This window comes from Falsiroseomonas sp., assembly GCF_041690465.1.
Classification (GTDB): domain Bacteria; phylum Pseudomonadota; class Alphaproteobacteria; order Acetobacterales; family Acetobacteraceae; genus Falsiroseomonas.
In genome coordinates, this window is record NZ_JAWLHG010000004.1 from 1 (window position 1) to 53,571 (window position 53,571).

62 protein-coding genes, 1 tRNA gene and 1 pseudogene (1 of these 64 only partly in view) are annotated in these 53,571 nt (G+C 71.7%); 19 read left to right on the forward strand and 45 right to left on the reverse strand.

Features of this window, described 5'->3' with window-relative positions; genetic code table 11:
- Positions 1-95: 95 nt before the first annotated feature.
- From ACESM1_RS05725 to ACESM1_RS05820, 20 genes are all read right to left on the reverse strand, one after another.
- Positions 96-1,193, reverse strand: coding sequence for a hypothetical protein (locus tag ACESM1_RS05725; protein ID WP_372618572.1), 1,098 nt, complete (start codon positions 1,191-1,193; stop codon positions 96-98).
- The gene (locus ACESM1_RS05730) at positions 1,169-1,354 is read right to left on the reverse strand and encodes a DUF6538 domain-containing protein (RefSeq protein WP_372618574.1); all 186 of its coding nucleotides are present in this window, start codon (positions 1,352-1,354) and stop codon (positions 1,169-1,171) included. The genes ACESM1_RS05725 and ACESM1_RS05730 overlap by 25 nt, the downstream gene beginning before the upstream one ends.
- Positions 1,355-1,627: 273 nt before the next feature.
- Positions 1,628-2,302 carry a hypothetical protein gene (locus ACESM1_RS05735; protein WP_372618575.1) on the reverse strand — a complete coding sequence of 225 codons (675 nt, stop codon included), beginning with the start codon at positions 2,300-2,302 and terminating at the stop codon, positions 1,628-1,630.
- A gap of 97 nt (positions 2,303-2,399) precedes the next feature.
- Positions 2,400-2,475, reverse strand: a tRNA-Phe gene (locus tag ACESM1_RS05740).
- A gap of 62 nt (positions 2,476-2,537) precedes the next feature.
- Positions 2,538-2,726 (reverse strand): DNA gyrase inhibitor YacG, encoded by a 189-nt coding sequence (locus tag ACESM1_RS05745; RefSeq protein ID WP_372618576.1) that lies wholly within the window; start codon positions 2,724-2,726, stop codon positions 2,538-2,540.
- On the reverse strand, positions 2,723-3,853 hold the full coding sequence (locus ACESM1_RS05750) for a ribonuclease E/G (RefSeq protein ID WP_372618578.1): 1,131 nt from the start codon (positions 3,851-3,853) through the stop codon (positions 2,723-2,725). The genes ACESM1_RS05745 and ACESM1_RS05750 overlap by 4 nt, the downstream gene beginning before the upstream one ends.
- Complete coding sequence (locus ACESM1_RS05755) at positions 3,850-4,440, reverse strand: Maf family protein (protein WP_372618580.1); 591 nt, start codon at positions 4,438-4,440, stop codon at positions 3,850-3,852. Before ACESM1_RS05755 ends, ACESM1_RS05750 begins: the two co-directional genes overlap by 4 nt.
- Positions 4,441-4,453: 13 nt before the next feature.
- Positions 4,454-4,672 (reverse strand): translation initiation factor IF-1, encoded by a 219-nt coding sequence (gene infA / locus ACESM1_RS05760; RefSeq protein ID WP_270938308.1) that lies wholly within the window; start codon positions 4,670-4,672, stop codon positions 4,454-4,456.
- 112 nt (positions 4,673-4,784) lie between these two features.
- Positions 4,785-6,080 carry a histidinol dehydrogenase gene (gene hisD, locus ACESM1_RS05765; RefSeq protein WP_372618582.1) on the reverse strand — a complete coding sequence of 432 codons (1,296 nt, stop codon included), beginning with the start codon at positions 6,078-6,080 and terminating at the stop codon, positions 4,785-4,787.
- A 79-nt stretch (positions 6,081-6,159) separates the two neighbouring features.
- Positions 6,160-6,876, reverse strand: coding sequence for an ATP phosphoribosyltransferase (hisG, locus tag ACESM1_RS05770; RefSeq protein ID WP_372618584.1), 717 nt, complete (start codon positions 6,874-6,876; stop codon positions 6,160-6,162).
- A gap of 112 nt (positions 6,877-6,988) precedes the next feature.
- The gene (locus ACESM1_RS05775) at positions 6,989-7,294 is read right to left on the reverse strand and encodes a hypothetical protein (protein ID WP_372618586.1); all 306 of its coding nucleotides are present in this window, start codon (positions 7,292-7,294) and stop codon (positions 6,989-6,991) included.
- A complete protein-coding gene (locus tag ACESM1_RS05780; protein WP_372618588.1) occupies positions 7,203-8,123 on the reverse strand; it encodes an MFS transporter in 921 nt (306 codons plus the stop codon). Before ACESM1_RS05780 ends, ACESM1_RS05775 begins: the two co-directional genes overlap by 92 nt.
- Positions 8,124-8,642, reverse strand: a complete 519-nt coding sequence (locus ACESM1_RS05785) for a hypothetical protein (RefSeq protein ID WP_372618590.1) — start codon at positions 8,640-8,642, stop codon at positions 8,124-8,126.
- A 56-nt stretch (positions 8,643-8,698) separates the two neighbouring features.
- Complete coding sequence (locus tag ACESM1_RS05790) at positions 8,699-9,469, reverse strand: NAD kinase (RefSeq protein WP_372618592.1); 771 nt, start codon at positions 9,467-9,469, stop codon at positions 8,699-8,701.
- Positions 9,466-10,344, reverse strand: coding sequence for a carbon-nitrogen hydrolase family protein (locus tag ACESM1_RS05795; protein WP_372618594.1), 879 nt, complete (start codon positions 10,342-10,344; stop codon positions 9,466-9,468). The genes ACESM1_RS05790 and ACESM1_RS05795 overlap by 4 nt, the downstream gene beginning before the upstream one ends.
- A gap of 76 nt (positions 10,345-10,420) precedes the next feature.
- Positions 10,421-10,798, reverse strand: coding sequence for a hypothetical protein (locus ACESM1_RS05800; protein WP_372618596.1), 378 nt, complete (start codon positions 10,796-10,798; stop codon positions 10,421-10,423).
- Positions 10,799-11,146: 348 nt separating this feature from the next.
- The gene (locus ACESM1_RS05805; protein ID WP_372618598.1) at positions 11,147-11,539 is read right to left on the reverse strand and encodes a hypothetical protein; all 393 of its coding nucleotides are present in this window, start codon (positions 11,537-11,539) and stop codon (positions 11,147-11,149) included.
- 8 nt (positions 11,540-11,547) lie between these two features.
- Positions 11,548-12,552 carry a GTP 3',8-cyclase MoaA gene (gene moaA / locus ACESM1_RS05810; protein WP_372618600.1) on the reverse strand — a complete coding sequence of 335 codons (1,005 nt, stop codon included), beginning with the start codon at positions 12,550-12,552 and terminating at the stop codon, positions 11,548-11,550.
- Between the two features lie 114 nt (positions 12,553-12,666).
- The gene (locus ACESM1_RS05815; protein WP_372618602.1) at positions 12,667-13,422 is read right to left on the reverse strand and encodes a sulfite exporter TauE/SafE family protein; all 756 of its coding nucleotides are present in this window, start codon (positions 13,420-13,422) and stop codon (positions 12,667-12,669) included.
- Positions 13,422-13,598 carry a DUF3553 domain-containing protein gene (locus ACESM1_RS05820; protein WP_372618604.1) on the reverse strand — a complete coding sequence of 59 codons (177 nt, stop codon included), beginning with the start codon at positions 13,596-13,598 and terminating at the stop codon, positions 13,422-13,424. Before ACESM1_RS05820 ends, ACESM1_RS05815 begins: the two co-directional genes overlap by 1 nt.
- A 110-nt stretch (positions 13,599-13,708) precedes the next feature.
- Here ACESM1_RS05820 and ACESM1_RS05825 point away from each other — a divergent pair, with 110 nt between their 5' ends.
- Complete coding sequence (locus ACESM1_RS05825) at positions 13,709-14,323, forward strand: histidine phosphotransferase family protein (protein ID WP_372618606.1); 615 nt, start codon at positions 13,709-13,711, stop codon at positions 14,321-14,323.
- Between the two features lie 105 nt (positions 14,324-14,428).
- Here the strand turns inward: ACESM1_RS05825 and gluQRS are convergent, their stop codons facing one another.
- A complete protein-coding gene (gene gluQRS, locus ACESM1_RS05830) occupies positions 14,429-15,286 on the reverse strand; it encodes a tRNA glutamyl-Q(34) synthetase GluQRS (RefSeq protein ID WP_372618608.1) in 858 nt (285 codons plus the stop codon).
- A gap of 40 nt (positions 15,287-15,326) precedes the next feature.
- On the opposite strand from gluQRS, the gene ACESM1_RS05835 reads away from it, so the two are divergent.
- The 5 genes from ACESM1_RS05835 (at position 15,327) to ACESM1_RS05855 (ending at position 19,530) form a co-directional block, all read left to right on the forward strand.
- The gene (locus ACESM1_RS05835) at positions 15,327-15,989 is read left to right on the forward strand and encodes an alpha/beta hydrolase (RefSeq protein ID WP_372618609.1); all 663 of its coding nucleotides are present in this window, start codon (positions 15,327-15,329) and stop codon (positions 15,987-15,989) included.
- 187 nt (positions 15,990-16,176) lie between these two features.
- Entirely contained in the window at positions 16,177-16,752 is a 576-nt protein-coding gene (locus ACESM1_RS05840) for an HNH endonuclease (RefSeq protein ID WP_372618611.1), read from the forward strand.
- A gap of 13 nt (positions 16,753-16,765) precedes the next feature.
- The gene (locus ACESM1_RS05845) at positions 16,766-17,095 is read left to right on the forward strand and encodes a DOPA 4,5-dioxygenase family protein (RefSeq protein ID WP_372618613.1); all 330 of its coding nucleotides are present in this window, start codon (positions 16,766-16,768) and stop codon (positions 17,093-17,095) included.
- Positions 17,096-17,123: 28 nt separating this feature from the next.
- Positions 17,124-18,302 carry an MFS transporter gene (locus tag ACESM1_RS05850; RefSeq protein WP_372618615.1) on the forward strand — a complete coding sequence of 393 codons (1,179 nt, stop codon included), beginning with the start codon at positions 17,124-17,126 and terminating at the stop codon, positions 18,300-18,302.
- 10 nt (positions 18,303-18,312) lie between these two features.
- On the forward strand, positions 18,313-19,530 hold the full coding sequence (locus ACESM1_RS05855; protein WP_372618616.1) for a DNA methyltransferase: 1,218 nt from the start codon (positions 18,313-18,315) through the stop codon (positions 19,528-19,530).
- On the opposite strand, the gene ACESM1_RS05860 is transcribed toward ACESM1_RS05855, so the two are convergent.
- Positions 19,514-20,071 carry a demethoxyubiquinone hydroxylase family protein gene (locus tag ACESM1_RS05860; protein ID WP_372618618.1) on the reverse strand — a complete coding sequence of 186 codons (558 nt, stop codon included), beginning with the start codon at positions 20,069-20,071 and terminating at the stop codon, positions 19,514-19,516. The two genes, ACESM1_RS05855 and ACESM1_RS05860, sit on opposite strands and share 17 nt — an antisense overlap.
- A complete protein-coding gene (locus ACESM1_RS05865; RefSeq protein ID WP_372618620.1) occupies positions 20,068-20,556 on the reverse strand; it encodes a disulfide bond formation protein B in 489 nt (162 codons plus the stop codon). Before ACESM1_RS05865 ends, ACESM1_RS05860 begins: the two co-directional genes overlap by 4 nt.
- A gap of 86 nt (positions 20,557-20,642) precedes the next feature.
- Here ACESM1_RS05865 and ACESM1_RS05870 point away from each other — a divergent pair, with 86 nt between their 5' ends.
- On the forward strand, positions 20,643-21,269 hold the full coding sequence (locus ACESM1_RS05870; protein WP_372618622.1) for a glutathione S-transferase family protein: 627 nt from the start codon (positions 20,643-20,645) through the stop codon (positions 21,267-21,269).
- Between the two features lies 1 nt (position 21,270).
- Here ACESM1_RS05870 and ACESM1_RS05875 read toward each other — a convergent pair whose 3' ends face one another.
- From ACESM1_RS05875 to ACESM1_RS05895, 5 genes are all read right to left on the reverse strand, one after another.
- Complete coding sequence (locus tag ACESM1_RS05875) at positions 21,271-21,831, reverse strand: cob(I)yrinic acid a,c-diamide adenosyltransferase (protein ID WP_372618623.1); 561 nt, start codon at positions 21,829-21,831, stop codon at positions 21,271-21,273.
- Positions 21,825-22,637: an energy transducer TonB gene (locus ACESM1_RS05880; RefSeq protein ID WP_372618625.1), complete on the reverse strand. Its 813-nt coding sequence runs from the start codon at positions 22,635-22,637 to the stop codon at positions 21,825-21,827. The genes ACESM1_RS05875 and ACESM1_RS05880 overlap by 7 nt, the downstream gene beginning before the upstream one ends.
- Positions 22,638-22,666: 29 nt before the next feature.
- Positions 22,667-23,569, reverse strand: coding sequence for a cation diffusion facilitator family transporter (locus ACESM1_RS05885; RefSeq protein WP_372618627.1), 903 nt, complete (start codon positions 23,567-23,569; stop codon positions 22,667-22,669).
- 64 nt (positions 23,570-23,633) lie between these two features.
- A complete protein-coding gene (metH, locus tag ACESM1_RS05890) occupies positions 23,634-27,134 on the reverse strand; it encodes a methionine synthase (protein WP_372618629.1) in 3,501 nt (1,166 codons plus the stop codon).
- A 7-nt stretch (positions 27,135-27,141) separates the two neighbouring features.
- Positions 27,142-28,071, reverse strand: coding sequence for an ArsR/SmtB family transcription factor (locus ACESM1_RS05895; RefSeq protein ID WP_411278358.1), 930 nt, complete (start codon positions 28,069-28,071; stop codon positions 27,142-27,144).
- Positions 28,072-28,123: 52 nt separating this feature from the next.
- Here ACESM1_RS05895 and ACESM1_RS05900 point away from each other — a divergent pair, with 52 nt between their 5' ends.
- Complete coding sequence (locus ACESM1_RS05900; RefSeq protein WP_372618633.1) at positions 28,124-28,498, forward strand: hypothetical protein; 375 nt, start codon at positions 28,124-28,126, stop codon at positions 28,496-28,498.
- A 60-nt stretch (positions 28,499-28,558) separates the two neighbouring features.
- Here ACESM1_RS05900 and recA read toward each other — a convergent pair whose 3' ends face one another.
- From recA to flgB, 8 genes are all read right to left on the reverse strand, one after another.
- Entirely contained in the window at positions 28,559-29,590 is a 1,032-nt protein-coding gene (gene recA / locus ACESM1_RS05905; RefSeq protein ID WP_372618635.1) for a recombinase RecA, read from the reverse strand.
- A 181-nt stretch (positions 29,591-29,771) separates the two neighbouring features.
- The gene (locus ACESM1_RS05910; RefSeq protein ID WP_372618636.1) at positions 29,772-31,349 is read right to left on the reverse strand and encodes an ATP-binding protein; all 1,578 of its coding nucleotides are present in this window, start codon (positions 31,347-31,349) and stop codon (positions 29,772-29,774) included.
- A gap of 77 nt (positions 31,350-31,426) precedes the next feature.
- Positions 31,427-32,488: a flagellar biosynthesis protein FlhB gene (locus tag ACESM1_RS05915; protein ID WP_372618637.1), complete on the reverse strand. Its 1,062-nt coding sequence runs from the start codon at positions 32,486-32,488 to the stop codon at positions 31,427-31,429.
- A gap of 3 nt (positions 32,489-32,491) precedes the next feature.
- The gene (locus ACESM1_RS05920; RefSeq protein ID WP_372618639.1) at positions 32,492-33,274 is read right to left on the reverse strand and encodes a flagellar biosynthetic protein FliR; all 783 of its coding nucleotides are present in this window, start codon (positions 33,272-33,274) and stop codon (positions 32,492-32,494) included.
- Positions 33,271-33,546 carry a flagellar biosynthetic protein FliQ gene (locus tag ACESM1_RS05925; protein ID WP_372618641.1) on the reverse strand — a complete coding sequence of 92 codons (276 nt, stop codon included), beginning with the start codon at positions 33,544-33,546 and terminating at the stop codon, positions 33,271-33,273. The genes ACESM1_RS05920 and ACESM1_RS05925 overlap by 4 nt, the downstream gene beginning before the upstream one ends.
- Positions 33,547-33,678: 132 nt before the next feature.
- Positions 33,679-33,978: a flagellar hook-basal body complex protein FliE gene (locus ACESM1_RS05930; RefSeq protein WP_372618642.1), complete on the reverse strand. Its 300-nt coding sequence runs from the start codon at positions 33,976-33,978 to the stop codon at positions 33,679-33,681.
- 88 nt (positions 33,979-34,066) lie between these two features.
- On the reverse strand, positions 34,067-34,474 hold the full coding sequence (gene flgC / locus ACESM1_RS05935; RefSeq protein ID WP_372618644.1) for a flagellar basal body rod protein FlgC: 408 nt from the start codon (positions 34,472-34,474) through the stop codon (positions 34,067-34,069).
- A 32-nt stretch (positions 34,475-34,506) separates the two neighbouring features.
- Complete coding sequence (gene flgB, locus ACESM1_RS05940; RefSeq protein ID WP_372618646.1) at positions 34,507-34,935, reverse strand: flagellar basal body rod protein FlgB; 429 nt, start codon at positions 34,933-34,935, stop codon at positions 34,507-34,509.
- Positions 34,936-35,045: 110 nt separating this feature from the next.
- Between flgB and ACESM1_RS05945 the strand changes: the two genes are divergently transcribed.
- The 4 genes and pseudogenes from ACESM1_RS05945 to ACESM1_RS05960 all read left to right on the forward strand — a co-directional run bounded on the left by ACESM1_RS05945 (position 35,046) and on the right by ACESM1_RS05960 (position 37,904).
- Positions 35,046-35,312 (forward strand): hypothetical protein, encoded by a 267-nt coding sequence (locus ACESM1_RS05945; protein WP_372618648.1) that lies wholly within the window; start codon positions 35,046-35,048, stop codon positions 35,310-35,312.
- 36 nt (positions 35,313-35,348) lie between these two features.
- Entirely contained in the window at positions 35,349-35,627 is a 279-nt protein-coding gene (locus tag ACESM1_RS05950) for a flagellar biosynthetic protein FliO (RefSeq protein ID WP_372618649.1), read from the forward strand.
- Positions 35,624-36,334: pseudogene (gene fliP, locus ACESM1_RS05955) on the forward strand (flagellar type III secretion system pore protein FliP); the annotation flags it as partial. The gene ACESM1_RS05950 and the pseudogene fliP, both read left to right, overlap by 4 nt.
- Positions 36,335-36,515: 181 nt before the next feature.
- Positions 36,516-37,904, forward strand: coding sequence for a hypothetical protein (locus ACESM1_RS05960; RefSeq protein WP_372618651.1), 1,389 nt, complete (start codon positions 36,516-36,518; stop codon positions 37,902-37,904).
- Positions 37,905-37,907: 3 nt separating this feature from the next.
- On the opposite strand, the gene speE is transcribed toward ACESM1_RS05960, so the two are convergent.
- From speE to ACESM1_RS06005, 9 genes are all read right to left on the reverse strand, one after another.
- The gene (gene speE, locus ACESM1_RS05965) at positions 37,908-38,777 is read right to left on the reverse strand and encodes a polyamine aminopropyltransferase (protein WP_372618653.1); all 870 of its coding nucleotides are present in this window, start codon (positions 38,775-38,777) and stop codon (positions 37,908-37,910) included.
- 74 nt (positions 38,778-38,851) lie between these two features.
- Entirely contained in the window at positions 38,852-39,301 is a 450-nt protein-coding gene (gene speD, locus ACESM1_RS05970) for an adenosylmethionine decarboxylase (protein WP_372618655.1), read from the reverse strand.
- A 230-nt stretch (positions 39,302-39,531) separates the two neighbouring features.
- Positions 39,532-42,357: a hypothetical protein gene (locus ACESM1_RS05975; protein ID WP_372618657.1), complete on the reverse strand. Its 2,826-nt coding sequence runs from the start codon at positions 42,355-42,357 to the stop codon at positions 39,532-39,534.
- 4 nt (positions 42,358-42,361) lie between these two features.
- Positions 42,362-42,946, reverse strand: a complete 585-nt coding sequence (locus ACESM1_RS05980) for a protein phosphatase CheZ (protein WP_372618659.1) — start codon at positions 42,944-42,946, stop codon at positions 42,362-42,364.
- A complete protein-coding gene (locus tag ACESM1_RS05985) occupies positions 42,939-43,319 on the reverse strand; it encodes a chemotaxis response regulator CheY (RefSeq protein ID WP_372618661.1) in 381 nt (126 codons plus the stop codon). The genes ACESM1_RS05980 and ACESM1_RS05985 overlap by 8 nt, the downstream gene beginning before the upstream one ends.
- A gap of 99 nt (positions 43,320-43,418) precedes the next feature.
- The gene (locus tag ACESM1_RS05990) at positions 43,419-44,165 is read right to left on the reverse strand and encodes a MotE family protein (protein ID WP_372618663.1); all 747 of its coding nucleotides are present in this window, start codon (positions 44,163-44,165) and stop codon (positions 43,419-43,421) included.
- The gene (locus ACESM1_RS05995; RefSeq protein WP_372618664.1) at positions 44,165-44,590 is read right to left on the reverse strand and encodes a DUF6468 domain-containing protein; all 426 of its coding nucleotides are present in this window, start codon (positions 44,588-44,590) and stop codon (positions 44,165-44,167) included. Before ACESM1_RS05995 ends, ACESM1_RS05990 begins: the two co-directional genes overlap by 1 nt.
- Entirely contained in the window at positions 44,587-45,666 is a 1,080-nt protein-coding gene (gene fliM / locus ACESM1_RS06000) for a flagellar motor switch protein FliM (RefSeq protein ID WP_372618665.1), read from the reverse strand. The genes ACESM1_RS05995 and fliM overlap by 4 nt, the downstream gene beginning before the upstream one ends.
- On the reverse strand, positions 45,663-46,199 hold the full coding sequence (locus ACESM1_RS06005) for a flagellar basal body-associated FliL family protein (RefSeq protein ID WP_372618666.1): 537 nt from the start codon (positions 46,197-46,199) through the stop codon (positions 45,663-45,665). Before ACESM1_RS06005 ends, fliM begins: the two co-directional genes overlap by 4 nt.
- Positions 46,200-46,394: 195 nt before the next feature.
- Between ACESM1_RS06005 and ACESM1_RS06010 the strand changes: the two genes are divergently transcribed.
- From ACESM1_RS06010 to ACESM1_RS06040, 7 genes are all read left to right on the forward strand, one after another.
- Positions 46,395-47,141, forward strand: a complete 747-nt coding sequence (locus ACESM1_RS06010) for a flagellar hook basal-body protein (protein WP_372618667.1) — start codon at positions 46,395-46,397, stop codon at positions 47,139-47,141.
- 168 nt (positions 47,142-47,309) lie between these two features.
- Positions 47,310-48,095, forward strand: coding sequence for a flagellar basal-body rod protein FlgG (flgG, locus tag ACESM1_RS06015; RefSeq protein ID WP_372618668.1), 786 nt, complete (start codon positions 47,310-47,312; stop codon positions 48,093-48,095).
- A gap of 5 nt (positions 48,096-48,100) precedes the next feature.
- Complete coding sequence (flgA, locus tag ACESM1_RS06020) at positions 48,101-49,018, forward strand: flagellar basal body P-ring formation chaperone FlgA (RefSeq protein WP_372618669.1); 918 nt, start codon at positions 48,101-48,103, stop codon at positions 49,016-49,018.
- Complete coding sequence (flgH, locus tag ACESM1_RS06025; protein WP_372618671.1) at positions 49,015-49,740, forward strand: flagellar basal body L-ring protein FlgH; 726 nt, start codon at positions 49,015-49,017, stop codon at positions 49,738-49,740. Before flgA ends, flgH begins: the two co-directional genes overlap by 4 nt.
- 80 nt (positions 49,741-49,820) lie before the next feature.
- On the forward strand, positions 49,821-50,657 hold the full coding sequence (locus tag ACESM1_RS06030) for a DUF1206 domain-containing protein (RefSeq protein WP_372618673.1): 837 nt from the start codon (positions 49,821-49,823) through the stop codon (positions 50,655-50,657).
- A gap of 52 nt (positions 50,658-50,709) precedes the next feature.
- Positions 50,710-51,438 (forward strand): SOS response-associated peptidase, encoded by a 729-nt coding sequence (locus ACESM1_RS06035; RefSeq protein WP_372618675.1) that lies wholly within the window; start codon positions 50,710-50,712, stop codon positions 51,436-51,438.
- A gap of 74 nt (positions 51,439-51,512) precedes the next feature.
- Positions 51,513-53,571: the 5' portion of a P-loop NTPase fold protein gene (locus ACESM1_RS06040; protein WP_372618677.1), read on the forward strand. 1,577 nt of this gene lie beyond the right edge of the window; the window shows 2,059 of its 3,636 coding nt (coding positions 1-2,059); its start codon is at positions 51,513-51,515; its stop codon lies beyond the right edge, outside the window.

A 53,571-nucleotide genomic window follows, 5' to 3' on the forward strand; every position in this document is an offset into this window, starting at 1 on the left:
ACACCATCGGCCGCATCGTCGACGCCTTCACGCCTGGGGAGTGCGCCAACTACTTCGCCGCTGCCGGCTACGATGCAGACTGATCGGAAACCGCTCTAGATCGCGAGCGACATCTGTTCGACTGCTAAAGGCTGATCGCTGTCTGCCTCAACGGGAGCGTGCGGCTCCACGCCATCCCGCAGCAGCCGCACCAACTCGGCCTGAGAGCAGGATACCTGTCGAGTGGCGACCAGCTCCCCTTCGGAGTAGCGCCGAATGCTGGCCCGGACTGTCCCTGGCCGGCCCGCGTCTTCCAGGCCCTCGGGTGCGCGGTCAGGGGCGGCATCGTCCACCTGAACGGAGCGGCGCAGGATCAGCTGGCCCTGCCTCCACGGCAGCCGATGAACGCTGGGTGGCTCATGCATGGTGTCCCCGGCAGCGAAACAATAGGCCGGTGGGCTGCCCTGCGTCTCCAACGTCACGAACACACGCATGTCGCCTCGCGCAAGGCGCTTCATGGTGAAGTCGGTCGCAGCGATCCCGGCCTCTTGCAGCGAAGTCGCGAGGTGAGCCAGCGCGTGCCCCTGCCCCGCAATGGCTTCCTCCGACACCTCGATGCCGCGCGCCTTTAATTCCGCGACCAGCGGCTCCCCGCCTTGCGATGACCGGCCGGAGAGCGCGCGCGGAGTGGGGGCAATGTCCAGTGCAGCCTTGAACCCCTCAGTGATGCCGAAAGCCCAGCCCTCTGCCATCCCGTCTCGGAAGCGTATCCGCGAGAGGACACGCCGCTCCCTCGGGCTCTGCATCGGACCGCCCTTGGTGAGGCGCTGGCCGGGAGCCGGAGCGAGTTCCTCGGCGGTCATCCAGATTTCGGCGCCCCCGCCGAAGCGCACAAGGTATGCGGTATGGGCGAGGTCTGTGGAGTGCCCGATTTCCCGGCCCCTCCGCTGCACGAAGGTCACTAGCCCAACGTGCCCGGCCTTGATCCCGGTGCCTTCGATGTCGGCGACGACAGCGACCGTGTCCTCTACCGCGAAGGGCAGGACGGTGACGGGGCGGGTGCGGTCACTGGCGCCCTCAGGTTCACCGAGGTTCAGGTAGTAGGCTTCCAGATCGGTGCCCCGAACGGCGTCCCGCAGCGCCACCACGTCGTCCGTGTTGCCACTCAGGAGCGCCGTGACATCCCCGGCTAGGAGCGCGTGCGGTGCTTGCACCACATGACATCCCACCGTCGCAACTGGGCGAGCGCGAGCGAACGCGTGTTCAGCGACTTCACCAGCCGCTTCTTGCCAAGCACCGCTTGCAGCGGCCTCGGCACGTCCTTCACGCAATACCAGCCCTGCCGACGCTGCACCAACCAACGGGTGTCGGGCATGTCTGCCCCATCCTCACCCGCGCCCTTCGCCCCCACACGCGCCCCCACACAAGTGCCCCCACACGGATGAGCTGGAAAGGCGCGGTAGTCCAGCGATTCCGGGCAGTCAGGACGCTGCCCGGAGATGGTCCACCCATTCAGGGCGGACGCGGCACAGGAAGGAAGTCGTTTCGCTCACGCCGCTTTCCCCTGGAAGGCTGACCTACGCGTCCCGGAAACCGAAGGTGCCGCTTTCAGCCCCAGCCGGTGTCCGCGCCGGGTCTGCACCGCGCGTCAGATTGTTGGCTGCGGGTGGCGGAACACCCAGCGGCTGTCCTCCCGAACGAAACGCTGCGGAATTTCGGCAGCGCTGTACCGCAGATATTGCAAGAGGCGGCCGACCATGCTTGTGACGCGCTTGCACTCGCGCGTGCATGCGAGGATTTCGTCGGCGCTCGAGGGCAAGCCTTCGATTTCCTCATAACCGTTCTTGGTAATCCTGGCCTTTGTAGCCAGGGTCGTGCCGTCAGGCAGCGACAGACCGATATGCCATGTCGCATGTAGGAGTTGGTTGCGCTTTTCCACAACATGACTCCAGTCATTTGCAATCTGCTTCAAAAGACTTTGCACAATATCACTAGTTTGCGGAGACATACCTGGCACCATCGGCAAGCTTTCTATTACAAGTGCTCTCCAAATTTGCATGATCGGGAGAGCAGTGATGGAGCTATGATGAAGAAGCACATGCGGCAGCCGAACGTGCACGCCAAACGCAGTGCCCTGCTCGACCGTGACTCCCCGCTGAAAGCCAATCAACATTTGCGAGCAATCTCCACGCAGGACGGCGACGAGGTATTCGAAAGCTTCGACATACTGCCCAAGGCGGCCGAAGCGCTCCGCGGCCACCGCGTCTCTGCGGCTGGCAGCCTCTGCTTCGTTGCCGCAATCTAGGGTTTCAGGATTAGCCATGCCGAAGCCACGTGAGGGGTGATTTAGGGATGAAGCGGTCGCGTGCTGACTGCGCGGCGCCACCAATACATGATTTCGGCAAATTGCGCTGAGGAAATGGTGCCCAGGGGCGGAATCGAACCACCGACACTGCGATTTTCAGTCGCATGCTCTACCAACTGAGCTACCTGGGCCCATCGCTCCGAACCCCTCGTCGAGGCCGGCCGGTAGAGGCCGCGGGTGATAGCGGATGGCCTCAGGCCTGTCCACCCGTCCCCTCATCGTCCTCCGGCTCCTCCTCCGCGGGGATCGCGTAGTCGCCGGAAAGCCAGCGGCCGAGGTCGATCTGCTGGCAGCGATCCGAACAGAATCGCCGGCCCGGCGGCAGCGGCCCCTTGCCGCAGATCGGGCAGCGCCGGATGCGCTTGCGTTCCTGGGCGGTCATGGCGCGGGCTCCACCACCTCCCGCCCCGGCGGCACCGCCGGGTCGGGGAGCAGGCGCAACGCGCGGCCGGCACCCTCGGTGTATTCGGCCAGCGCCTCCGGCACCGATTGCAACGCGGCGACCACCGGGGGCGCAGCGCGCAGGGCCAGCGCGCGGCCCGGCATCGAAGCCGCCTCCCGCGACGCGTGGCGCAGCGCGGCCAGGCCATGCGTTAGCGGCGAGAGCGGCTGGCCGAGCACCTCATGCAACGGCGGATGCACGCGCTGGCGCTGGATCTCGAAGAGGCCAAGCCGCGTCAGGCCGAGCAGCCGCGGGCGCAGCGGGTCCGCTTCCAACGCGGCGGCGAGCGGGGCCGACAGCACCTCGCGCCGCTTCACGGCCAGCCCCGCCAGGTCCAGCAGGATGGCGCCGGCCAATTCGCGCAGCCGGATCTGCCGCGCCGCCTCGGCCACGGCCAGACGGTTCAGGCGCAGTTGCGCCTCGGCATCGGCGCCGCCGGCATGGGCGCCGGCATCCACGTCCAGCGCCGTGAGCGCCGGCGTCGGATGGATGGTCAGCCGGCCGCCGCCGGGCAGCGGCACCTCGGGGCCGGCGAGCAGGTCGAACTCCGCTTCCAGCGCGTCGTCGAAGGCGCCGGCGCGGTCGAGCCGCACCCGGTCGCCGAGCAGCGGCTTCAGCCGCGCGGCCTCCGCGGCGCTGTCGGTCACCACCGCCGCATCGGGGGCGAGTGCCGCGAAGCGCAGCGCGGCACCGGGCCCGCGGCGCAGCAGCGCCGGCCCCGCGCCAGCAGCCGCGGCGGCGAAGGCGGCCTCCTCCGCGGACAGGCGGGCGGAGGCGCGCGGGCCCTTGCCGCCCTGCGCGGCGCGGGTGAGGCGGACGGCCAGCATCGCGCCCTCCTGCAAAGCCCTGCGATCGGGCGCCTCGCTCTCTGGCAGGAAGGCGGTGGCGCCGTCGCCGAGCAGCAGGAAGGCGCCGCTCATAGGCCGGGAAACGGCCGTGACGCGCGCGCGGTGCAACGCGCCGACGGCGTCGGGGCGCGACGGCCGCTCGACCGCGGCCAGGTGAAGTATGCCGTCGCGCAGCAGCGCCACCCGGCGCTCGCCGGGCGAGACGGCGACGCGGATCACGGCCGCAGCCAACCCGCCCCCCGCAGCAGCTGCGCCGTCTCGAACAGCGGCAGGCCGACCACGTTGGAGTGGCTGCCGGACAGGAAGCGCACCCAGGCCTCGGCCCGCTTCTGGATCTGGTAGCCGCCGGCCACCCCGCGCCATTCGCCGCTTTCGAGATGCGCATCGATCTGCGCCGCGGTCAGCCGCTGGAAGGCAAGGATGGTGGTGACCAGCCGCTCCGAAGCCTTGCCGTCCGGGCGGATCAGGCAGATGCCGGTCATCACCTTGTGCCGGCGGCCGGAAAGCAGGGCGAGGAAGCGCCTGGCCTCGACCTCGTCCGCCGGCTTGCCGAGGATGCGCCGGCCGACGCCGACCACGGTATCGGCGGCCAGCACCAGGCCATCCGGCACCTGGGCATGCGCGGCCTCCGCCTTGGCCCGCGCCAAACGGGTGGCGAGCAGCCGCGGCAGCTCGGCCTTGCGGGGGGTTTCGTCGAGGTCCACGGGCAGCACGCGGTCGGGCTGCACGCCGATGCGGGCGAGCAGTTCGAGCCGGCGCGGGCTTGCGGAGGCCAGGACCAGCGGCGGGCGGATATCGCCCGGCACCGGGCGGGGGCCTCTACTTGTAGCGGAAGGTGATGCGGCCCTTGGTCAAGTCGTAGGGCGTCATCTCGACATTCACGCGGTCGCCGGCCAGGACGCGGATGCGGTTCTTCCGCATCTTCCCGCTGGTATGCGCAAGAACCATGTGGTCGTTGTCCAGCTTCACGCGGAACATCGCATTGGGCAGCAGCTCGACCACTTGGCCGCTGAATTCGATCATGTCCTCTTTCGACATGAGGCTCCTTATGGGTGACGCGGCTGATCGGCACGCCCTTGGGGGCTGGGGCGTCCGGACCCGGCGCAATATTCGGATTCGCGCCGGAACATGATCCTCACGGCCGGCGGGGTCAAGGATTGTGGCGCAGTCGTGCAGCCACGCTCAACGCATGCGCGTCCAGCCCCTCGGCGCGGGCCAGCGTGACGGCGGCCGGGCCGACCGCCTCGAGCCCGGCCGGATCGGCCTCCACCCAGGTGGTGCGCTTGAGGAAATCGAACACCGAGAGGCCGGAGGCGAAGCGCGCCGTGCGGCCGGTGGGCAGCACGTGGTTGGGGCCGGCGGCGTAGTCGCCAAGCGCCTCCGGGCACCAGCGGCCGAGGAAGGCGGCGCCGGCATGGCGGATGCGGGCGAACAGCGCCTGCGGCTCGGCCACCATGATCTGCAGGTGCTCCGGCGCCAGGCGGTTGGTGAGCGCCACCGCCTCGTCCATGTCGCGCACCAGGATCACCGCGCCATGCGCCGCCCAGGATGCGCCGGCGATCGCCGCCCGGGGCAGGCTTTCCAGCGCCGCCTGCACGGCGGCGACCACCCGCTCGGCGAAGCCGGCATCATCGGTGATGAGGATGGATTGCGCTGCCTCGTCATGCTCGGCCTGGGCCAGCAGGTCGAGCGCCACATGCTTCGGGTCGTTCGACCCATCGGCGATCACCACCACCTCCGAGGGGCCGGCGATGGAATCGATGCCCACCCGGCCGAAGACCTGGCGCTTCGCCTCGGCGACATAGGCGTTGCCCGGGCCGACGATGCGGTCCACCGGGGCGATGCTTTCGGTGCCGAAGGCGAGCGCGGCCACCGCCTGGGCGCCGCCGACCCGGAACACCTCGGTCACCCCGGCAAGCTCGGCGGCGGCGAGCACCAGCGGGTTCAGCAGGCCGTCCGGCGTCGGCACGCACATCGCGATCCGCCCGACGCCCGCAACGCGCGCCGGCAGCGCGTTCATCAGCACGGATGACGGATAGGCGGCCTTGCCCCCCGGCACGTAGAGCCCGACGGCATCCAGCGCGCCCCAGCGCATCCCGGTCCGCAGGCCGGGCTCCGCCAGTTCCACGTCGCGCGGCATCTGCGCCTGGTGGAAGGCCTCGATCCGGCGGGCGGCGAGGGTCAGCGCGCTGCGCTGCTCCGCCGGGATGGCGGCGGCGGCGGACTGCATCTCGGCCTCGGTCACCCGCAGCGCGACGGCGGAGCTGGGGGACCAGCGGTCGAAGCGCCCGGTGAGCTCCACCAGCGCGTCGTCGCCCTTCATGCGAACCTCGGCGAGGATCCCGGCAACGGTGGCATCCACCTTCGCCGTCGTCTCCCGCGCATCGTCGAGCAGGGCGCGGAAGGCGCCCTCGAAGCCCGTATCCCGCGTATCCAACCGCTTCATCTCTTCTTGCCCTCAGACGCCGGGCGGCCGCTCGGCCCGGCGACACCGGGCCGCATGCCGACGCCGTGTTGCGGCGCCGTCATCTCGCGTCACGCTCCGCCAGCGCCGCGCGGAAGCGGGAGATCCAGCCGGCGATCGCCTCCGGCCGGGTCTTCAGCGCGGTGCGGTTGACGATCAGGCGCGAGGTCACGTGGGCGATCACCTCGGTCTCCACCAGCCCGTTGGCCTTCAGCGTGGAGCCGGTCTGCACCAGGTCCACGATCACGCGCGAGAGGCCGAGCGAAGGTGCCAACTCCATCGCGCCGTTAAGGTGCACCACCTCCGCCTGGATACCCTCCTGGGCGAAATGGCGATGCGCGATGGCCGGGTATTTGGTCGCCACGGTCACGCGCGAGGCACCGGCGTATTCGTGCCCGGCGGTCTCCGCCGGCTCCGCCACCGAAACGCGGCAGCGGCCGATGCCGAGGTCGAGCGGCGCATAGATCTGGTCGTAGTCGAACTCCATCAGCACATCGGCGCCGCAGACGCCGATATGCGCCGCGCCATGGGCGACGAAGGTGGCGACGTCGAAGGGCCGCACCCGCACCACGTCGAGGCCGGGATGGTTGGTCTCGAAGCGCAGGCGCCGGCTGTCCTCGTCCGCGAAATCGGCGGCCGGCTTGATCCCGGCCCGCGAGAGCACCGGCGCGAGTTCCGCCAGGATCCGCCCCTTTGGCAACGCCAGGATCAGCGTGCCGCCGGCTTCGGCGGGGCTTGAGGGGTCGGCCGGGAAGGCTTCTTCCAGTCTCGTATCCATGTTCAAGCCTAGCACCGTTGCGCACCGGCGGGCGATCACGCCCGCATGGCACCCCGGTGACGCTTCAGGTCACGCTTCGGGCGGTGGCGGATGACAGAGGGCGCCGGGGCGGTCAACCGCTGCGGCGCGCGGGGCTGCCCTCCGCCGGGCGATCGAGGGCGGCGACCACGAAGGCCAGCGCGCCAAGCGCGGTGACGGCGAACAGCACCCAGGGCACCGGCCCGTAGCCGCCCGCGGCCTCCCACACCAGCGCGAGGGCGAGCGGCGCGGCGGTGCGCGGCAGCACGGTGGCGGTCGTCAGTGCGCCGCTCACCTGGCCATAGCCCTCATGCCCGAGGATCTCGGCCACGCCGGAGACGCGCAGGATCGTCAGCAGCCCGCTCGCCGCGCCGAACAGCACGGCGAAGGCCAGCAGCACCGGCAGGCTCGGCGGCGCCAGCGCCAGCACCAGCATCGCGAGCGGCTGCAACACCACCGCGACGTAGCCTGCCAGGCGGATGTCGGCGATGCGCCGCCCGAGCAGGAACAGGACGCCCCGCGCCAGGCACCTGGCAGGGGCCATGCGTCGCCACCACCAGCAACGCCGCGGCCAGCGGCAGCCCGCGCTCCTCCAGCAGCGGCAGGATGTGGAAGCCGATGCCGACCATGGTGAAGGCCTGGGCGCAGAAGGTCACCGCCAGCGCCCAGAATGCGCGCCGCCGCAGCGCCCGACGCAGCGGCCGGCCACTGGCCTCGGCCCCCGCGCCGGAGAGGCTGCCGCGCACGCCGCGCAGCAGGACCGCGGCGGTGAAGGCGGGCACCAGCTGCAGTGCGGCGAAGGCCATCAGCGTCGCGCGCCAGCCCAGCGCCTCGATCAGCACGGCGGCGAGCGGCAGGAAGATGGAGGTCGTCACGCCGGTGATGAAGGTGGAGTACATCACCGCCCGCCTTGGATCACGGCTGTTGGCGGTCAGTGCCGCATAGGCGGGGTCGGAGAAGGCCATCGCCTGCACCGCGCCGATGGCGATCCAGAGCAGGTAGAACAGCGCCAGCGAGCCCGGGATGGCCGACCAGGCGAGCAGCGCCAGCCCGCCGAGCGCGGCGCCAAGCGTCATCACGCCGCGACTGCCATGCCGGTCCACGAAGCGGCCGACCGGGATGGCGGCAAGGCCGGCGGCGAGCAGCCCGGCGGTGACGGCCCCCGAGAACTCCGCCCGCGACCAGCCGAGCTCCGCCTCCATCGGCGCGAAGGACGAGGCGCCCCTCATTCACCGAGATGGACGTTCCTGGAACGGGGCTGCGGCATCCTCCGCCGGCGGCACGGGTGGCGGCAGCGGGAAATCGAGGACCACCCCGCCGGAGCCGAGCTCACGGATCGGCAGGGCGCGCAGCATCAGCGGATCCGTCTCGAGATCCTCGGAGAAGACGAAGGGCAGGCGGTCGCCTGCCGAGAGAAAGCCGACAAGTTCGGCAAGCCACCCGGCATAGGCCCAGTCACGCCCCACACCGGCCGCGGCGGTGAGCGGGAAGCGCGCGACGAACCGCTCGGCGAGGCCGCGTGCATCGTCGTTCCGGGCGTCCTCCCAGCCGAAATAGGCATTGCCGGAGGCGGAGGAATACCATGGCCGCTCGCCGCCCTGCGCCGTGTAGGCGCCGCCCGGCACGAAGGCGCCGTTGCGGTCGGAAAACCGGTCCGCGGGGGCGACGACGCAGCGCCAGGCGAGCGGGTATTCGTGCGGCATGATGCGCAGCCTCTGGTGGCCGAGCCGATGCAGCTCCCCGACCATGCGGATGACTCTCTGCGACCTGCGTATCCAGGGATGCGCCGACCTGCCCAACGGCGTCACACCGTGAACTGCTCGGCGATGATCCGCTCGGAGAGCCCGTGGTCGGGGTCGAACAGCATGGTGAGACTCACCTCGCGGTCCTCGCGCACCTCCACGCGGCGGACATCGCGCACCTCGGTGTAGTCGGCGGTGGCGGAAACCGGGCGCTTCTCCGCCTCCAGCACCTCGAACACCACCTGCGCGGTGCCCGGCAGCAGCGCGCCGCGCCAGCGCCGCGGGCGGAAGGCGCTGATCGGCGTCAGCGGCATCAGATCCGCGCCCAGCGGCACGATCGGGCCATGCGCAGAGAGGTTGTAGGCCGTGCTGCCGGCCGGCGTGCTGATGAGGATGCCGTCGCAGATCAGCTCCGGCAGGCGCACCTTGCCGTCCACCAGGATGCGGATCTTGGCGGCCTGGCGGGTCTCCCGCAGCAGCGAGACCTCGTTGATCGCCAGCGCCTCCAGTGGCTCGGCCGCAGCGGTGAAGGCGCGCATGCGCAGGGGATGCAGGACCGCCCCCTGGGCCACCGCCAGGCGCTCGGGCAGTGCGTCCTCGCGGTAGTCGTTCATCAGGAAGCCGACGCTCCCGCAATTCATTCCATAGACCGGCAGGTTGCGGCCGAGCAGGCGGTGCTGCGTCTCCAGCATCATCCCGTCCCCGCCGAGCGCGACGACGACATCCGCCTTGTCGAGCGACGCGGCGCCGTAGCGGGCGGCGAGCGATTCCTGCGCGGCGCGCGCCACCTCGGTCGGCGCGGCGAGAAAGGCGATGCGGGCGGACCCGCTCACGGCGCGTCGACGCGCCTGGCGTCGCCCAGCCCGTCCACGCGCCTCGCATCGCGATGTTCCAGCACCGGCATGTCCCGCCGCACCCGCGCCGTCACCGCCGGATCGAGCCGCGCCGTTGCCCAGCCGGTGCCGTCGCTGCACTTGGCGACGACATGCCCCCAGGGGTCGCAGACCAGCGAATGGCCATAGACCTGCCGCGTCGCCCCGCGTTCCTCGTAGCCGCCCCAGGAGGCCGCCGCGACGATCCAGCACTGCGTCTCGATCGCCCGCGCGCGCAAAAGCACCTCCCAGTGATCCTTTCCGGTCTGCAGGGTAAAGTTGGAGGGCACGAAGATCGCCTCCGCCCCCATCCGGCGCAGCGCCACGTATTGTTCGGGGAAGCGCATGTCGTAGCAGACGGTCAGTCCCAGCCTGACGCCACCGGCCTCGACGCAGACCAGCTCGGTCCCCGCCCCGTAGAGCGCGCTCTCGCGATAGCCGGTGCCATCGGGCGCGGTGATGTCGAACAGGTGGATCTTGCGGTAGCGCGCGATCTCCCGCCCATCGGGGTCGAACAGCAGTGAGGTGTTGAACAGCTTCGCGCCTTCGCCCGGGCCGCGCTCGATGATCGAACCGCCATGCACATGGATGCGGTTGGCGCGGGCGATGCTGCGGAGGAACTCATAGGCCTCGCCCCCCTCCCCGCCCGGCTCGGGCAGCGCCTCGGCCGCGGCGAAGCGGGCATCGCGGCCGCCGCCGAGATTGGTCCAGGTTTCCGGCAGCGAGACCATGTCCGGCCGGTCCGCCGCCAGCGCGCCTTCGACCAGCCGCCGCGCCTGGCTGATATTCGCGGCCTTGTCGGAGCCCTGGTTCATCTGGATGACGGCGACGCGCATGGCCAGGACCTTTCCCGCGGAGCCTTGGCATCAAGCCCCGCGGGCCGGGCGGCGGCAAGCCCCGCCGCCCCGGCAGTCAGCTGGCGTAGAGGCCGCGATCCGTCACGGTGATCTGGCTGGCGCGGCAGACATTGACGCCCATCAGGTCGGCCCGCCGGCCATTGGTCCAGACCACCCGGAAATCGTAGGCGCCGGTGTTCGCCGCCCGGTAGTTCACGTAGCGGCCCGGCGGCAGGACCGAGCGGCCGAGCTGGTCGGCGCCCCAACCCGAGCGGCTGGAATGGCTGAAGAAGAGCTGGCCGACCGTGCCCGAGGAGTTGTTCACCACCCGGAAGGCGGTGTTGCAGGCCTGGGTCGGCACCACCACGGCGCTGCGGCGTGGCTCCTCCTGGCAGGCGGTGAGTGTCAGCGCGGCAAGGCCGGCAATGGAGGCGGAGAGGATACGACGACGCACGGTAGTTGATTTCCCTGACCGGTTGTTCCGCCGGCAGGCTAAATCCCGTACGGCCTGGCGGGCAACCCGTTGCGTCTCGCCCCTAGGAGCCTGTCCGAGTATTCCTCGCCCACACCGCAGTCAGCAATTTTGATACACGAAGGCTATCATCGGTATCCGCTTTCACTTTCACAGGCGCTATAGAAGCAAGGTTGTGTCGCCCTTTGTCGCGAATCTGCTTTCTCGGACAGGCTCCTAGCCCGCGATCGCCCTGGGTGTGCACGCCGCAGGCGGGCACGCCAGGGCGTGAATCGCCGGCTCGAAGGGGCTGGACCAGAGCTGCCCGGACACAGTCCGGGCAACTCGGGTCTAGCGCGGCGGGCGCGGCCACTCCACGCGCGGCTCCGCACGGCCACCGCGGGTCTCCGGCCAGGCGGCGGGCGGGGGCACCGGCGGCGCGGCGCGCGAGGGCGGCTCCGCCTCGGCACGGCGGGGCGGCTGCACCGGCTGCGCCCAGTCCTCCTCCACCGGCGGGCGACGGCCGCGGCCGGGCTCGGGCAGGCGCAGCGCCAGGGTCCGCAGCTCGGCCTGGATCTCGTCGAGTTGCGCCTCGATCGCGTCCAGCCTGCCCTTCACGCCGAACACGCTGAACGGCATCAGCAGATAGGCAAGCGCCACCAGCAGCAGCACGAGCAGCACCACCAGCCCCGCCCAATCCGGCAGGCCAGGCAGCGTCAGTCGGTTGGCAAGATCCTGGAGCACGGGTGAGCTCAGCCTCCCGTCACGCTCATGTGGCGGGCGACGGCGGGGGCCTTGCGGCGGCGGTCGATCACGAAGTCATGCCCCTTCGGCTTGCGCGAGATGGCCTCCAGGATCGCCTCCCTCAGGGCTGCATCGTCCACGCCTGGGTCGCGCAGCGGGCGGCGGAGGTCGGCAGCGTCGTCCTGGCCGAGGCACATGTACAACGTTCCGGTGCAGGTCAGCCGCACACGATTGCAGGATTCACAGAAATTATGGGTCATCGGCGTGATGAAGCCGATCCGCCGCCCGGTCTCCTTCACGGTGTAGTACCGCGCCGGGCCGCCGGTGCTGTAGTCGGTCTCCTCCAGCGTCCAGTTCTGCCGCAGGCGCGAACGCACCACCGAGAGCGGCAGGTACTGGTCCGTACGGTCGCCGGAGATGTCGCCGAGCGGCATGGTCTCGATCAGGCAGAGGTCGAGGCCATGCTCGCCGCACCAGGCGAGCATGTGGTCGTATTCGTGCTCGTTGACATCCTTGAGCGCGACGGAGTTGATCTTGATCTGCAGCCCGGCCGCCTTGGCGGCGAAGATGCCGTCGAGCGTCGGCTCGATCTTGCCCCACCGGGTGATCGCGGCGAACTTCGCGGGGTCCAGCGTGTCGAGCGAGACATTGATCCGCCGCACGCCGGCAGCGAACAGGTCGTCCGCCATCTTGACCAGCTGGGTGCCGTTGGTGGTGACCGTCAGCTCCTTCAGGCCGCCATTCGCCCCCTCGGCGCCGATGCGGCTGCCCAGGCTGCGGAACAGGCTGATGACGTTCTTGCGCACCAGCGGCTCGCCACCGGTGAGCCGGATCTTCTCCACGCCCATGCCGATGAAGGCGCCGCACAGCCGGTCGAGCTCCTCCAGCGTCAGGACCTCCGCCTTCGGCAGGAAGGTCATGTCCTCGGCCATGCAATAGACGCAGCGCAGGTCGCAGCGGTCGGTCACCGACACGCGCAGATAGCTGACCTTGCGTCCGAACGGATCGATCATGGCGTCCAGCCAACTCCCCCGGCAGCGGCGGCCGGCGCTCGCGGCCGGCCGTTTCCCGCCATGTTATCTGGTCCGCAGGCCCCTGCCCGCGCAAGCCCCCGCCGGATGCGCGCCTCAGGCCAGCAGCGTGATCGCGCCCGTCGCGACCAGGAACACCAGCGCCAGGCGGCGGTACCAGCGGTCCGGGATCACGTGGAACAGCCGGGCGCCGATCGGCACGCAGAGCAGCAGGACGGGCAGCAGCAGCAGCAGCTTCGCCGCCACCGCCCAGCCGATGAGCCCGGCCAGCGCCGGCGGGATGACGGAGATCACGGCGATGGTGGCGAAGAACAGGATCAGGTTGGCGCGGTGGCGCCGCGCCTCCTCCGGCCCCGCCAGCAGGTAGAGGATGACGGGCGGCCCGCTGATGCCCGTCGCCCCCTTCAGCAGCCCCGCGACACCGCCCACCGCCACGTTCAGCGGCAGCGGGCGGGAGCCGTGGTAGCGCCAGCCGGAGCTCAGCAGCAGCCCGAACACCAGCACGAAGCCGCCGATGAAGCGGCGCAGCAGGTCCTGGTCCGCGGTGATCAGGATGAAGGCGCCCATCGGCGTGCACAGCACCGCCGCTGCGCCGATCGGCAGGATCACCCGGCGGTCCGCCTGGCCGAAAGCCTTGGGCAGCAGCTGCATGGAGACGAACAGCTCCATCACCAGCATCACCGGCACCCCGATGCGCGGCCCCCACAGCACCGAATAGGCCGGCGCCAGCAGCACCGCCGTGCCGAAGCCCGAATAGCCGCGCATGATGCCCGCGAGCGCGGTGACGGCGATCGCCACCAGGATGCGCCAGTCGCCGAGCAGCGCCGCGACCTCGGCGCCGAAGCCGCCCATCACCGCTCCTCCTCCACCGGTTCCAGTCCGGCCCCGGAGAGGCGGAGCGTCACCTTGCCCGCATGCTCGAAATTGACCGTGACCCGGTCGCCCGCGACCGATTGCACCTGGCCGACGCCCCACTCGGGATGCGCGGGCAGGCGCACGCGCTGGCCGGGGAAGAAATCGCTGCTCACGGAAAGGCGATAAACATCATTAACACCTTGGCGGCCAGCCTGTGGCTTACTGCTGCGCACAGGCAACGGGTTGCGGTGAGGCAATGTGCGCGACAGCGGTGGAGACCAGGATGGCGGACGGGCTGGCCTTGGCACAGGCGGTGTGCACGCGGCTCTGCCATGATCTGGGCGGGCCCACCGGGGCGCTCGGCGGCGCGCTGGAGCTGCTGGACGATGGCGCGGAGGAAGCGGCGGATGTCGCGCGCGACGCCAGCCGGATCATCGACCGGCGGCTGCGCTTCTGGCGCGCGGCGGTCGGCGGTGCTGGCGGCGAGCTCGATGCCGCGGCGCTCGCCCAGCTGGCGGAGGGGCTGACGCTCGGCCGCAAGGCGATGGTGGACCTCGAAGGGATGGCGCCCGGCGTGCTGGTGCCGCCCGACCTGCTGCAGCCGCTGCTGTTGGCGATGCTGATCGGCGTGGAGGCGCTGCCGCGCGGCGGCACGTTGCGCGTCGCCGGCAGCCTCGAGGAGGGCTTCGGCGTCTGGCCGGACGGGCCCGGCGCCGCCTGGCCGCCGGGGCTGCCCGCGCTGCTGGCCGGCGAGCAGCCGGCGCTCACGCCCCGCAGCATCGCGCTACCGCTGCTCGCCGCGACCGCCGCGGCGGGGCGGGTGCGACTCGAGCTGCTGATGCCGGGCGGCGGCCCCAATCCCGGCGTGCTGCTGCTCGCGCCACGCCCGGTGCACTGACACTGGCGGCGTCGGTCCCTGACCGATGCCGGGGCCGGCCCGCCGCAACTGCGGCGAGCCAGGGGCGCGGATGCGGCCGCCCGGCGCCTGAGGGCGCAGAAGATCTCAATCCGGCCAGCCGGCCAGCGCCCGCGCCTCGGCGGGGCTGGTCCCGGCCTGACGCAGCTCGCGCAGCGTGGCGGCACGGTCGCGCTTGGCCAGGCGGCGGCCGGTGGCGTCGGTCAGCAGGGGATGATGCGCATAGGCCGGCTCCGGCCAGCCCATCAGCGCCTGCAGCAACCGGTGCAGGTCGGTCGCCGGCTTCAGATCCTCGCCGCGCGTCACCAGCGTCACCCCCTGCAGCGCATCGTCATGCGTGACGCAAAGGTGATAGCTCGCCGGCACGTCCTTGCGCGCCAGCACCACATCGCCGAAGCGCGCGGGATCGCAGGCGATCCGCCCCTCGCCTTCCTCGGCGAAGGACAGGCCGGGCGGCGCCAGCGCCAGCGCGCGCGCCATGTCGAGCCGCAGCGCATGCGCCTCCCCCGCCGTGATGCGCGCCGCGCGCTCGGTCTCCGGCAGGCGGCGGCAGGTGCCGGGATAGAGCGGGCCGTCCGGACCATGCGGCGCCGAGAGGCTCGCCGCGAGTTCGCGCGCAATGTCGGCGCGGGTGCAGAAGCAGGGATAGAGCAGGCCGCGCGCGGTTAGCGCATCCAGCGCCGCGCGATACTCGGCCAGGTGCGCCGACTGCACCCGCACCGCGCCGTCCCAGTCCAGGCCGAGCCAGCTGAGGTCCTCCAGGATGGCGTCGGTGAATTCCGGCCGGCAGCGGGTGGGGTCGATATCCTCGATCCGCAGCAGGAAGCGCCCGCCCGCCGCCCTGGCCCGCCGCCAGCCGGCCAGCGCCGAATGGGCGTGGCCGAGATGCAGCAGCCCGGTCGGGCTGGGCGCGAAACGGGTGACGAAGGGCGGACTCGCTTCCATGTGTCGGGCCTAACCGGGAAGCCAGGCGAGGAACAAGAGCATGACGGACCTTCTCGACGGGCCGAGATGGGGCCCGGCCTCCGGCGCCGCGCCGCGCAAGCTGGTGGTGCTGCTGCACGGCTTCGGCGCTGACGGCTTCGACCTGATCGACCTCGCCCCGAACTGGGGGAAGGCGGTGCCGGAGGCCGCCTTCGTCGCCCCGCATGCGCCGGAGCCCTGCGACCTGGCGCCGTATGGGCGGCAATGGTTCAGCGTGCAGGACCGCACACCGATGCGGATGCTGGCCGGCGTGCGTGTCGCGGCCGACCACCTCGGCGCCTTCCTCGATGCCGAGACGGCGCGGCTCGGCCTGGCGATGCGGGACGTGGCGCTGATGGGGTTCAGCCAGGGGGCGATGACGGCCTTGTTCACCGGCCTGCGTCGCGGCGCGCCGCCGGCGGCGATCCTCGCCTATTCCGGCCGGCTGATCGGCCCGGAGTTGCTGCCCGGCGAGTTGCACGCCCGCCCGCCGGTGCTGCTGGTGCATGGCGAGGCGGATGACGTCGTGCCGGTGGAGGGCAGCAGGGAGGCCGAGCAGGTGCTGCGCGGCCTCGGCGTCCCGGTCGAATCGGCCTGGCGGCCCGGCCTGGCACATGGGCTCGACGAAGCCGGGATCGCGCTCGGTGCGCTGATGCTGCAGCGCCATCTCGCGGCGGAGGCGTGACAGCGGCGTGAAAACCGGCGTCGGCGTGGATCGAGCGGAACCGGCCCTTGTTGCACCGCGACGCCGCGACTGGCATGAAAGCGGCGTAAACGCGGCGATGCCACAGTATCTGGGGCCAGGCTGACGTCAGGTATCTATCCCTGGGGCCCCGGGGCTTGGGATTGCCGCTCGCAACGAGGAGTGGCGCTTGCCCGATGGCGGAGCCTTCGTCGGAGACCGGTCCTTCCCCGCGCTCGTGCTGAACGCGGATTTCCGGCCGCTATCCTACTTCCCCCTCTCCGTCTGGTCCTGGCAGGACGCGGTGAAGGCGGTGTTCCTCGATCGCGTGTCGGTGCTCTCGGAATACGAGGCGATCGTCCATTCGCCGTCGCTGCAGATGAAGCTGCCGAGCGTGATCGCGCTGAAGGAATACATCCCGGCGGCGCGGCGCCCGGCCTTCACACGATTCAACGTGTTCCTGCGCGACAGCTTCTCCTGCCAGTATTGCGGCCTCGGCAGGCCGACGCAGGACCTGACCTTCGACCATGTGATCCCGCGCTCGCGCGGCGGCCGCACCACCTGGGACAACGTCGTCACCGCCTGCGGCCCCTGCAACCTGCGCAAGGGCAACCGCCTGCCGCGCGAGTGCCACATGCATCCGCGCCAGCCGGCGCGGCAGCCGACCAGCTGGGAATTGCAGGAGAATGGCCGCGCCTTCCCGCCCAACTACCTGCATGAGAGCTGGCGCGACTACCTCTACTGGGATTCCGAGCTGGAGAGCTGAGACGAGCGAATCCGTGCGGGGCTGGCACGCCCACATCTACTACGACCCGGCCACCACCCGCGAAGCCGCCGCCCGGCTGCGCGAGGCGATCGCGGCCGACTTTCCCGCCGCCGTGCTCGGCCGCTGGCACGATGTCCCGGTCGGGCCGCATCCCGGCGCGATGTACCAGGTGGCCTTCGCGCCCGACCTCTTCCCCGCCCTCGCGCCCTTCCTGGCGCTGCACCGAAACGGGCTGACGGTGCTGCTGCATCCCGAAACCGGGCGCCAGAAGGCGGACCACACCGACCACGCCATGTGGATGGGCGCGGTGTTGCCGCTGGACATTTCCGTTTTGCCGGACTGAGCATTCCTTCCAGGGCGGGGGGAAGGCCATGGAAGAACGTTGGCGCGCGCTGCTGATCCTCGCCGGCGCGCGGACCAGCATGGGCTTCCAGTTCCAGGCGCCGGCCTCCGTCTCGCCGGGGCTGATGGCCGATCTCGGGCTCGGCTATGGCGAGCTCGGCACGCTCATCGGGCTGTATTTCCTGCCCGGCGTTCTGATCGCGCTGCCCGGCGGGGCACTCGGGCGGCGATTCGGCGATGCGCGGGTGGTGGCGGCAGGGCTCGGGCTGATGGCGCTCGGCGGCGGGCTGACGGCGATGGCGCCGGATGCGGCGGTGCTGGCGGCGGGGCGGCTGGTCTCGGGCATCGGCGCGGTGCTGCTCAACGTCCTGATGGCCAAGATGGTCACCGACTGGTTCGCCGGCCAGCGCGACCTGACGCTGGCCATGGCGGTCTTCGTGAACTCCTTCCCGGTCGGCGTCGGGCTGGCGATGCTGACGCTCGCGCCCCTTGCGGCGCTGGCCGGATGGGCGGCGGGCCTGGCCGCCTCCGCCGGCTTCGCGCTGGCGGCGCTGGTGCTGCTGCGCGTCCTCTACCATCGACATCCGAATGACGGCGCCGGCGCGGCGCCCGGGCCGGGCGGGTTGTGGCGGCTGTCGGCGCGCGAGGCGCTGCTGGTGTCGCTGGCCGGGATCATGTGGGGGATCTTCAACGGCGCCTTCGGCGTGATGTTCGGCTTCGCGCCGACGCTGCTCTCGCGTGCGGAGGTCGCGCCGGCACTGGCCGGGCTGCTGGTGGCGGCCGCAACCTGGCTGGTGGTGGTCTCCGCGCATGGTGGCGGCGTGCTGGCGCAGCGCGGCGGGCGGGACGGGAGGCTGATGCTGGCCGGCACGATCGGCTGGGCCTGCTGCCTGGTGCTGCTCGCCGCCGCACCCGGCCTGGAGGCGGTCGCTCTGCTCGCCGCCGGACTGCTGATGGGGCTGCCGATCGGCGTGGTGATGTCGCTGCCCGCCCGCGTCCTGCGTCCGGAGAACCGGGCGATCGGGATGGGGCTGTTCTATGTCTGGCTCTATGTCGGCCATGGCGGGGTGCCGCCGCTGGCCGGCTGGCTCGGCGACCTGACCGGCAGCCTCGCGGCACCGTTGCTGCTGGCGGCCGCGCTGGTCGCGGCGATGCTGCCGCTGTTCCTGCTGTTCCGGCGGATTGTACCGCGCGCATCCGTGCGCTAAGCCTCGCAGCATGGCCCGCCCGCAGCTGCCCGACCTGCTCGGCGCGATCCGCGCCTTCGATGGCTTCGGCGCGCCGACGCTGGAGACCACCGAGGACGGCATCCCCTACCTGGTCAACGAATTCTGGACCGCCGGGCAGCGCCAGGCCCCTGCTTTGCACGAGGTCAGCTACCGCGCCTGCTTCAAGCCGCAACTGCCGGAATTCTTCATCGCCCGGCTGACCGCGCCCGGCGAGGCGGTGCACGACCCCTTCATGGGGCGCGGCACCACGCCGCTACAGGCCGCGCTGATGGGCCGGCGACCGACCGGCAACGACATCAACCCGCTCTCCGTGCTGCTGACGCGGCCGCGGCTGGCGCCCCCCGGACTCGACGCCATCGCGGCGGCGCTCGCACGCGTGCCGTGGGAGGCCGGCCGGATCGAGCGCGACGATCTGCTCGCCTTCTACCATCCGGAGACGCTCCGCCGTCTTTCGGCGCTGAAGGCCTGGCTCGCCGAGCAGGCGCCGCTCGCGGATTCGCGCCCCGATCCGGTGCTGGACTGGATCCGCATGGTGGCGCTGAACCGCCTGAGCGGGCACTCGCCGGGCTTCTTCTCCGGCCGCACCATGCCGCCGAACCAGGCTGTCTCGGTGGCGGCGCAGCGGCGCATCAACGCCCGCCTCGGCGTGATGCCGCCGCCGCGCGACGTCGCCGCGCTGATCCTGCGCAAGAGCCGCAGCCTGCTGAGCGAGGGCGTGCCGCCACCGCATCCCGCGCCGCTGCTGCTGACCGGCCCGGCCGACAGCACGCCGGCGATCGCCGCCGGCAGCATCGCGCTGGTGGTGACCTCGCCGCCTTTCCTCGATGTCGTGCAGTACGCCGAGGACAACTGGCTGCGCTGCTGGTTCTCCGGAATCGACCCGTCGGGCGTCGCGATCGCCATGCACCGGGGCGAGGCGGCCTGGGCGGCGATGGTCCGCGACGTGCTGGCCGAGCAGGCGCGGCTGCTGCGCCCCGGCGGGCACATCGCCTTCGAGGTCGGCGAGGTGCGCGGCGGCAAGGTGCTGCTGGAACGGCTGGTCTGGCAGGCCGCCGAGGGCCTGCCGCTCGAGCGATTGGCGGTGCTGGTCAACAGCCAGCACTTCACCAAGACGGCGAATTGCTGGGGCGTGGCGAACAACAGGCGCGGCACCAACACCAACCGCATCGTGCTGCTGCGCAAGCCGAAGGCTACACCCGCTCGCTGACCTTGATCGCCACCTTGCAACCGGCCTTGATCGCGGCGCTCAGCAGTCGGTAGGCGGGCGCCTGCTCGGCCTCGTGCTCCAGGCCGATGTCGCGGTGTTCCAATTCCTCGGCGCGGAACCGCTCGATCGTCTCGCGCAGCGGCGCCTCGTCCTCGCCGAGCGCCTCGGCCTGGGCGCGGTAGTGCTCGTCGATCGCCTCCTCCACCGCCACCGTGCAGGCCATCGCGGCGCGGTGGCCGAGCAGCGCAGTGCCGGCGCCGAGCACGAAGCCCGCCACATGCCAGAAGGGCAGCAGCGCCGTCGGGCGCACGCGGCGCTCCGCGATCAGGCGCGAGAAGGTGTCGAGGTGCACCTGCTCCTGCGCCTTCATGTGCCGCAGGACCGGGCCGTATTTCGTCCGCCCGAGCACGGCGAGCTGGCCTTCGTAGATGCGGCGCGCGCCGTATTCGCCGGCATGGTCCACCCGGATGGTGCGCGCCAGCATCTCGCGCGGCGTGGGGTCGCCGGGCAGTCGTCCGTCGCCCGTCATGCGTGAGCTCATCGCTGTCTCCGTGCCGCGCCGCGCCAGATGAAGGTGGCGAGCGCCAGCGCATAGATCAGGTTCATCTGCGCCACGGAAAGGGGCAGGCCGGGGATCAGGTAGGCCGGCTCGTCGCAGGGCTTGGTCGGCGCCGGGGCCAAGCTGCGCATGAGGTCGTCCACCGAGGTGCCGCTTGCCACCGGCGGCGCCAGGCAGCCGGGCAGCGGCGAGGGCCACCAGCCGAACTCCACCCCGACATGCACCACCGCGACCGCGCCCGAGGCCAGCACCGCCACCGCCGCGGCCCGCAGCGCCCAGCGCCGCGCCGTCTCCGGCAGCGCCAGCGCGGCCAGCGCGATCGCCGCCGCCACCCAATAGGGCCAGCGCTGCCACAGGCAGAGCGCGCAGGGGGCAAGGCCCGGCCAGCGCTCGCTGGCCATCGCCAGCAGCGGCGCGGCGGCGGAGAGCAGGGCGGCGGCAAGCGCGAAGGGCATGGGCCGCACCATCTTCCAGCCTCCGCCGCGCGGCAACTGGACCCCCTGCGACGCCACGCCTACCCTCGGCCCCCAAGCCAAAGAGGGAAACCGGGATCATGCTGCGAATCTGGGGCCGCGCCAGCTCGTCCAACGTGATGAAGGTGCTGTGGCTGTGCGAGGAACTGTCCATCCCTTTCGAGCGGATCGACGCCGGCGGCGCCTTCGGGCGGACGAGGGAGCCCGACTACCTCGCGAAGAACCCCAACGCCCTGGTGCCGACGATTGAGGAGGATGACGGCTTCGTCCTGTGGGAGAGCAACGCGATCATCCGCTACCTTGCGCGAAGCCGGGCGCCGGCCGGCGCGATGTATCCGGCCGACCTCCGCGCAGCGGCCGATTGCGACCGCTGGATGGACTGGCAGCTCTCGGCGCTCAATGCGCCGATGACCACGATCTTCTTCACCTATGTCCGCATCCCCGAGCCGGACCGCGACTACGCCGCCGCCGGCAAGGCGCGCGACGCGGCAGAGCGGCTATGGGCCATGGTGGAGGCGAAGCTCGGGTCCAATCCCTTCGTCTGCGGGCCGGACTTCACGCTCGCCGACATCGCGCTTGGCCCCTACGTGCATCGCTGGTTCAGCCTGCCGATCGAGCGCAAGCCGATGCCGGCGCTGGAGGCGTGGTACGAGCGGCTGAAGCAGCGCCCCGGCTACGCCATGCACTGCGCCGGGCCGATGACCTGAGTCAGCGCGTCGCGCCGGGCGTCCAGGTCACGTCCCGCGCACCGTTGCCGTTCAGCCGGCGCGACAGCACGAAGAGGTGGTCCGACAGGCGGTTGAGGTAGCGGACCACCGCCGGGTTCACCGGCTCCGCCCCGGCCAGCGCCACCACCAGCCGCTCCGCCCGCCGCACCACGGTGCGCGCCAGATGGGCGTGCGCGGCGCCGGGCGAGCCGCCGGGCAGCACGAAGCTGCGCAAGGGCGGGATCAGCGCGTTCATCGCCGCAACCTCCGCCTCCAGCCGCGCGCATTGGGCATCGGTCACGCGCAGCCGGTCATCCCCGGTGCCGGGCACGCAGAGATCGGCGCCGAGGTCGAACAGGTCGTTCTGCACGCGCGCGATCATCGCATCGGCGTGCGGATCGTCCGCCAGGTGCAGGCGCAGCAGGCCGAGCGCGGCATTCGCCTCGTCCACCGTGCCAAAGGCCTCCACCCGCAGCACATCCTTGCGCACCCGGGAGCCGTCGCCCAGCGAGGTCTCCCCCGCATCGCCGCCACGCGTCGTGATCACGTCAAGCTTCACCATCGCCGCTCCCCTTCGAGACGGAAGGTGATGCCGACCCGCACTTCCGCAAAGACCGGCTGGCCACTCCGGGTCGCCGGATCGAAACGCCAGCGCCGGACGGTGCGCATCGCCTCCTCGTCAAGCGCGGCATGGCCGGACGAGGCGATCACCTCGAGGTCGCGCACGCGCCCCGTCGGCTCCACCTGCACCAGCAGCGTCACCCTGCCCTGCTCACCCCGCAGGCGGCTGCGATGGGGGTATTCCGGCGACGGGTTGGCCGCGCCCGTGGCCGGCCGAGGTGGCACCACCGCGCCGATCGCAAGGCCGCCCTCGGCGACCGGGCCACCGGCCGGTCCGCCGGCCGGGGGCAGCGACAACGCGCCCATTGCCTGCGCGGCGCTGGCCGCGCGGGGCGGCGGAGGCTCCCGCCTCGGCAACGGGGGCGCCGGCGGCGGGGGCGGCGGCAGGCTTTCCTGGGCAGCCATTGGCGCCGCGGCCGATGGCAACGGCGCCGGCAGGGCCGCTGGTGCCGGCGCGGCTTCGGCCGGCGCCCGGGGGGGCGTGGCCGGGGCGGCGGGGACCGAGGGCGGCTGCGGCGCAGCATCCGGCGGCGGGGCGGCAGCTGGCGGGGCATCGGGCGGCGCGGGGCCACCATCCGTCGCCGCATCGCTGCGCGCGCCCTCCTCCCGGCTGTCCCACACCAGCGCGACGGGGCGCAGCCCGGCCTCCGGCAGACCAGGCACCGGCGGTGCCAGCAGCGCCGCCAGCACCGCCCCATGCAGCAGCATGGACAGGCCGAGCAGCGCCGCCCCACGCCGGGGCGCCATGCGCGGCGGCGGGCGCGGGCCCTTGCCGGTCACAGCACCAGCACGCCCCGGTGCTTCGCCTTGCCTTCCGGCTCGACATGGATGGTGATGGTGGCGTTGCCGAGCTCATCCTTCAGCGCCGCCTCGATACTGTCGCAGATGGCGTGCGCGTCGGTCACCGTCATGTCGCCGGGCACCACCAGGTGGAACTCCACGAAGGTGTAGCGGCCGGAAGCGCGGGTACGGATGTCATGCGCCTCGATCGCACCGACGCCGTGCCTGTTCACCAATTCGCGGATGCGCGCCAGGCGATCGGGCGGCACTGCCTCGTCCATCAGCCCGCCCACCGAATCGCGCATCAGCTGCCAGCCGGAGACGAGGATGTTCACGGCCGTCAGTGCCGCCAGCAGCGGATCGAGCCAAAGGACGCCGGTGAGGACCACCAACGTGACGCCGACGACCACGCCCGCGGAGGTGACGACATCGGCCATCAGGTGTCGTGCATCGGCCAGCAGCGCCGGCGAGCGCGCGGCCCGGCCGCGGCGGAACAGCAGGCTCGCCCAGGCGGCGTTGATCCCGGTGGCCAGGGCGGAGACCGCCAGGCCGAGCGGTGCCTGGTCCGGCGCGCGCGGGTTCTGCCAGGCGGCCCAGGCCTCGTTGAGGATCAGCAGCGCGGCGACGATGATCAGCGCGCCTTCCAGCACGGCCGAGAAGTATTCCGCCTTGGCGTGGCCATAGGGGTGGTTGGCATCCGGCGGCAACGCGGAAAGCCGGATCGCCAGCAGCGCGGCCACCGCCGCCGCGACGTTCACCACGCTCTCCAGCGCATCGGCGAACAGCGCCACCGAGCCGGTCAGCCACCAGGCGCCGGCTTTCAGGCCGAGGACGAGCAGCGCCACGCCGACCGAGAGGCCGGCGATATGCTCGATGCGCGAGGCCCGTGTCTCGGCCAAGTGGCGCCTTCCTCGTGATGGGCGGGCCGGACTCTTGCCCCGTCCCGCCCGCCACGAGCAACCCTCAGACGGAGAAGTATTTCGCCCGCGGATGGTGTAGCACGATGGCGCTGGTGGACTGCTCCGGATGCAGCTGCCACTCGTCGCTGATCGTCACCCCGATCCGCTCCGCATCCAGCAGTTTCAGCAAGGGGACCTGGTCCTCCAGCCGCGGGCAGGCCGGGTAGCCGAAGGAATAGCGGCCGCCGCGATAGCCCTGGCTCAGCATCTTCTCGATGTCGCGGTCATCCTCGGCGGCGAAGCCCAGCTCGGCGCGGATGCGCTTGTGGACGTATTCCGCCATCGCCTCCGCCATCTCCACCGAGAGGCCGTGCAGGTAGAGGTAGTCCTGATAGCGGTTCTCCTCGAACCACACGCGCGCCACGTCCGATGCCTTCTGCCCGACGGTGACGACCTGCAGGCCGATCACGTCACGCCTCTCGGGGCCGTCCTCGATGTCGCGCACGAAGTCGGCGATGCACTCGCCATCCTCCTTGGGCTGGCGCGGCAGGGTGAAGCGGCAGGCCTCCGTCACGCCATCCTGCTCGAACAGCACCAGGTCGTTGCCCTGGCCAGCGCATTTCCAGTAGCCATAGATCGCCTGCGGCCTGAGGACGTTCTGCTCCTCTGCCAGCGCCAGCATGCGCTTGAGCACCGGGCGCAGCTCCTGCTTAGCCCAGCCGAGGAAGTCCTCGAGGCTGCGGCCCGCCTTCCGGAAGCCCCACTGGAATTGATAGAGGCTGCGCTCGTTGATGAAGGGCACCAGCGCCTTGGGCGCGGCCTGCATCACCTTCGCCCCCCAGAAGGGCGGCTCGGGCGGCGTGCTCTCGGCCGCGACGCGCCGGCGCCGGCCCTGCGCGTAGTTCACATCCACCGGCGCGAAGCCGCGCGGATCGGCCTGGCCGAGCACGCGCTTCTCGTTCTTCGACTTGCCCTTCCGCTTGGCCTGCAACGCCGCGAGGTAGTCGTCGAAGCCATTGCCCATCACCTTGTCCATCAGGTGCAGGCCGTCGAAGGCATCCCGCGCATAGGCCACGCGCCCGCAGGCATAGGACTTCACGCAGTCATCCTCGACATAGTTGCGAGTCAGCGCGGCACCCCCGAGCAGCACCGGCAGCTCGATCCCCTGGCGGCTCATCTCCTCCAGGTTCTCGCGCATCACGACGGTGGACTTCACCAGCAGGCCGGACATGCCGATGGCATGCGCCCTGTGCTCCTTCGCGGCGGTGACGATGTCGAGCAGCGGTACCTTGATGCCAAGGTTCACCACCTTGTAGCCGTTGTTGGTCAGGATGATGTCCACCAGGTTCTTGCCGATGTCGTGCACATCGCCCTTCACCGTGCCAAGCACGATGGTGCCCTTCTCCTGGCCTTCCACGCGTTCCATGTGCGGCTCGAGCCAGGCGACGGCGGCCTTCATCGTCTCGGCCGATTGCAGCACGAAGGGCAGCTGCATCTTGCCGGCGCCGAACAGGTCGCCCACCACCTTCATGCCGTCCAGCAGCACGTCGTTGATGATCGAGAGCGGCGTCAGCCCCTTGGCCATTGCATCGGCCAGCTCCTCGTCCAGCCCCTTGCGGTCGCCATCCACGATGCGGTCCTTTAGCCGCCCCTCCACCGTCTCGGCACGCGTCTTCTTGACGTTGTCCGCCGCCTTCCGGCCGCTGAACATCTCCAGCACCTTCTGCAACGGATCGTAGCCTTCCCGGCGGCGATCCCAGATCAGGTCCTCCATCACCTGCACCTCCTCGGGCGGGATCTGGTGCAGCGGCTTGATCTTGGAGACGTGGACAATGGCGCCGGACATGCCCGCCTTCACCGCATGGTCGAGGAAGACGCTGTTCAGCACGTGCCGCGCCGCCGGGTTGAGCCCGAAGGAGATGTTGGACAGGCCGAGGATGATCTGGATGTCGGGGAATCTCTCCCGGATCATCCGGATGCCGTCCAGCGTCCACTGGCCGAGCTTGCGGTCATCCTCGTTGCCGGTCGCGATCGTGAAAGTCAGCGGGTCGATGAGCAGGTCGGATTGCGGCAGGCCGTGGCGGTCGCAGGCGAATTCCACCAGCCGCGTCGCGATGCGCAGCTTTTCCTCGGCGGTCTTGGCCATGCCGACCTCGTCGATGGTCAGCGCGATCACCGCGGCGCCGAACTTCTTCGCCAGGATCAGGCGGTCCGTCGCATGGCCCTCGCCATCCTCGAAGTTGATGGAGTTGATGATCGGCTTGCCGCCATGCAGCTTCAACGCCGCCTCGATCACCGGCGTCTCGGTGCTGTCGATCACCAGGGGCGCGTTCACGCTGCTGGTGAAGCGGCGGATCACCTCGTTCATCTCGCCCATCTCGTCGCGGCCGACGAAGGCGGTGCAGATGTCGAGGCTGTTCGATCCCTCGGCCACCTGCTCGCGCCCGATCGCCAGGCAGCCGTCCCAGTCATGCTGCGCCTGCCGTTCGCGCCACGCCTTCGATCCATTGGCGTTACAGCGCTCGCCGATCGAGAAGTAGCTGTTCTCCTGCCGTAGCGCCGTCGCGGTGTAGAGGCTGGCGACGGAGGGAATCCACATCGGCTTGCGCGCCACCGGTGCCGGCCGTGCACGGGCGCCGCCGAGCTTGCGCAGCAGCGCATCCAGCGCCGCGATATGCGTGTCGTTGGTGCCGCAGCAGCCGCCGATCAGGTTCAGCCCATCCTCGGTGACGAAGCGCTCCATCCAGGTGGCGAGCTCCGCCGGGCCAAGCGGGTAGTGCGTCCTGCCGTCCACCAGCTCCGGCAGGCCGGCATTCGGCTGCACGCTGATCAGGCCCGGCCAGTTCTTCGACAGCCAGCGCACATGCTCGGCCATCTCCTGCGGCCCGGTGGCGCAGTTCAGCCCGAGCAGCGGCACGTCCAGCGCATGCACCACCGCCGCGGCGGCCGAGATGTCGGGGCCGACCAGCAGCGTGCCGGTGGTCTCCACCGTCACCTGCACGAAGATCGGGATGTCGGACTTCGCCTCCGCCCGCGCGATCTTGGCCGCGTTGACCGCGGCCTTGATGTAGAGCGTGTCCTGGTTGGTCTCGGTCAGCAGCGCATCCGCGCCGCCGGCGATCAGCCCCTGGCACTGCACCACCAACGCGGCTTCCAGCGCGTCGTAGGCGATGTTGCCGAGGCTCGGCAGCTTGGTGCCCGGGCCGATGTCGCCGACCACCCAGCGGTGGCGGCCGTCGGCGAAACCCTCGCCCGCCTCGCGCGCCAGTTCCACCGCGAGCTTGTTGATCTCGAACGCCTTCTTCTCCAGCTCGAACTCGCCCAGCGTGACGGGAGAGCCGCCGAAGGTGTTGGTCAGCACCATGTCGGCGCCGGCAGCGTAGTAGCTGCGATGGATGTCGCGCACGATGTCGGGGCGGGAGAGGTTCAGCACCTCGGTGCAGTTCTCCTTGCCCCAGAAGTCGCGATCGACGTCGAGCGTCATGCCCTGGATGCGGGCGCCGAAGCCGCCGTCGCAGAGCAGCACCTGGTCGCGAAGCGCGTCGAGAAGATGCGGGCGGGCCATGGATACCTCAGGCAGCAGGAGTGGCGACCTGCGCCGGCTGACGCCGGGCGGGCCAGATGCGGACCGCGAGCGGTCCCTCGACGGCGGTGGCGGCGGCGAGCGCGCAGCCGGCGGCGCCGAGCCAGCCGGCGAGTTGCGCGTCGTCGAAGCCGGGCCAGCGATGCGCGTGCTTCTGCAGCAGCGTCGCCTCCCCGTGCGGGGCGAGGTCGGCAACCAGCAGCACGCCGCCGGGCTTCAGCACGCGCGCCGCCTCGGCCAGCGCGGCGGGCGGATCCTCGGCGTAGTGCAGCACCATCTGCAGCGCGACGGCGTCGAAGGAGGCATCGGCGAAAGGCAGGCGGTACATGTCGGCCTGGCGCACCGCGGCACGGTCGGCGAGGCCCCGCTCGGCGAGCCGCGCGCGGGCCAGCGCCAGCATGTCGCGGCTCATGTCCACGCCGAGGACGCGCTCGGCACGCGGCGCCACCAGCTCCAGCAGGCGGCCGGTGCCGGTGCCGATGTCGAGCAGCGCGCCCAGCCAGGCCGGCAGCGCCGCCAGCAGCGCCTGCTCGATCCCCGCGGCGGGCAGCCCGAGGGCGCGCATCTCGTCCCAGTCCATGCCGTGCCGGCGGAAGGCCTCGGAGGCCTCGCGCGCACGTTCGGCGGCCAGGCGCGCCGCGGCGCGGCGGTCGGCGGCGAGGCGCTGATCCTCCTCAGGCAGGCGGGCGAGGACCAGGCGGGCGAGGTCGGCCCCGGCCGGCATCTGGAAATAGGCGTTCGACCCTTCCGGCACCCGCTCCAGCAGGCCGGCATCGGTGAGCAGCTTCAGGTGCCGCGACAGCCGCGGCTGCGACTGGCCGAGCACGGCGCAGAGGTCGGTCACACAGAGCGGATGACGGGCGCAGAGCGCCAGCAATCGCAGCCGTGTCGGCTCGGCAGCCGCGCGCAGCTGCGTCAAGAGGTGGTCCATCCGCTTGCAAATGGCATAAAGATATCCTTATGTCCAGCACATGACCTGGAAGCTGGACGCACGTATCCCACTCGTGACCGTCGCCGATGCAACGGCACTGGTGGCGGTGCTGGCTGAAGGCAGGCCGGCCGCGGTGCTGGCGGAGTGGCCGGCGCCGGCCATGCCGGCGGACGTCGTGGCGATGGAGGATTTTCCCGCAGCCGGCGCGGCACATGCCGCCGCCTGCGCCTGCTGCGGCGGCCGCAGCCCGGCCGCGACGGCGCTCGACCGCCTGTTCCAGGCGCGGGTGCGCGGCAGTTGCGGGTGGTTCGAGCGCGTGGTGGCGCTGGCCGGAAGCGAGGCGGCGCGCAGTCAGTTGGCTGCGGCGCTTCGCGACGATGCGGTGACGGCGGCGCGGTTCCGCGCCGCGGATTGAACGTCCGGCCGCGGCACCGCCCGAGCGTTGCGGGGGGCGAGCGCCCCCCGCGGCCGCCGGTTACTCTGCCGCTGCGGCCTCTTCCTCGCCGGCCAGCATGGCGTTGGCCAGGCCGTTCGCCTGGTCGCGGATGCGCTTCTCGACGCTCTCGGCCATGGCAGGGTTGTCGCGCATGAACTGCTTGGCGTTCTCGCGCCCCTGCCCGATGCGCTGGCTGTCGCAGGAGAACCAGGCGCCGGACTTCTCGACAATGCCGGCCTTCACGCCGAGGTCGATCAACTCGCCGACCTTGCTGATGCCTTCGCCATACATGATGTCGAAATCCACCTGGCGGAACGGCGGCGCCATCTTGTTCTTCACCACCTTCACCCGGGTCTGGTTGCCGGTGGTGGTGTCGCGGTCCTTGATCGAGCCGATGCGGCGGATCTCCATGCGCACGCTGGCGTAGAACTTCAGCGCGTTGCCGCCCGTCGTCGTCTCCGGATTGCCGAACATCACCCCGATCTTGAGGCGGATCTGGTTGAGGAAGATCAGCAGCGTGTTGGAGCGGCTGACGCTGCCCGTCAGCTTCCGCAACGCCTGCGACATCAGCCGGGCGTGCAGGCCGACATGGCTGTCGCCCATCTCGCCCTCGAGCTCGGCGCGCGGCACCAGCGCGGCGACGCTGTCCACCACCAGCACGTCAACGGCGCCGGAGCGCACCAGCGTGTCGCAGATCTCGAGCGCCTGCTCGCCCGCATCCGGCTGGCTGATCAGCAGGTTGTCCACATCCACGCCCAGCTTGCGGGCATAGCCGGGGTCCAGCGCATGCTCGGCATCGATGAAGGCGCAGGTGCCGCCCCGCTTCTGCGCCTCGGCGATGGCGTGCAGCGCCAGCGTGGTCTTGCCCGAGCTTTCCGGGCCGTAGATCTCCACCACCCGGCCCTTCGGCAACCCGCCGATGCCGAGCGCCAGGTCCAGGCCCAGCGAGCCGGTGGAGATCACCTCGATCTCGGCATCGGCCGCCTTGTTGCCCATCCGCATGATCGAGCCCTTGCCGAAGGCACGCTCGATCTGGCTCAGCGCGGCATCCAGAGCCTTGGACTTGTCCATGTGGGCTCGCTCTCCCGAGTTCCCGATCTCAACCAACGGGCGCAACGACAGAGCGAATCACCACCCTGAGGCCACATCCCGTACCAACCTGCCCGATTCCGCGCCGAACCTCTACGGCGCTGCACAACCGAATGGCGGCTGATCGGAATATGGCCCAGAACGGCGGACCCGACAAGAACATTTAGGAAACTCTTAGCCGTTCCGGCGGCAGTATGGCTTTCAGCTCCGCCACCAGGTCCGCCAGGCTGTAGGGCTTCGGCAGCAGCTTCAGCCGCTCCGCCGTCAGGTCCCGCCCCAGCGCCACCTCGGCATAGCCGGAGACCAGCAGCACCGGCAGGTCGGGATCGCGCTCGCGGAGCCGTGCGGCAAGCGCCAGGCCATCCATCCCCGGCATCACCACGTCCGAGACGAGCGCGATCGGCTTCGGCGCGCCGCTCTCCATCATGTCGAGCGCCTCCTCCGCGGAGCCCGCGGTCAACACCTCGAAGCCGGCCCGGCGCAGCGCGCGTTCAGCCAGGCGCAGCAGCGCCGGCTCGTCCTCCACGAGCAGCACGGTGCGCCCGCTCGGCGCGGCGGCGACGGGCGCGGGCGGCGGCGGCGACGCGCGGACCGCCTTCACGGGAGCCGATGTCGCCGTCATCGGCTCGGCCGGGCCGTCGTGGCGCGGCATCCAGATGCGGAAGGTGGTGCCGATGCCGACCCGGCTCTCGGCCGCGATGAAGCCGCCGGACTGGCGCACGATGCCATGCACCGTCGAGAGGCCGAGCCCGCTGCCGCCCTGCTCGCGCTTGGTGGTGAAGAACGGGTCGAAGATGCGCGGCAGCAGCTCCGGCGGGATGCCGGCGCCGGTGTCGCTGACCTCCAGCATGGCGTAGCGGCCGGGCGGCAGTTCCTCATGGCCGAGCTGCTCGGTCTGCAGCACCACGGTGTGGCTGGTGGCGATGCGCAGTGCGCCGCCATCGGGCATCGCGTCGCGGGCGTTCAGCGCCAGGTTCATGATCACCTGGTCGAGCTGCGTCGGGTCGATCTTCACCCGCCGGCCCGGCTCCTCCAGGTCCACGGTCAGCCGCACCCGGCTGCCGAGCAGCCGGCGCAGCAGGCCGCCCATGGCGGAAACGGCGCCGTTCAGGTCCACCACGCGCGGATGCATCGCCTGCTGGCGGGCGAAGGCCAGCAGCTGCTTCACCAGCGCCGCGCCGCGGGCGGCACTGTCCATCACCTGGCGCAGCTCGGAGGCCACCGGGCCATCCGGCTCGCGCGACAGCGCGGCTTCCGCACTGCCGGAGATAGCGGTCAGCAGGTTGTTGAAGTCGTGCGCGATGCCGCCGGCCAGCGCGCCGACGGCCTGCAGCCGGGCGGCCGCGGCGCTCTGCGCATTCTGCTGCACCACCGCCACCGGCGCCACGCGCAGCAGCGAGCCGTTCTCCCGCAGCCGCCGGCGCTCGATCTGCACCTGGGGCGAGCCGGCGGCGGCCAGCGCGGCCTCGACCTTGCGCCCGGCATCGAGCGCGGCATCGACGCTTTCGCGCAGGTCGGGCGCGACGAGGGTGGCCATCGGCATGCCGGGCCGCAGCGGCAGGGTCGGGCCGCAGAGCCGGGCCAGCTCCGGGTTCCAGGCGACGACGCGATGGGTGGCGTCGAGCAGCGCCAGGCCCGGCGAGGCGGCATCCAGCACGGCGCACAGCGCAGGGTCGAGTTCGCCCCGCGGCGCCCGGCTGCGCAGCAGCGCCTCCAGCCCCCCCCAACGAGGCTCAGCCATTGGTGCCCCCATTCCGCGCGCGCGGTGACGTCCTCATCCGCGCGCGGCTGCTACAACCCATGGCGCGGGGTCCCGCGTCAAGCACGTGGCGCATCGGCTCGACGTCTCCATACAAATGCGATGATCTCTGCGACCGCCTGGTAGTGCTCGGCGGGGATTTCCGCCCCGAGCGCGAGCCGATGCAGGGCGCGGGCCAACGGGGGGTTGCTGACCAGGGGCACTTTCGCCTCCTCCGCCGCGCCGCGAATCCGCGCCGCCATCTCGTCCATTCCCTTGGCCACCACCTTCGGCGCTGCATCGCCGCCAGCATAGGCCAGAGCCACGGCGTAATGGGTCGGATTCGTGATGACCACGGCCGCCCGTGGCACTTCCGCCATCATCCGGCTGCGCGCCCGAGTCTCGCCGATCTGCCGGCGACGGGCACGCAGATGCGGGTCGCCCTCGCTTTCCTTCACCTCGTCGCGGAGCTCCTGCCGGCTCATCCGCAGCATCCGGAGGTGGCGGAACCGCACCCACACCAGGTCGGCCAGCGCGATCATCGCGAAGGCGGCCAGCGCCGCGCCCATCAGCCGCAGCGCCGCCGCCGAGGCAGCTTCCAGCATCGCCCCGGCCGGCATGTGCAATGCCGCCTGCAAGGCATCCAGGTCGCCCATCGCGAACCACAGCGCGACGCAGACCAGCGCCAGCTTGAGCAGGCTGCGGAGGAACTCGGCCGCGGATTCGGCACTCGCCAGGCGCTTGAGCCCCGCCCAGGGGTTGACCTTGTCGAGTCGCGGCGCGAGCGGGCTGGCCGAGACCATGCCGCGCGTCTGCACCAGCGTGGCCGCCGTCGCGCCGAGCGCCGCCGCCGCCGCCACCGCGCCGATGAGCTTCACTGCCAGCCAGCCGAGCGCCGCCGCGCCATCGCCCATCGCCAGCACGTGGCTGCGCTCGAGCAGCGCGCGCATCGCCTTCAGCAGCTCGAGCCCGAGCGGCGGCAGCGCCAGCAGCCCGGCGAGGCTGCCCAGCAGCAGCGCGCCGAGACCCACCGCCTCCCGCGACAGCGCCACCTGGCCCTGCTCTCGCGCGCGCTCGATCCGCCGCGGCGTGGCGGCTTCCGAGCGGTCGGCCTGGTCGGGGGCGTCGTCCTGCTCCGCCATGGTTCAGCGCGCGCCCGGCAGGGATTCGAAGCCGGCACGCACCGCCTGCGCATAGGCCACCAGCATGGGCGGGGCGAGCACCATCAGCAGCGCGACACCCGCCAGCAGCTGGCCGGGGATGGCGACGAAGAAGGTCTGCACCTGCGGCGCCAGCCGCGCCAGCAGGCCGAGCGCAAGGTTCAGCACCACCGCCCCGATCACGAAGGGCGCCGCCAGGCGCAGCGCGAGATCGAGCGAGGCAGCGCCGGCCGCCGCCATCGCCTCCGCCGCGGCACCGAGCGGCAGCGCCGCGCCGGCGGGGATCAGTGCGTAGCTCTCCGCCATCGCTTCCAGTGGGATGGCGTAGAGGCCGGTGCCGAGCACCAGCACCGCCGACATCAGTCCGAAGGCGCGGCCGAGCGCAGTGCCCTGCGCGCCGAGTTCGGGATCGAAGACCAGCAGCCCCTGCAGCCCGATCAGCGTGGCGATCGCCTGGCCCGCCATGGCGAGCGCCAGCGTCAGGATCCGCGCAAGCCCGCCGAGCCAGAGGCCGACCACCGCCTCCTGCACGATCAGCCGCACCGCCTCCGCCCCCTGTTCGGGGGCAGGCGGCAGGCCGGGTGCGAGCACGGGAAGCAGCAGGGCCAGCAGCGCCAGGCCGAGCGCCAGCCGGATGGTCGCCGGCACTTCCTGCTCACCGAGGCCGGGCAGCAGCATCACCGCCGCGCCGAGCCGGGCAAACACCAGCACCGCCTGGAAGGCCAGCGCTGGCAGCGAGGCGATCAGCGCTGCGTCATCCGGTGTCACCGCACGCCGCCGATCTCGACCGCGCGGTCGAACAGCGTCTCCGTCCAGCCGCGCATAGCGCTGACCGTGAAGGGGCCGAGCAGCAGCATCAGCAGGCCGCAGACCATCAGCTTCGGCAGGAAGGCGAGCGTCGCTTCCTGCACCTGGGTCAGCGCCTGCACCAACGACACGGCGAGCCCGACGACCAGCACAGCGATCAGCGGCGGGCCCATCACCTGCAACGTCACCCAGAGCGCTTCACGCAGCGCCTGGGCCAGCGCCTCCTCGACCATTGTGGTCTCCTCGGGACGACTGCGATTTTACGGCGCGCGAAGCGCGCCGCGCGCGGAGCAACCCCCGACTCAGGCGCAGCAGCGCGTCACAAGCCACGGCCGCGGATGCGGCTGGCCGGTGCCTGAGGGCGATCATATCGGCATGCGCATCACATCCTGGTACGCGGCGACGACGCGGTCCCGCACCGCGACCGTGGTCTGCAGCGCGAGCTCGGCGCGCGAGATCGCCAGCACCGCCTCCGTCACGCCGCCCTGGCCGAGCATCGCGGCGGTGGAGGCCGCCTCCGCGCTACGGCCGATCTCGACGCCCTGCTGCATCGCCCGCTGCACCAACCCTCCGAAGCCGCCGCCTTGGGCCGGCGCGGTGGCGCCGCCCGAAGCCGCGCGATAGGCCGCCGCCGCGGTCGCGCCGATGCCGTTGGCGACAGTCACCGATCATCTCCCATGCGCATCAGCGCAATTCTCCCATGCGAATCAGCGCAATGCTCCCATGCGCATCAGCGCAATACTCCCATGCGCATCAGCGCAACGCCTCGATCGCCCGCGTCAGCATGGCGCGCGTGGTCTCCAGCACCGAGAGGTTGGCGCTGTAGCTGCGTTGCGCCTCGCGCATGTCCATCGCCTCGACCAGGCTGTCCACGTTCGGCGTCTTGACGTAGCCGCGCTCATCGGCGGCCGGGTGCCCGGGTTCGTAGCGCTGCGGGAAATCGCCGGGCGCGGTGCCGATGCGCGAGACGTTCACCGTCTCCAGCCCCATCTCGCGGTCGAGCCGGTTGGCGAAGCTGACCGTACGCCGGCGGTAGGGATCCGCGCCCGGCGCCTCGCCGGTGCTGTCCCGGTTGGCGAGGTTCTCCGCCACCACGCGAAGCCGCGTGGATTGCGCCGCCATGCCGGCAGCCGAGATTCGCAGTGCCCTGTCGAGGTCCATCGCCGATCCTCCCGTCTGCGCCCCGCCCCGCCTCAGCGGCCGAGCGTGGCGCGGAACATGCCCATGAAGCTGCGGTGCACCGCCATCGCCAATTGGTGCGCCGTATCCGTCTCCGCGATCCGCATCGCCTCGCGATCCAGCGAGACGGCATTGCCGTCCGGCACGACCTCCGCGGCGTCGCGCTCGGTGCGCGCGCCCAGCGCCGTCGCCGGGCTGCCGGCGCTATGCGATTGCGCCGTGCGCGCCATCGCCAGCCGCGTGGCACCCGCCAGCTCACGCTGGAACGGCGTGAGGTCGCGCGGGCGAAAGCCCGGCGTGTCGGCATTGGCGACGTTCTGCGCCAGCACCGATTGACGCCGGTCGAGCCAGTGCAGCCGCCGCTCGGCCAGCGCGAGCGGATCGCCCGCCGGGCGCGCCGCCGCCGTTCCTGTCCGCCCAACGCCGCCAGGGATACCGTCCATGAGAGGCAGACTGCGCCGGGCTTGGTGAAGAAAGCGTAAGCGCCAGCGCCCACGCGGAAATCGCCGGCGTCGTAACCCTCCCTTCACCCTTCCCCGGCTAAGGATGCGCGATGCCGCAGGCTCGTCAGCGCTCCCCGGCGCACCACACCCAAGCCGTCCGTGCCGCCATCGAGGCGATGGACGGCACCATCGTCATGGCCCGCGCCCTGGTCGAGGGCGGGCGCCGGATCGATCTCGCCGGTCTCGAGGGCGAGACCGGCCGGCTCTGCGCGGCGGTGATGGCGCTGGACGGCGCCGAGGCACGACGCCTCCGCCCCGCGCTCGAAGCCCTGCGCCGGCAGGTGGATGGCCTCGCCTCCCGCCTCGCGACGGACTGACCCCTTCCCTTCCGCGCGTCCCAGAATGGAGACCGCATGCACGAGATCGGCTGGACCGGCCTGATCACCGCCGCCGCCGCCCTGGTCGGCGTGCTCGGCGCGCTGGTGCTGGCGCTGCGCGGGCTGCGCGCGGCGGGGCTGGCGCGCGCGGGCGGCAGACGGCTGGCGGTGGAGGAGGCGATCGCCCTCGACACGCGGCGCCGGCTGGTGCTGGTGCGCTGCGACGACCGCCACCTGCTTCTGCTGACGGGCGGCACACAGGATGCGGTGGTCGGCTGGCTGTCGCCGGCGCAGGCCGCGGAGCCGCCGGCATGACGCGCCTGCTCGCCCTCCTGCTGCTGCTGCCGGGTGCGGCGCTCGGGCAGAGCCTCAACCTTGATCTCGGCGGCGAAGGGGCGGGCGCCACGGCGCGGCTGGTGCAGCTCACCGCGCTGATCGGCCTGCTCTCGCTCGCCCCTGCCCTGCTTGTGATGGTCACCGCCTTCGCGCGCATCGTCATCGTGCTGGCACTGCTGCGCACCGCCATCGGCGCGCCCTCCATCCCGCCCAACCCGGTGCTGATCGCGCTGGCGCTGTTCCTGACGCTGTTCGTGATGGAGCCGGCGCTGATGGCGGCGTGGGAGACCGGCATCCGCCCGATGACGGAAGGCGGCCTCGCCGAGCTGGAGGGCCTGACCGCCGCCGCCGAGCCGTTCCGCCGCTTCATGGCCGCGCAGGTGCGCGATGCCGACCTGGCGCTGTTCCTCGATCTCGCCAACCTGCCGCCGGCGCCGGCCGAGCAGGCGCCCTGGCGCGCACTGATGCCGGCCTTCCTGATCGGTGAGCTGCGCCGCGGCTTCGAGATCGGCTTCCTGCTCTTCCTGCCCTTCCTGGTGATCGACCTTGTGGCGGCCAGCGTGCTGATGTCGCTCGGCATGATGATGCTGCCGCCGACCGTGGTGGCGCTGCCGTTCAAGCTCGCCTTCTTCGTGCTGGTGGATGGGTGGCGGCTGGTTGCCGGCAGCCTGGTGCAGGGCTTCTCAACCTTGTGCGGGGCCCGCTCCGTTCGCTGCGCTCCGCAGCGAACGGAGCGGGCAGCAGGCCACGCAGCACAAGGGCCAGTGACCCACGCGCCGCTGGGCGCCGCCCGGGAGTTGATTCCGGTTGCAACACGCAAGCCGTGCTCCCTAAGCTCGCATGGCAACCTCCCGATGCGGAGGCGTCATGCGACGTGTCGTGCTGTTCCTCTTCGCGCTGCTGATCACGACCGGCGCCGCCGCGCAGGAGTCGGTGATCCAGTGCGGCCCCGCGATCGGCCCGACGGAGGAGGTGCGGCCCGGCCAGGGCTTCATGACGCTCTCCGACATCGTCGGACATCTGAGCGCGGCGGCACCCGGCCTGAAGATCGAGCGTGTGCGGCAGACGGCGCTGGCGGTGCCGACCGTCGAACTCGCCGTGCTGCGGCCAGACACCTTCCGCAGCCCTGCCGAATGGCGTGCCGCCTGGTTCGAAGCGGTGGTCCACCCGAGCGGCGCCCGGCTCGACGCCAACCGGCTGATCCGCGGTCGCGTCCACCCGCCGGTGGCGGAAGACCAGCTCACGCCACTGGTGGCCGAGTTTCCCTCGCTGCCGGGCGGCTGGTGGCCTTCGCGCTGGGATGTCTACGTCTTCGCCTGCATCGATCCGGGCTACGATCCCGCCGTCAGCATCGGCAATGGCCGCGCGGTGCGCGCCTTCGCGCGCCAGCCGATGTACGTCTCGAGCCTCAACCTCTCCGCCGCAGTCGGCCTGGGCTGCGCACTGGCGCTTTATCTCGGCCTGGCAGTCGCGGCGGCGCAGACGCAGTCGCGCCAATATGCCTTCGCGCGCGCTTCCGCGGCACGGGAGGGGCGCGGCATCTCGCGCCTCGCCTTCTTCCTGCAGCCGCCGGTGATCATGCAGGACGCCTTCGGCCATTGCAGCCTGGCACGCTTCCAGGTGCTGCTGTTCACCTTGGTGATCACTGGCGTCTATGCCTATGTCATGGTCCGCACCGGCAGCCTGCCGAACCTTTCGCCAACGGTGCTCGGTCTGCTCGGCATCACGCTCGCCGGCTCGGCGCTGGCGAGGGTGGCGGAGGGGCCGGTGGTGGATACGCCCAACCGGCTCTGGCTGCTCGGCACCGGCGTGCTGGACCCCTCCCCACGCCTGCCGCGCTGGCACGATCTGATCACCGGCGAGGGCGAGATCGACGTCACCCGCGTGCAGGCGCTGGCCTTCAGCATCTTCGCCGCCGCCGCGCTGGTGGTGAACGGCACCGGCGACCTCGAACGCTTCGAGATCCCGGACCAGATCAACTATCTCATGGGTATCAGCCAGGCGGTCTACGTCGCGGGCAAGGCGCTGCCGCGCGATGCCGCGAAGCGCCTGAACGAGGAGATCCGCGCGCTGCGCGAGGCCGAGCGCGCGGCGCTTGCCGACCCCGGCGATGCCGCAGCGCTGAAGGCCTTCGAAACCGCGCGCAACGGCGTCGGCTCGGTGCTGTTCGACGTGTTCGGCGAACGCTTCGACGATTCGGCGCTGCGCCGCCTCACGCCCGGACGGCGCGAACCGCCGCCGCAGCCCGAGCTGTAGGCCTCATGCCCGTGGCAGGTGCCGGGCGATGTAGGGCGGCAGGTTGAAGGCGCCGACATGGATTTCCGGCGTCCAGTAGCCGGTGGTGTCCAGCACCCCGGCGACATCGGCGCGGCTGCGGATCTCCGCTGCGCCGACATGGCGCAGCGTCGCATCCTTCGCGGCCCAGCCCAGCGTCATGAACCCGCCGACATAGGTCGGCACCGCAGCGACATAGGCCCAGACATCCGGGAAGGACTTCGCCCGTCGCAACGAGGTCTCCCGCAGCTCCTCGGCCTGCATCGCCGGTACGCCGCACTGGTTCACGATCAGCCCGCGGTCCGAGAGGATGCGTGCGGAGTTGGCGTAGAACTCGTCGGTGAACAGCACCTCGCCGACGCCGATCGGGTCCGTGCTGTCCACGATGATGGCGTCGAAGGAAGCGGCCTCCGCCTGGCGGACATAGTCGATGCCGTCGCCGGTGATCACCTCGGCCCGCGGATCGGTCCAGGCATCGCCGGCGATGCCGGGCATGAACTCCTTCGCCAGGCGCATCACCTCGCCGTCGATCTCCACCATCACCGCCTTCTCCACGGTGCGGTGCTGGAGAACCCGCTTCAGCACGCCGCCATCGCCGGCGCCGATGATCAGCACGCGCTTCGCCGCGCCATGCGCGAGCAGCGGCACATGGGTGATCATCTCCTGGTAGACGAACTCATCCATCTCGGTGATCTGCACCACGCCGTCGAGCAGCATCACGCGGCCGTGCAGGTGGCTCTCGAAGACCATGATGTCCTGGAACCCGGACTGCACCCGCGCCAGCTCGCGCTTGACCAGGAAGCGCTGGCCCCATTCGGGGTAGAGCGTCTCGTTCACCCAGGAATCGGTCGGCATGGTGTCACCCCGTCGTCACAGAAAAAGGGCCGGACCCTTCGGTCCGGCCCCTCTACACAGTTCGGCGCTGCGCGTCAGCCGATCAGGCCGCGCTTGTGCTCGGCAAGCTGCACGCGCTCGGGCTGGAAGCCCTTCTTCAGCGCGGCGATGGCCTTGTAGGGGTCGCACTCGCCGCACATGAAGATGTCGATCGCGGCGTAGTCACGCTCCGGCCAAGTGTGGATGGAGACGTGGCTCTCCGCCAGCACCAGCACACCCGACACCCCGCCATTCGGCGAGAAGTGGTGGAAATGCCCGTGCAGGATCGTCGCACCGGAGGTCAGCGCGCCTTCCCGCAGGACGGCATCGATGTGGTCGGGATCGTCGAGCTTCGTTGCGCCCCACAAATCCACGATCAGATGCACGCCAGCGAAACGGACGCCGTTCCGATGAACGAAATAGTCCTTGTCCGCCACTTGGCGGTCCTCGATCCGGGTGTCGCTCGGCATGTCCGAGACCATCCCCGGTTGGACGAGAGCTTCCATGAAGCAGGGCCCCTTCCGACCAGCAGATGACCTTGGTGGCCGCAATCGGCGGCACCTCGTGGGGTCAACGGAGGCGGCATATGGGGCAAGGGGGTCGGGGGCGCAAGCGAAAATGGGACACTCGGGCCGAAAAAAACGCGGGTGCCCCCGCAGGGCACGCGGGGCTTCACCGGCCGCCCCCCGGCCCGGCCGGAGACTTACCTTGCCTATGCCGCCGCTGCCCGCAATGCCTACGGCCGCGCCGCGAGCCGGGCCGGCAGCCGCCGCGCCGCCTCCAATTCCTGCCCCAGCCGCGGCAGGTCCTCGATGCTGCCGATACGTTCCGCGGTCATCATTCCGAAGGTATCGCCGAAGGCGCCACCGGCCATGCGGCCGGCTTCCGCCTCGCGCAGCGCTGCGAGCCCCGCCTCGTCGCCGGCCAGCGCCAGCAGCGCGGCGGCGCGCGCGACCAGCCGGCGCGCCGGCTCCGGCAGCGGCTCCGGCGCGGGCGGCAGGGTTGCGGCGAGATGCGTGCGCATGGCCGCCGCCGCGCCGGCCCAGTCCTGCTGCGCAGCAAGCAGTTCCGCAAGCTCGCCGGCCGCCTGCGGCCCCGCCGCGCGATAGCGCGCCGCCGCTTGCTCCGCTTGGCCGAGCCGCGACAGCGCGCGCGCCTCGGTCAGCAGACGCTCCTGCTGCAAGGCTTCCGGCAGATCGGAGGCGGCGGTGTCGGCCAGCGCCTTGCGCGCGCCCGCAGCGTCGCCGGAGCCGAGCGCGAGCCCCGCCAGGCGCAGCCCGAGCCGCGCCCGCGACTCCGCGCTGCCGGCACGCGCGAGCGCGCGCCCCAGCACCGTACGCGCTCGGTCAACGAGGTCGAGCGCGGCCAACCGCTCCGCCAAGGCAGCGAGCGCGCGTTCGGTCTGCTCGCCTGCCGGCAGCAGCGCCACATGGGTGTCGAACAGCGCCACCGCCGCGACCGGCGGCTCCTCCGCGATGGCGGCGAGCAGCGCTTCGACCTGACGCGGGCGGATGCCGGGCGCGACGTCGGGGAAGTGCTGTTCCGCCTCGCGCAGCGCCTCGAAGGCGCCGCGCGGGTCCTTGGCCTGCATGCGCAGTTCCGCCAGCCGAAGCCGGGTCGCGCGCTCCTGCGCGTCGCCGCGCCAGGCGGCGAGCACCGATTCCATCGCCGCCGCCGCACCCGGCGCATCCAGCGCGCCGGAGGCCAGCCGCAGCTCCACGCCGCGCCGCATCGCCACCGCGCGCGCCCGCCGGTCGCGGCCACGCGCGACAGCCTGATAGGCCTCGATCGCCGCCGCGGTCTCTTCGCGCGCTTCCAGCAGCATGGCGCGGGCGAGCGCAAAGCCCGGCTCTTCCTCACGCCCCGCCAACAGGCGCTCCGCCGCCGCCGCTTCGCCGCCCTCGGCCAGCGCTTCGGCGGCGAGCGGGCCGAGGCGGTTGCGCAGGGGCGACGGCCAGACGCGCAGCAGCGGCAGCGCCGCGGCGATCCGCGCCGCACCATCCTCGCCGCGCGCGGCGGCCAGCAGCCCGCGCCAGAGGGTGATCTCGTCATTCTCCGGCAGGCGGCGATGCAGCAGGCCCTCGGCCTCGTCCGGGCGGCCGGCGAGCAGCGCGGCGGCGCCGTGCAGCGCATGCGCCCGCGGATCCTGCGCCAGCCGCGGATCCTCGCGCATCGCCAGCGCCATCATCGTCTGCGCCTCCGGGCCGAGGCCGAGGGCGAGCAGCGCCTCGGCATGGCGCAGGCGCGGCAGGCCGCGGGCGAGCGGCTGCGCGCCGGCAACGGCGAGCGCGGCGTTACGCTCACGCCGGACCAGCGCCGCGACCGGCTCGTCCGGAAGGTCGAAGACGCGCGAGAGCGTGGCGGCGCCGCTCTCCTCGGGCGGCTCGGCGCCCAGCGCGAGCTCCGCGCCAGGGCCGGGGCTGGCGGCGAAGCCGGCCTCCAGCGCGCGCAGCGTCACCGTATCCGCGCGCGGCAGGATCGCCGCGCCGAGGCGCGTCGGCAGGATATCGAAGGTGGCGGCGCGGCGGCCAAGCGGCGTCGCCTCCCCGCCCTCGCGCACCGTTCCGACCAGCAGCGTGCCGCCGGTCTCGGGATCGAGCACCGCGACGCTCGCGGCGGGCCGCGTGGCGCGCAGCAGCAGCCGCACCGGCGGGCCGGGATCGAGTTCCGGCCGAATGGATCGCAGCGAGGGCGACGCCTCCCCGCCGCCGATGTGCCAACCTTCCGGGCGGCGCGTCAGCACCGGCTCCTCGAAGGTCGACAGCGGCAGGACCAGCAGCGTGGCGTGCCGCTCGCGCGTCACCTCGGCGCCCGCAAGGCGCCCGCCGGCGAGCGGCGCGAGATCGAGCGACAAGGGCGCATCGAGCACCAGCAGCCAGGCGCCGCCACGTTGCAGCAGCGCGGCGCCGACGCCCGCGGCGGCGGGGATGGTGAAGCCACCGCTGGCTGGCCGCGTCGCAACGGCGGCTGGCGGCGGCGGCGTGGCCGGCGCGGCGGGGACGGTGGCGGGTGGCGCGGCTTGCGGCGCGGGTTGCGGGGTTGGCGCGACAGGCGCGGCCGCTGGCATTGGCGCGGCCGCTCCGGGCGCCGATGCCGGCGGCGGAACGGCTACGGGTGCCGGTGCAGGCGCGCGCGAGGCAGAGGGCGAGCGCGCCGGCGGCGACGGCCGGGCAGGTGTCGCGCGTGCCGGCCTGGCAGCAGCGGTCGCGGGCGCCTGCGCTGCATCCAGCACATCCACCACGATGCGCGTGCCCAGCCGGAACACGCGCGGCCGGGTGCCGGGCGCGATGCCGATGGTCACGACGCGGCCGGCCTCGTGCTCGATCGCGCTGACGTTGCGCGGCGGGCGGCGGACCGCCGCCAGGTCGAAGGCGGCGGGTGCCGCGAAGCGCAGCACGATGCGGCCTTCCGCTTCCTCCACCTCGTAGCCGGTGCGGGCGGGCCAGTCGAACACCACGCGGCCATGCGCCGCATGGTCGCCGACCCGCACGCGCACCGGGGTCTCGGCGACCGCGCCGACCGGCAGAAGCAATCCGAACAGCAGGGCGGCGGCGCGGCGCATCGGCTCAAAACTCGGCCAGCAGACGGTCGATCTCGGCCTGGCTGACGCCGGCGCCGGGCAATTGCGGCCCCTCGGCGAGGCGGCGGCCCTCGGTCTCCTCGGCCACGGGTTCCGGTGCGCCGCGGCCTTCGAGGAAGCGGCCGGTGACGGAGGCGACGCGCCCTTCGATTGCCTTCAGCGCCGTGACCACCTTGCCGATGCGCTGGCCGGTGATGTCCTGGAAGCTGCAGGCTTCGTAGATGCGGGTGATCACGCCCTGCAGCGCCTCGGCATCCTCGGCGGCGATGCGGCCGGCGACGCCCTCCAGCACCTCGCAGCAATCGAGGATCTCGTTGGTGGCCTGCGCGGTGTGGTCCACGATGGCGTCGAGCTCGTCGGTCGCGGTGGGGATGTGGCTCTCGGTGATGTCTTCCACCTTGAGCCGCGCGATCTCCTGCTTGGCGCGGGCGACGGTGCGACCGAGCCCTTCCAGCTCCGCCAGCAGCGCGGCCTCGGTGGCCGAGAGGTCGCCGGCCATGCTGCCCAGCACGGCACGCACCGCCTGCTCAATCCGCGCCTGGTCGGGAGGAGGCTGGGCGCCGTCAGGCATGGACCATGACCTTCTCGATCTTCTCGCGCAGGGTTTCCGCGTTGAATGGCTTGACGATGTAGTTGGAGACGCCGGCCTGCTTGGCGGCGACCACGTTTTCCGTCTTGCTCTCGGCGGTGATCATGATGAAGGGGGTGTGCTTCAGCCTGGCATCGGCGCGCACCTCCTTCAGCAGGTCGAGGCCCGTCATCGGGGCCATGTTCCAGTCGCTGATCACCAGGCCGAAATTGCCGGTGCGCAGCTTCTGCAGCGCCTCCTGCCCGTCCGTCGCCTCCTCCACGTTCTCGATTTCGAGCTGCTTGAGGAGGTTCCGGATGATGCGCAGCATCGTCTTGTAGTCGTCCACGATCAGGACCGGCGTGCTCTTGTCCATGCCTGTTTCACCCATGTGCAAATCGATCGCGCCATCCTGGCGTGAAGAATGAATCCGGCTTAGCGGGCTTGCATGAACGCATCGCCAACGCCGGCGCGCTCATCGCCGTGCCGCCTGCCGGCCGCTGGTCGCCGCGCCCGGCTGTGCCGCACCCGACTGTGCCGCGCGCTGCTGTTCCACGCGCTCCGCGCGAAGCCGCGCCAGCTCCGTGGTCAGCAGCCGCGCGCGCTCCGGCCGCATCGCGCCCATCACCGGCGCGGCCTTCGCCTCGCGCATGCGGTCCACAATCGAGACCAGCACCGACATCTCCAGCTCGTCGAAGATCACGGCGGCGTCGCGCGGGCGCATGCCCTCATAGAGCTTGACCAGTCCGCGCAGCCCGGTCTCCTCCCGCGTCGCACGTTCGCGCTCCAGCGCTTCGAGCCGCCGCTGCAGCGCGGTGAGTTCCTCGACGCGTGCGGCAAGGCGCCGCTCGGTGGCGGCGAGCATCACCTCGCGCTGCGCCGCCGCCTGCTCGCGCGCCTCGATCTCGACGCGCCGCGCGCGCAATGCTTCCAGCACGGCGCGCTCGGCGGCGGCCTCCGCGGCTGGCGGCTCCGATGGCGGCGGCGCTGGCTGCTGCGCCGCCGGTGCCGGCGGCTGTTGCGGTGCCTGTGCCGGGGCCGCCGCCGGTGATGCCGGCTGCGGCGTCTGCGCTGCGGCGGCGAGCGGCCGCGCCGGTGGAAGCGCCGCCTGCTGCGCCTCCGCACCGCCCGCCCAGAGCGGCGAGACCAGCCGCTCAGCCTTGGCCAGCACCAGCAGCGCCGCCGCGCCGATGGCCAGCGGCAGCAGCCGCAGGCGCGGCATCAGCGCAGCCCCTTCAGCGCCCGCAACAGCTCGCGCTCCGCCTCGCTGCGCGCGCTGCGCCCAGCGGCCTGCGCCGCCGCGGTCGCCGGCTCTGCAAGCGGCCGCGCCTCGCGCACCAATGCATCGAGGCGATCGGCGAGCACCTCCGAACGCTCGACCAGGAAGGCCAGGTCGTCGCGCAGTTTCTCAGCAGTGGCGACGCGCTCGGCGACCATGCGCCCGGTTCCCTCGGCCGTCGCGCGCAGCCGGGCGAGCGCGGCCTCCGCCGCCTCGGTCGCCTGCGCGATTCCCTCGGCGCCGTCGCGCAAGCCCCCGCCGGCCTCGCGCAGTGTGGCGATGCGGCGTTCCAGGCGCCAGGCGAAGGGGATCAGCGCCAGCAGCAGCAGCAGCAGCGCGGCTTGCGCGATCCATTCCAGCATGCTCATGCCGCTTCTTCCTCCGTCGGCAGGACCGGCAGCGGCCTCACCTTCTCGATCCGCACCGCCAGCCGGTTCTCCCGACGGCCGAGCTGCGCCTCGAACAGCTCGACATCGCCGCAGCGCAGGCTGACCGGCGCGCCGGGGCCGGCCGCCAGCGAGATGCGGTCGCCCACCTTCAGGTCGAGCACCTGGCGCAGCGGCATCAGCTGCTGGTCCAGCACCACGTCGATCGCCACCTCGGTCTGGCGCAGTTCCTCGGCCAAGTGGGTCTCCCAGATGCTGTCGCGGCCGAAGCGCTCGCCCATGAATTGCTGCAGCAGCAGCTCGCGCACCGGCTCGAGCGTGGCGTAGGGCAGCAGCACTTCCAGCCTGCCGCCGCGATCCTCCATCTCGATCCGCATGCGGCTGACGACCGCGGCGTTGGACAGGCGGGAGATCGCGGCGAAGCGCGGGTTCACCTCCAGCCGGTCGAAGCGGAAATCGACCTCGCAGAGCGGCTCGAACGCCGCCTTGAGATCGCCGAGCACGACGCCGATCAGACGCTCCACCAGCGTGCGCTCGATGGTCGTGTAGGGACGGCCCTCGATGCGCATCGCCGCGGTGCCGCGCCGCCCGCCGAGCAGCACGTCCACCACCGAGTAGATTAGCGCGGAATCCACCACGATCAGCCCGAAATTGTCCCACTGGTCGGCGCGGAACACCGCCAGCATCGCCGGCAGCGGGATCGAGTTCAGGTAGTCGCCGAAACGCTGCGACCCCATCGCGTCGATCGAGATCTCGACATTGTCGGAGGTGAAGTTGCGCAGCGTCGTCGTCATCAGCCGCACCAGGCGGTCGAAGACGATCTCCAGCATCGGCAGGCGCTCGTACTGCACCAGGCCGGAGGAGATGATGCGCTCGATGCCCGAGAGGCCCTGGTCCGACGAGGGGCCGGATTCGAAGCCGAGCAGGCTGTCGATCTCCGCCTGGTTGAGCACGCGCGTGGCTTCCGGCGGCGGCCCCTCGGCGGCCTCGCCGCCGCCTTCCTGGTCTAGCGCCGCGCCCCAGGCGGCGGCGAGGTCTTCCTCCTCCGAGCCGCTCATTGCACGAGGATCTCGACGAAGAGCAGGTCGGTGATCTGCGCCGGCGTGGCGGCGATGGTGGCCCGCGCGATCAGCTCCTCCCGCAGCCGGTGCGAGCCGGCGGAGCCGCGCAGTTCCTCCGGGCGCACCTCCCGAAGGTAGGTCGCGAACAGGTCCACCAGCCGCGGCATCGCGGCCTGCACCGCCGGCACGTCCTCAGAGCGCGACACCTCGATCTTGGCGCGCAGCCGCACGAAGCTGGCGCGCCGCCCCGGCACGTTGAGGTTGGAGACGATCTCCGGCAGGTCCACGAAGGCCGGCACCGGCGCTGGCGGCGGTGCCGCCTCGGCCGTCTGCGCGGCTTCCTCCTGGCTGCCGCCGCCCATGCCGAGCAGCGGCGGCAGGATGCCGCCGAACCACAATCCGGCACCGAGGCCGAGCAGCAGCACCGGCACGGCGATCAGGATGAGCTTCTTCTTGCCCCCCTTCTTGGCCGCGGCCTCCTCGCCGCCTTCGCCCGCAGGCGCCTTCGCTTTTTCCCCCTTGGCCGCCATTGGCCTGCCCATCGCCTCCTGCCTGGCGGAGGCATCCTGCGCCGGCGTGGCTTAACGAAGCCTTGCGCCGCGGCGGCCCTTGCCGGCAGCCGGCAGATCCTGCCGCGCAACGGGCAAGTGCGGCCCGGCGGCGCGGCACCGCGGGCTGGCACGCCGGTTGCGTTGTCGCGCACCGACCAGATCCGAGTGCCCCGCATGGACAGCCCCGGCTACATCGTCCTCTCCCGCCTCATCGCCGCGCAGCGCGCCACGGCGGTGACGGCGCACAACATCGCCAACGCCGACACACCCGGCTTCCGCAGCAGCCGCCCGATCTTCGCGACCGTGCTGGAGCGGCAGATCGGGGCCGAGGCGCCGCGCGGCGGGCGCGACCTGGCCTTCGCGCAGGACCGCGCGACCTGGCGCGATGCCGGCCCCGCGCCGCTGATCCGCACCGGCAATCCGCTCGACATCGCGATCTCCGATCCGGAGGGCTTCTTTGCGGTGCAGACGCCGAATGGCGAGCGCTTCACCCGCGCCGGCCGCTTCACGCTGGATGCGGAAGGCGGCGTGGTGGACCCCGAAGGCCGCGCCGTGCTCACCGCGGAAGGCGCGCCGCTGCGCATCCCGCCCGGCGCCGCGCGCATCGAGATCCGCGGCGATGGCGCCGTGACCACCGAGCAGGGCATCGCCGGCCAATTGCGCGTGGTGCGCTTCGAGGATGCGCAGCGCCTGCAGGCCGAGGGCGACCGCAACTTCCTCGCCCCCGACGACATGCCGCCGGCGCCGGTGGAACGCCCCGGCCTGGTGCAGGGCGCGATGGAGGGCAGCAATGTGCGCGCGGTGGTCGAGCTGACGCGGCTGACCGACGACATGCGCCATTTCCAGATGGTCACCCAGATGGCGGAACGCGAAGGCGAGCGGCTCGGCACCGCCGTCGATCGCATCCTGCGGCGGCGGTAAGGAGACGAGAGATGCAGACCGCCTCGCAACCCGAGCTGGCGGCCGGCATAGCCGGCCGAGCGCGCGAATGCGCGCCGCGCACAAACCGCCTGCGCCGATGGAACCGCCGGTGGCCTGCGCGAAGGCAAGCGGCCGGAGGCCGCGCCCGCCGCCTGAGGGCACAATAACATGCGATCCCTTCATATCGCCGGCACCGGCATGATGGCCCAGCAGACCAACGTCGAGGTCATCTCCAACAACATCGCGAACATGAGCACCACCGGCTACAAGCGCCGGCGGGCCGAGTTCCAGGACCTGATCTACCAGAACCTGCGCCGCGTCGGTTCGCAGTCGGCCGACACCGGATCGGTGCTGCCGTCGGGCGCGCAGATCGGCCTCGGCGTGAAGACCGGCGCGGTCTACCGCATCACCGAACAGGGCAGCCTCAGCCAGACCGGCAACCGCTTCGACCTCGCGGTCCGTGGCAACGGCTATTTCCAGGTGACGCTGCCGACCGGCGAGACCGCTTATACCCGCGACGGCACCTTCGCCCTCTCGCCGGAAGGCGTGATCGTCACCGCCGACGGCTTCGTGGTGAACCCCGGCATCACCATCCCCGCCAACGCCACCGACGTGACGATCAACGCCAGCGGCGAGGTGCTGGCCAAGATCGACGGTCAGATCGCGCCGCAGAATGTCGGGCAGCTGCAGCTGGCGATCTTCGCCAACGAAGGCGGGCTCGAGGCGATCGGCGACAACCTGCTGCTGGCGACGCCGGGCTCCGGCGATGCGCAGCAGGGCGCGCCGGGCACCCCGGGCTACGGCCAGATGCTGCAGGGCTTCGTCGAGACCTCCAACGTCAACGTGGTGCAGGAGATCACCAACCTGATCACGGCGCAGCGCGCCTACGAGATGAACAGCCGCGTCATCTCGGCGAGCGACGAGATGCTCTCCACCCTGTCGCGGCTGCGGTGAGCGTCATGCGGATCCTTCTCCTTCTGCTGCTTGCCTTCGCGGCGCCGGCGCGTGCGGAGCCGGCCAGCCTGCGGACCCTCGCCGTCGTGGAGGAGCCGATGGTCCGGCTCTCCGACCTGTTCGACAATCTCGGCCAGCGTGGCGAGAAGGTGCTCGGCCCCGCCCCGCCGCCCGGCACGCGACTGGTGGTGGAGGCGCCGCAGCTGCTGGCCATCGCGCGCGCCAACCGCATCGCCTGGCGTCCCGCCGGCGGCGCGGAGCGCGTGGTCATCGAGCGCCCCGGCCGCGCCCTGGCACGCGAGGAGGTGCTGCTGGCGCTGCGCGGCGCGCTGCGCGACCAGGGCCTGGAAGAGGGCATGGACCTCGACATCCCGGGCTTCACGCCGCCGATGGTGCCGGAGGGCGCCTTCGTCCGCGTGGTGGTGGAGGGCGCGATCCTCGATGCCGATGGCGGCCGCTTCGCGGCGACGCTGGCGCTGCTTGCGGAGGGCATGCCGACGCAGCGCCTGCGCCTCGCCGGCCGCGTGGTGGAGACGGTGCCGATGCTGGTCGCCGCGCGCCGCATGTCACCCGGCGAGGTGGTGCGCGCGAACGACGTACGGCTGATCCGCGTGCCGGCCTCGCGCCTGCGGCCGGGTGCCGCGCAGGCGATGGATGGCGTGGTCGGCCAGGCACTGCGCCGCCCGGCGGCGGCGGAGCAGCCGCTGATGCTGGCGGACCTGTCGCGGCCGGCGATGGTGGAGCGCGGTCAGACCGTGACGATGCTCTACGAGGGGCCGGGCATCATGCTCACCGCCCAGGGCCGCGCGATGGACTCCGCCGCGCGCGGCACCGGCGTGCCGGTGATGAACCTGTCGAGCCGCGTCGTCGTGCAGGCGGAAGTGGTCGCGCCCGGACGGGTGCGCGTGGGAGGTGCGCGATGAGGATGTTGCTGCTGGTGCTCGCCGCCGTCGCGCTCGGCGGCTGCGAGCGGATGAGCGAGCTCGGCCGGCCACCGGCGCTGGCCGCCATCGAGAACCCGACCGCGGACCCGAACTGGCGCCGCGTCAGCATGCCGATGCCGGCGGCGCATGCGCCCGGCGGGACAGGCAACTCGCTCTGGCGGCCCGGCAGCCGCACCTTCCTGCGCGACCAGCGCGCGGCGCAGCCGGGCGACCTGGTGACGGTGCTGGTCTCGATCCAGGACCAGGCGCAGCTGCAGAACAGCACCGAGCGCGAGCGCCAGGGCAACGACACCATGGGGTTTCCGCGCCTGTTCGGGCTGGAGAGCTCCATCACGCGCCTGCTGCCCAACACCGTGGACCCGACCCGGTTGGTCGAGACCAACGGCACGCAGACCACCTCCGGCTCCGGTAGCATCCGGCGCACCGAGACGGTCGCCATGCGCGTTGCCGCGACGGTGGTGCAGGTGCTGCCGAACGGCAATCTTGTGGTGACCGGCCGCCAGCAGGTGCGGGTGAACAGCGAGCTGCGCGACCTGACGGTGAGCGGCATCATCCGTCCGCAGGACATCGGCAGCGACAACACCGTGCGGCATGACCGGCTGGCCGAGGCGCGCATCGCCTATGGCGGCCGCGGCACCGTCAGCGACGTGCAGCGACCGCGCGTCGGGCAGGAGTTGCTGGATATCGTCCTGCCGTTCTGAGGGGCCGGGGCAGGCGCGCGGAACCTCCGCGGCCCCAAACCCGTTCCGTGGAGGCGACGTTTACCTCATCAGGAGCGTTCATGGCGGCCCGGCGGAACCGACTCGAACTGCTCGCGCGCCTCGGCTATGCGGCGCGCGGCGCCGTCAGCCTCATCATCGGCGTGCTCGCCCTGCTCGCCGCGCTGGGGCGGGGCGGCGGTGCCACCGGGTCGAAAGGCGCGTTGCAGACCCTGTTTTCCCAGCCGGCCGGCGCCGTCCTGCTCGGCGTGGTGGCGCTCGGCCTGTTCGGCTTTGCCATGTGGCGTGCCTTCCAATCCCTGCTCGATGCGGATGAGCGTGGCACCAACGCGAAGGCGATCGTGCTGCGCATCGGCCAGGCCGTCTCGGCCGTCATCTATGTCGGCCTCGGCGTCTTCGCGCTGAGCCTCCTCTTCGGCTGGGGCCAGGGGAGTACGGAGGGCGGCGAGGAGTCGGCGCGGGACTGGACCGCCTGGCTGCTGGCGCAGCCCTTCGGTCGCTGGCTGGTCGGCGGCGTCGGGCTGGCGGTCGCAGGCGCCGCCCTGGGGATGGGCTACAAGGCTTGGACCGCCTCCTTCACGCAGCATCTTGCCGCGGACGCCCCGCGCTGGGTGACGACGCTGGGGCGCGTTGGCTATGTCGCGCGCGGCATCGTGTTCCTGGTGATCGGCGGCTTCCTCCTGCTTGCCGCCTGGCAGTCGGACGCCAGCGAGGCGCGTGGCCTCGGCGGCGCACTGGCCTCGCTGCAGGCGCAGCCTTTCGGGCAGGCGCTGTTCGGCCTCGTCGCCGCCGGTCTCGCGGCATTCGGCGCCTTCGAGTTCGCCGAGGCACGCTACCGGCGCATCGGCGCGCCCGATGCAGGCAGGGTTGCCGAGGCGGCCAAGGCGAAGATGGCCTGAACGGCCGGCCCCGAGGTTCCTTCGGCGGCCTGATGGGCCATATGCTGCCCGCATGTGCGGCCGCTTCTTCCTGCAGCGCGACCCGGCGGGACTCGCGCGCTACTTCGAGACGGTGAACCCGACGCCGAACCATGCGGCATCGTGGAACGTCGCGCCGACGCAGACCTCTCTGGTGGTCCGCCGCCATCCCGAACGCGGCGAGCGGCACCTCGATGCGCTGCGCTGGGGGCTAGTGCCGCGCTGGGCGAAGGACACCAAGGACGCGGCGAAGCTGATGAATGCGCGCGCCGACGGCATCGCCGAGAAGCCGTCCTTCCGCGATGCCTTCGCCAAGCGCCGCTGCCTGGTGCCGATGGACGGCTTCTACGAATGGCGGAAGGCAGAGGATGGCAGCCGGCAGGCCTTCGCCGTGGCGCTCGCCACCGGCGAGCCTATGGCCGTCGCCGGGCTGTGGGAAGGCTGGAAGTCGCCGGAGGGCGAGTGGCTGCGCACCTTCACCGTCATCACCACCGACGCGAACCCGAAGCAGGCGCTGGTGCATCATCGCATGCCGGTCATCCTCGCACCAGAGACGTGGGACGCCTGGCTCGGCGCCGAGCCCGCGGAACCGGCCGACCTGCTGGAACTGCTGGTCCCCTGCCCGGAGGAGGAACTTGCGATCTGGCCGGTGGACAATCGCGTGGGCCGCGTGGCGGAGAACGACGCCGGGCTGCTGAAGCGCGATAAGCTGGCGCAGCCGCCGGCGGCGCTGGACGACACGCCGCCCGACCTCTCCAGCTGAGACGCGCGCGAAGGCGCTTGGTATCCGCAACCTGCCGTTGCTAGCCTGACCTCCCCAGCACGGAGGCCAGGGGCATGGATGCTCCGCCGGGCGCGCCGACCGAAATCCCCGTTCCGCTCGATGCGGCGGCAACGGAGGTCGTGCGGCTGGCCGCGCATCTCGGCGCGCAAGGGCCGGACGACGTTTTCGTCAGCTACACGACGCTGCTGCTTGGGCTGCTCTTCGCGCGACTGGATTTGCCGGCGCAGACGCTCGCTTCGGGCGTCACCGTCAGCACAGCGCCGGCATGGCATGTGGAGGCGAACCGTGCGTTGCGCGTGGACAGGATCCTGCGTGAGAAGAGCCTGCCGCGCGACGTCGCGGAACAGATCACGGCGCAGGTGGCGTCCGGCGAGTTGCAGGGATGGCCGAGTGGTCGCCCGCTTCTCTCCGTCTCCGCGACGAATGTGCTGCACGATGCCGGCTACCGCGCCGGCGCCTCCGGCACCGCGCCGGCAATGGTGACGCCAGCGGACATCATGGCGAGCTATCTCCTCACCATCCCGGAGGCGCACCGGATGCAGGCCGAGAGCTGGCGGCTCAGTGCCCCGCCTGGCCAGCGCATCGCCGCCTTACTAACGCGGCCCGCCTGGGTCGAGCCGGAGCCCGGCGACCTGCCCGCCTACGACCGCGGCGCCGGACGCATGCTGCGCATCGCCTTCGCCCTCGCCGCCCGCCGTCGCGGTCAGCGCCGCCCGCTGATCGACAGCCGCGCCCTGCTCGTCGCGGTGGTCGAGTCCGTGCCGCAGCTCGACCCGCCCGACACCGTGGAAGCCGAGGTTCTGCGCGGCATGATCGGGGCGGAGGACGAGGGCTCGGCCTATCGTCGCCAACGCGGGCAGGCCTTCGACCTGCCGGACCTCGCGGAGGCGGCGCGTGCCGCCACCACCGATTGGCCGCCGCTCAGCCAGAATGCGCAGCGCATCCTGGAAACCGCACGCGAGGTCGCGCAGCGCATGTCGGGCAGCACCGTCGTCGGCGCCCGCCACCTCGTCGCGGCCGTGGTCAGCGAACCCGACGGAACCGACCGGCTGAGCGGGTCCGGCAGCTGGCTCGGCGAATTCGGCGTGGACAGCGAGAGGCTGCGCGAGGCGCTCGCGCGCGTCATCGCCGGCTGGCACGGCAGCGACGACCAGGCAGCCTGGCACCGGCTACTGATCGGCGGCGGCACGCGGCTGATCGCCGTCGCGCGGCCCGACACCATCCCCGACGATCCGCGCGCCGAGGACAGCCTCGACCTGCGGCGCTACGCGGACGCCATCGGCGCGCTGATCTCGGCAGGCGACCAGCGGCCGCCGCTCTCCATCGCGGTGTTCGGCTCCTGGGGATCGGGCAAGTCCTACTTCATGGCGATGATCCGCGCCGCTGTGCGCGACTTCGAAGCCTCCGGCATCGCCGCCCATGCGACCCAGGCGCCCTCCCCCTTCCTCCGCCGCGTGGTGCAGATCGAGTTTAACGCCTGGCACTACGCCGAAGGCAACCTCTGGGCGAGCCTGGTGCACGCCATCCTGGTCGGCCTGCAACGCGCGATGACGCCGGAGGCCGACCGCTCGCCCTTCCAGGACGTGCTCGACAAGCTCCATTTGCACGAGGCCGCGCGCATCGAGGCGGAGGCGAAGCTGCGCGAGGCCGAGCAGCGGCTGGAGGAGACGCGCGCCGCCCTCGCAAAGGCCGAGGAGGAGGCCGAGACGCGCAGGACGCGCGAGGACACCATCCCCACCGCCGCCGACATCCTGCGCGGCGTGCAGGAGGAGACGCTGGCGGCGCTGCGCCCGGCCGGCGACGGCACCGATCCCAAGGCGTGGATCCGCACCGTCGGCTCCAGCGTGCAGCAGGCTGCCGAGTATCTCGGCCGGCGGGAACTCGCCGCGCAGGTGCCGGCGCTGCAGGCGGCGGCCGAAGCCGGCGCCGCGACGGAAGCGGCGATGCGGGTGAAGGTCGCCGAGATCCGCGAGTTGCTGGACGAGGCGAAGGCCAGCACCGATCGTGGCCTGTCGCTGCTGAGCTGGCTGGCCAATGCGCGGCTGCCGGAAGGCGGCCTGCTGAAGACGGCGCTGAGCGGCGTGGCCGTGCTGCTCGCGCTGCTGGTCGTCG

Excerpts from the sequence above, each read along its gene's own strand:
- ACESM1_RS05730 (WP_372618574.1), bottom strand. The coding sequence starts at position 1,354 with ATGCCCGACACCCGTTGGTTGGTGCAGCGTCGGCAGGGCTGGTATTGC.
- ACESM1_RS05735 (WP_372618575.1), bottom strand. The coding sequence starts at position 2,302 with ATGGCTAATCCTGAAACCCTAGATTGCGGCAACGAAGCAGAGGCTGCC.
- ACESM1_RS05745 (WP_372618576.1), bottom strand. The coding sequence starts at position 2,726 with ATGACCGCCCAGGAACGCAAGCGCATCCGGCGCTGCCCGATCTGCGGC.
- infA (WP_270938308.1), bottom strand. The coding sequence starts at position 4,672 with ATGTCGAAAGAGGACATGATCGAATTCAGCGGCCAAGTGGTCGAGCTG.
- hisD (WP_372618582.1), bottom strand. The coding sequence starts at position 6,080 with ATGAAGCGGTTGGATACGCGGGATACGGGCTTCGAGGGCGCCTTCCGC.
- hisG (WP_372618584.1), bottom strand. The coding sequence starts at position 6,876 with ATGGATACGAGACTGGAAGAAGCCTTCCCGGCCGACCCCTCAAGCCCC.
- ACESM1_RS05780 (WP_372618588.1), bottom strand. The coding sequence starts at position 8,123 with ATGAGGGGCGCCTCGTCCTTCGCGCCGATGGAGGCGGAGCTCGGCTGG.
- ACESM1_RS05785 (WP_372618590.1), bottom strand. The coding sequence starts at position 8,642 with ATGGTCGGGGAGCTGCATCGGCTCGGCCACCAGAGGCTGCGCATCATG.
- ACESM1_RS05795 (WP_372618594.1), bottom strand. The coding sequence starts at position 10,344 with ATGCGCGTCGCCGTCATCCAGATGAACCAGGGCTCCGACAAGGCCGCG.
- moaA (WP_372618600.1), bottom strand. The coding sequence starts at position 12,552 with ATGATCGATCCGTTCGGACGCAAGGTCAGCTATCTGCGCGTGTCGGTG.
- ACESM1_RS05815 (WP_372618602.1), bottom strand. The coding sequence starts at position 13,422 with ATGGGCGGCTTCGGCGCCGAGGTCGCGGCGCTGCTCGGCGACTGGCGC.
- ACESM1_RS05825 (WP_372618606.1), top strand. The coding sequence starts at position 13,709 with ATGGCGGACGGGCTGGCCTTGGCACAGGCGGTGTGCACGCGGCTCTGC.
- gluQRS (WP_372618608.1), bottom strand. The coding sequence starts at position 15,286 with ATGGAAGCGAGTCCGCCCTTCGTCACCCGTTTCGCGCCCAGCCCGACC.
- ACESM1_RS05835 (WP_372618609.1), top strand. The coding sequence starts at position 15,327 with ATGACGGACCTTCTCGACGGGCCGAGATGGGGCCCGGCCTCCGGCGCC.
- ACESM1_RS05850 (WP_372618615.1), top strand. The coding sequence starts at position 17,124 with ATGGAAGAACGTTGGCGCGCGCTGCTGATCCTCGCCGGCGCGCGGACC.
- ACESM1_RS05855 (WP_372618616.1), top strand. The coding sequence starts at position 18,313 with ATGGCCCGCCCGCAGCTGCCCGACCTGCTCGGCGCGATCCGCGCCTTC.
- ACESM1_RS05860 (WP_372618618.1), bottom strand. The coding sequence starts at position 20,071 with ATGAGCTCACGCATGACGGGCGACGGACGACTGCCCGGCGACCCCACG.
- ACESM1_RS05865 (WP_372618620.1), bottom strand. The coding sequence starts at position 20,556 with ATGGTGCGGCCCATGCCCTTCGCGCTTGCCGCCGCCCTGCTCTCCGCC.
- ACESM1_RS05870 (WP_372618622.1), top strand. The coding sequence starts at position 20,643 with ATGCTGCGAATCTGGGGCCGCGCCAGCTCGTCCAACGTGATGAAGGTG.
- ACESM1_RS05875 (WP_372618623.1), bottom strand. The coding sequence starts at position 21,831 with ATGGTGAAGCTTGACGTGATCACGACGCGTGGCGGCGATGCGGGGGAG.
- ACESM1_RS05880 (WP_372618625.1), bottom strand. The coding sequence starts at position 22,637 with ATGGCGCCCCGGCGTGGGGCGGCGCTGCTCGGCCTGTCCATGCTGCTG.
- metH (WP_372618629.1), bottom strand. The coding sequence starts at position 27,134 with ATGGCCCGCCCGCATCTTCTCGACGCGCTTCGCGACCAGGTGCTGCTC.
- ACESM1_RS05900 (WP_372618633.1), top strand. The coding sequence starts at position 28,124 with ATGACCTGGAAGCTGGACGCACGTATCCCACTCGTGACCGTCGCCGAT.
- recA (WP_372618635.1), bottom strand. The coding sequence starts at position 29,590 with ATGGACAAGTCCAAGGCTCTGGATGCCGCGCTGAGCCAGATCGAGCGT.
- ACESM1_RS05910 (WP_372618636.1), bottom strand. The coding sequence starts at position 31,349 with ATGGCTGAGCCTCGTTGGGGGGGGCTGGAGGCGCTGCTGCGCAGCCGG.
- ACESM1_RS05915 (WP_372618637.1), bottom strand. The coding sequence starts at position 32,488 with ATGGCGGAGCAGGACGACGCCCCCGACCAGGCCGACCGCTCGGAAGCC.
- ACESM1_RS05925 (WP_372618641.1), bottom strand. The coding sequence starts at position 33,546 with ATGGTCGAGGAGGCGCTGGCCCAGGCGCTGCGTGAAGCGCTCTGGGTG.
- flgC (WP_372618644.1), bottom strand. The coding sequence starts at position 34,474 with ATGGACCTCGACAGGGCACTGCGAATCTCGGCTGCCGGCATGGCGGCG.
- flgB (WP_372618646.1), bottom strand. The coding sequence starts at position 34,935 with ATGGACGGTATCCCTGGCGGCGTTGGGCGGACAGGAACGGCGGCGGCG.
- ACESM1_RS05945 (WP_372618648.1), top strand. The coding sequence starts at position 35,046 with ATGCCGCAGGCTCGTCAGCGCTCCCCGGCGCACCACACCCAAGCCGTC.
- ACESM1_RS05950 (WP_372618649.1), top strand. The coding sequence starts at position 35,349 with ATGCACGAGATCGGCTGGACCGGCCTGATCACCGCCGCCGCCGCCCTG.
- ACESM1_RS05960 (WP_372618651.1), top strand. The coding sequence starts at position 36,516 with ATGCGACGTGTCGTGCTGTTCCTCTTCGCGCTGCTGATCACGACCGGC.
- speE (WP_372618653.1), bottom strand. The coding sequence starts at position 38,777 with ATGCCGACCGATTCCTGGGTGAACGAGACGCTCTACCCCGAATGGGGC.
- speD (WP_372618655.1), bottom strand. The coding sequence starts at position 39,301 with ATGGAAGCTCTCGTCCAACCGGGGATGGTCTCGGACATGCCGAGCGAC.
- ACESM1_RS05975 (WP_372618657.1), bottom strand. The coding sequence starts at position 42,357 with ATGCGCCGCGCCGCCGCCCTGCTGTTCGGATTGCTTCTGCCGGTCGGC.
- ACESM1_RS05980 (WP_372618659.1), bottom strand. The coding sequence starts at position 42,946 with ATGCCTGACGGCGCCCAGCCTCCTCCCGACCAGGCGCGGATTGAGCAG.
- ACESM1_RS05985 (WP_372618661.1), bottom strand. The coding sequence starts at position 43,319 with ATGGACAAGAGCACGCCGGTCCTGATCGTGGACGACTACAAGACGATG.
- ACESM1_RS05990 (WP_372618663.1), bottom strand. The coding sequence starts at position 44,165 with ATGCCGCGCCTGCGGCTGCTGCCGCTGGCCATCGGCGCGGCGGCGCTG.
- ACESM1_RS05995 (WP_372618664.1), bottom strand. The coding sequence starts at position 44,590 with ATGAGCATGCTGGAATGGATCGCGCAAGCCGCGCTGCTGCTGCTGCTG.
- fliM (WP_372618665.1), bottom strand. The coding sequence starts at position 45,666 with ATGAGCGGCTCGGAGGAGGAAGACCTCGCCGCCGCCTGGGGCGCGGCG.
- ACESM1_RS06005 (WP_372618666.1), bottom strand. The coding sequence starts at position 46,199 with ATGGCGGCCAAGGGGGAAAAAGCGAAGGCGCCTGCGGGCGAAGGCGGC.
- ACESM1_RS06010 (WP_372618667.1), top strand. The coding sequence starts at position 46,395 with ATGGACAGCCCCGGCTACATCGTCCTCTCCCGCCTCATCGCCGCGCAG.
- flgG (WP_372618668.1), top strand. The coding sequence starts at position 47,310 with ATGCGATCCCTTCATATCGCCGGCACCGGCATGATGGCCCAGCAGACC.
- flgA (WP_372618669.1), top strand. The coding sequence starts at position 48,101 with ATGCGGATCCTTCTCCTTCTGCTGCTTGCCTTCGCGGCGCCGGCGCGT.
- flgH (WP_372618671.1), top strand. The coding sequence starts at position 49,015 with ATGAGGATGTTGCTGCTGGTGCTCGCCGCCGTCGCGCTCGGCGGCTGC.
- ACESM1_RS06030 (WP_372618673.1), top strand. The coding sequence starts at position 49,821 with ATGGCGGCCCGGCGGAACCGACTCGAACTGCTCGCGCGCCTCGGCTAT.
- ACESM1_RS06035 (WP_372618675.1), top strand. The coding sequence starts at position 50,710 with ATGTGCGGCCGCTTCTTCCTGCAGCGCGACCCGGCGGGACTCGCGCGC.